This window comes from Nocardia yamanashiensis NBRC 100130, from assembly GCF_001613325.1.
GTDB classification, from domain to species: Bacteria; Actinomycetota; Actinomycetes; order Mycobacteriales; family Mycobacteriaceae; genus Nocardia; species Nocardia yamanashiensis.
Genome location: NZ_BDCD01000035.1, coordinates 1 through 57,362 on the forward strand (window position 1 = coordinate 1; position 57,362 = coordinate 57,362).

Annotated in this window: 51 protein-coding genes, 3 tRNA genes, 1 pseudogene and 1 riboswitch (1 of these 56 running past the window's edge); of the genes and pseudogenes, 31 read left to right on the top strand and 24 right to left on the bottom strand. The window is 67.8% G+C overall.

Annotated features, from left to right (window positions below; translation table 11 throughout):
- Together NY1_RS43880 and NY1_RS33920 are read left to right on the top strand one after the other, a co-directional pair.
- Positions 1–538: pseudogene (locus NY1_RS43880) on the top strand (hypothetical protein); the annotation flags it as partial.
- A gap of 118 nt (positions 539–656) precedes the next feature.
- Positions 657–1,889, top strand: a complete 1,233-nt coding sequence (locus NY1_RS33920) for a phthiocerol/phthiodiolone dimycocerosyl transferase family protein (protein ID WP_067721251.1) — start codon at positions 657–659, stop codon at positions 1,887–1,889.
- Positions 1,890–1,940: 51 nt separating this feature from the next.
- Here the strand turns inward: NY1_RS33920 and NY1_RS33925 are convergent, their stop codons facing one another.
- Entirely contained in the window at positions 1,941–3,083 is a 1,143-nt protein-coding gene (locus tag NY1_RS33925; RefSeq protein WP_067721299.1) for an epoxide hydrolase family protein, read from the bottom strand.
- A gap of 87 nt (positions 3,084–3,170) precedes the next feature.
- Here NY1_RS33925 and NY1_RS33930 point away from each other — a divergent pair, with 87 nt between their 5' ends.
- The 3 genes from NY1_RS33930 to NY1_RS33940 all read left to right on the top strand — a co-directional run bounded on the left by NY1_RS33930 (position 3,171) and on the right by NY1_RS33940 (position 5,624).
- Complete coding sequence (locus NY1_RS33930; RefSeq protein ID WP_067721252.1) at positions 3,171–3,815, top strand: TetR/AcrR family transcriptional regulator; 645 nt, start codon at positions 3,171–3,173, stop codon at positions 3,813–3,815.
- Positions 3,816–3,922: 107 nt separating this feature from the next.
- Positions 3,923–4,378 carry a hypothetical protein gene (locus tag NY1_RS33935; RefSeq protein ID WP_233434608.1) on the top strand — a complete coding sequence of 152 codons (456 nt, stop codon included), beginning with the start codon at positions 3,923–3,925 and terminating at the stop codon, positions 4,376–4,378.
- A 52-nt stretch (positions 4,379–4,430) separates the two neighbouring features.
- Positions 4,431–5,624, top strand: a complete 1,194-nt coding sequence (locus NY1_RS33940) for a M20 metallopeptidase family protein (RefSeq protein ID WP_067721254.1) — start codon at positions 4,431–4,433, stop codon at positions 5,622–5,624.
- A gap of 96 nt (positions 5,625–5,720) precedes the next feature.
- Here the strand turns inward: NY1_RS33940 and NY1_RS33945 are convergent.
- From NY1_RS33945 to NY1_RS33955, 3 genes are all read right to left on the bottom strand, one after another.
- A tRNA-Glu gene (locus tag NY1_RS33945) sits at positions 5,721–5,796 on the bottom strand.
- Positions 5,797–5,800: 4 nt separating this feature from the next.
- Positions 5,801–5,872 (bottom strand) — tRNA-Lys (locus NY1_RS33950).
- Positions 5,873–5,876: 4 nt separating this feature from the next.
- Positions 5,877–5,952: transfer RNA gene (locus tag NY1_RS33955), tRNA-Glu, on the bottom strand.
- A gap of 197 nt (positions 5,953–6,149) precedes the next feature.
- Here NY1_RS33955 and NY1_RS33960 point away from each other — a divergent pair.
- Positions 6,150–6,557 carry a VOC family protein gene (locus NY1_RS33960; protein ID WP_067721255.1) on the top strand — a complete coding sequence of 136 codons (408 nt, stop codon included), beginning with the start codon at positions 6,150–6,152 and terminating at the stop codon, positions 6,555–6,557.
- A gap of 65 nt (positions 6,558–6,622) precedes the next feature.
- A complete protein-coding gene (locus tag NY1_RS33965) occupies positions 6,623–10,579 on the top strand; it encodes an arabinosyltransferase domain-containing protein (protein ID WP_084535873.1) in 3,957 nt (1,318 codons plus the stop codon).
- Positions 10,580–10,661: 82 nt separating this feature from the next.
- On the opposite strand, the gene NY1_RS33970 is transcribed toward NY1_RS33965, so the two are convergent.
- The 3 genes from NY1_RS33970 to NY1_RS33980 form a co-directional block, all read right to left on the bottom strand.
- Positions 10,662–11,747, bottom strand: coding sequence for an alpha/beta hydrolase (locus NY1_RS33970; RefSeq protein WP_067721256.1), 1,086 nt, complete (start codon positions 11,745–11,747; stop codon positions 10,662–10,664).
- Positions 11,748–12,041: 294 nt separating this feature from the next.
- Positions 12,042–13,712, bottom strand: a complete 1,671-nt coding sequence (thiC, locus tag NY1_RS33975; RefSeq protein ID WP_067721301.1) for a phosphomethylpyrimidine synthase ThiC — start codon at positions 13,710–13,712, stop codon at positions 12,042–12,044.
- A riboswitch (TPP riboswitch) is annotated at positions 13,704–13,815 on the bottom strand. It overlaps the preceding gene by 9 nt.
- A 362-nt stretch (positions 13,816–14,177) precedes the next feature.
- Positions 14,178–15,572: a lipase family protein gene (locus NY1_RS33980; protein ID WP_169815441.1), complete on the bottom strand. Its 1,395-nt coding sequence runs from the start codon at positions 15,570–15,572 to the stop codon at positions 14,178–14,180.
- A gap of 97 nt (positions 15,573–15,669) precedes the next feature.
- Between NY1_RS33980 and NY1_RS33985 the strand changes: the two genes are divergently transcribed.
- Positions 15,670–16,344, top strand: coding sequence for a TetR/AcrR family transcriptional regulator (locus NY1_RS33985; protein WP_067721258.1), 675 nt, complete (start codon positions 15,670–15,672; stop codon positions 16,342–16,344).
- A 154-nt stretch (positions 16,345–16,498) separates the two neighbouring features.
- On the top strand, positions 16,499–16,726 hold the full coding sequence (locus NY1_RS33990; protein ID WP_157762626.1) for a hypothetical protein: 228 nt from the start codon (positions 16,499–16,501) through the stop codon (positions 16,724–16,726).
- A gap of 4 nt (positions 16,727–16,730) precedes the next feature.
- Here NY1_RS33990 and NY1_RS33995 read toward each other — a convergent pair whose 3' ends face one another.
- The 4 genes from NY1_RS33995 to NY1_RS34010 form a co-directional block, all read right to left on the bottom strand.
- Positions 16,731–19,022 carry an MMPL family transporter gene (locus NY1_RS33995; protein ID WP_067721260.1) on the bottom strand — a complete coding sequence of 764 codons (2,292 nt, stop codon included), beginning with the start codon at positions 19,020–19,022 and terminating at the stop codon, positions 16,731–16,733.
- Positions 19,023–19,164: 142 nt separating this feature from the next.
- Complete coding sequence (gene fahA, locus NY1_RS34000; RefSeq protein WP_067721261.1) at positions 19,165–20,331, bottom strand: fumarylacetoacetase; 1,167 nt, start codon at positions 20,329–20,331, stop codon at positions 19,165–19,167.
- 10 nt (positions 20,332–20,341) lie between these two features.
- Complete coding sequence (locus NY1_RS34005) at positions 20,342–21,547, bottom strand: homogentisate 1,2-dioxygenase (protein WP_067721262.1); 1,206 nt, start codon at positions 21,545–21,547, stop codon at positions 20,342–20,344.
- A gap of 138 nt (positions 21,548–21,685) precedes the next feature.
- Entirely contained in the window at positions 21,686–22,312 is a 627-nt protein-coding gene (locus NY1_RS34010) for a TetR/AcrR family transcriptional regulator (RefSeq protein WP_067721263.1), read from the bottom strand.
- Positions 22,313–22,498: 186 nt separating this feature from the next.
- Between NY1_RS34010 and NY1_RS34015 the strand changes: the two genes are divergently transcribed.
- The 4 genes from NY1_RS34015 to NY1_RS34030 all read left to right on the top strand — a co-directional run bounded on the left by NY1_RS34015 (position 22,499) and on the right by NY1_RS34030 (position 28,330).
- Positions 22,499–24,418 carry an acyl-CoA dehydrogenase family protein gene (locus NY1_RS34015; protein ID WP_067721264.1) on the top strand — a complete coding sequence of 640 codons (1,920 nt, stop codon included), beginning with the start codon at positions 22,499–22,501 and terminating at the stop codon, positions 24,416–24,418.
- Positions 24,419–24,574: 156 nt separating this feature from the next.
- A complete protein-coding gene (locus NY1_RS34020; RefSeq protein ID WP_067721265.1) occupies positions 24,575–25,528 on the top strand; it encodes an oxygenase MpaB family protein in 954 nt (317 codons plus the stop codon).
- A gap of 139 nt (positions 25,529–25,667) precedes the next feature.
- Entirely contained in the window at positions 25,668–27,494 is a 1,827-nt protein-coding gene (locus NY1_RS34025) for an acyl-CoA dehydrogenase (protein ID WP_067721266.1), read from the top strand.
- Between the two features lie 197 nt (positions 27,495–27,691).
- A complete protein-coding gene (locus tag NY1_RS34030; RefSeq protein WP_067721267.1) occupies positions 27,692–28,330 on the top strand; it encodes a hypothetical protein in 639 nt (212 codons plus the stop codon).
- Between the two features lie 10 nt (positions 28,331–28,340).
- On the opposite strand, the gene NY1_RS34035 is transcribed toward NY1_RS34030, so the two are convergent.
- From NY1_RS34035 to NY1_RS34050, 4 genes are all read right to left on the bottom strand, one after another.
- Complete coding sequence (locus NY1_RS34035) at positions 28,341–28,817, bottom strand: hypothetical protein (RefSeq protein WP_067721268.1); 477 nt, start codon at positions 28,815–28,817, stop codon at positions 28,341–28,343.
- Positions 28,818–28,929: 112 nt separating this feature from the next.
- On the bottom strand, positions 28,930–29,748 hold the full coding sequence (locus NY1_RS34040) for an exodeoxyribonuclease III (RefSeq protein WP_067721269.1): 819 nt from the start codon (positions 29,746–29,748) through the stop codon (positions 28,930–28,932).
- Positions 29,749–29,781: 33 nt separating this feature from the next.
- Positions 29,782–30,741: an N-acetylglutamate synthase, CG3035 family gene (locus tag NY1_RS34045; protein ID WP_067721270.1), complete on the bottom strand. Its 960-nt coding sequence runs from the start codon at positions 30,739–30,741 to the stop codon at positions 29,782–29,784.
- Positions 30,731–31,339 (bottom strand): peptide deformylase, encoded by a 609-nt coding sequence (locus NY1_RS34050; RefSeq protein ID WP_067721271.1) that lies wholly within the window; start codon positions 31,337–31,339, stop codon positions 30,731–30,733. Before NY1_RS34050 ends, NY1_RS34045 begins: the two co-directional genes overlap by 11 nt.
- Positions 31,340–31,567: 228 nt before the next feature.
- On the opposite strand from NY1_RS34050, the gene napA reads away from it, so the two are divergent.
- The 5 genes from napA to NY1_RS34075 all read left to right on the top strand — a co-directional run bounded on the left by napA (position 31,568) and on the right by NY1_RS34075 (position 36,067).
- Positions 31,568–31,954 carry a nucleoid-associated protein NapA gene (napA, locus tag NY1_RS34055; protein WP_067721272.1) on the top strand — a complete coding sequence of 129 codons (387 nt, stop codon included), beginning with the start codon at positions 31,568–31,570 and terminating at the stop codon, positions 31,952–31,954.
- Between the two features lie 17 nt (positions 31,955–31,971).
- The gene (locus NY1_RS34060) at positions 31,972–32,553 is read left to right on the top strand and encodes a LytR C-terminal domain-containing protein (RefSeq protein ID WP_067721273.1); all 582 of its coding nucleotides are present in this window, start codon (positions 31,972–31,974) and stop codon (positions 32,551–32,553) included.
- 125 nt (positions 32,554–32,678) lie between these two features.
- Positions 32,679–33,377, top strand: coding sequence for a superoxide dismutase[Cu-Zn] (gene sodC, locus NY1_RS34065; protein ID WP_067721274.1), 699 nt, complete (start codon positions 32,679–32,681; stop codon positions 33,375–33,377).
- A gap of 14 nt (positions 33,378–33,391) precedes the next feature.
- Positions 33,392–34,540, top strand: a complete 1,149-nt coding sequence (locus NY1_RS34070) for a glutamate--cysteine ligase (protein WP_067721275.1) — start codon at positions 33,392–33,394, stop codon at positions 34,538–34,540.
- A gap of 174 nt (positions 34,541–34,714) precedes the next feature.
- On the top strand, positions 34,715–36,067 hold the full coding sequence (locus NY1_RS34075; protein ID WP_084535876.1) for a phosphatase PAP2 family protein: 1,353 nt from the start codon (positions 34,715–34,717) through the stop codon (positions 36,065–36,067).
- 4 nt (positions 36,068–36,071) lie between these two features.
- Here NY1_RS34075 and NY1_RS34080 read toward each other — a convergent pair whose 3' ends face one another.
- The 4 genes from NY1_RS34080 to NY1_RS34095 all read right to left on the bottom strand — a co-directional run bounded on the left by NY1_RS34080 (position 36,072) and on the right by NY1_RS34095 (position 41,972).
- Positions 36,072–37,430, bottom strand: coding sequence for a hypothetical protein (locus tag NY1_RS34080; RefSeq protein WP_067721277.1), 1,359 nt, complete (start codon positions 37,428–37,430; stop codon positions 36,072–36,074).
- 178 nt (positions 37,431–37,608) lie between these two features.
- The gene (locus NY1_RS34085) at positions 37,609–40,026 is read right to left on the bottom strand and encodes an AAA family ATPase (RefSeq protein ID WP_067721302.1); all 2,418 of its coding nucleotides are present in this window, start codon (positions 40,024–40,026) and stop codon (positions 37,609–37,611) included.
- Between the two features lie 342 nt (positions 40,027–40,368).
- Complete coding sequence (gene pssA / locus NY1_RS34090) at positions 40,369–41,259, bottom strand: CDP-diacylglycerol--serine O-phosphatidyltransferase (RefSeq protein ID WP_439956058.1); 891 nt, start codon at positions 41,257–41,259, stop codon at positions 40,369–40,371.
- Positions 41,256–41,972, bottom strand: a complete 717-nt coding sequence (locus NY1_RS34095) for a phosphatidylserine decarboxylase (RefSeq protein ID WP_067721279.1) — start codon at positions 41,970–41,972, stop codon at positions 41,256–41,258. The genes pssA and NY1_RS34095 overlap by 4 nt, the downstream gene beginning before the upstream one ends.
- 392 nt (positions 41,973–42,364) lie before the next feature.
- Between NY1_RS34095 and NY1_RS34100 the strand changes: the two genes are divergently transcribed.
- Entirely contained in the window at positions 42,365–43,393 is a 1,029-nt protein-coding gene (locus NY1_RS34100; RefSeq protein WP_067721280.1) for a beta-ketoacyl-ACP synthase III, read from the top strand.
- Here NY1_RS34100 and NY1_RS34105 read toward each other — a convergent pair whose 3' ends face one another.
- Together NY1_RS34105 and NY1_RS34110 are read right to left on the bottom strand one after the other, a co-directional pair.
- Positions 43,394–44,080 carry an SIMPL domain-containing protein gene (locus tag NY1_RS34105; protein ID WP_067721281.1) on the bottom strand — a complete coding sequence of 229 codons (687 nt, stop codon included), beginning with the start codon at positions 44,078–44,080 and terminating at the stop codon, positions 43,394–43,396.
- A 16-nt stretch (positions 44,081–44,096) separates the two neighbouring features.
- A complete protein-coding gene (locus NY1_RS34110) occupies positions 44,097–44,546 on the bottom strand; it encodes an SRPBCC family protein (RefSeq protein ID WP_067721282.1) in 450 nt (149 codons plus the stop codon).
- 176 nt (positions 44,547–44,722) lie between these two features.
- On the opposite strand from NY1_RS34110, the gene NY1_RS34115 reads away from it, so the two are divergent.
- The 11 genes from NY1_RS34115 to groL all read left to right on the top strand — a co-directional run bounded on the left by NY1_RS34115 (position 44,723) and on the right by groL (position 55,081).
- The gene (locus tag NY1_RS34115; RefSeq protein ID WP_067721283.1) at positions 44,723–44,911 is read left to right on the top strand and encodes a hypothetical protein; all 189 of its coding nucleotides are present in this window, start codon (positions 44,723–44,725) and stop codon (positions 44,909–44,911) included.
- 55 nt (positions 44,912–44,966) lie between these two features.
- Positions 44,967–46,640: an NAD(P)/FAD-dependent oxidoreductase gene (locus tag NY1_RS34120; protein WP_067721284.1), complete on the top strand. Its 1,674-nt coding sequence runs from the start codon at positions 44,967–44,969 to the stop codon at positions 46,638–46,640.
- A 10-nt stretch (positions 46,641–46,650) separates the two neighbouring features.
- Entirely contained in the window at positions 46,651–48,114 is a 1,464-nt protein-coding gene (locus NY1_RS34125) for an ATP-binding protein (RefSeq protein WP_067721285.1), read from the top strand.
- On the top strand, positions 48,114–48,467 hold the full coding sequence (locus NY1_RS34130; RefSeq protein WP_067721286.1) for a UBP-type zinc finger domain-containing protein: 354 nt from the start codon (positions 48,114–48,116) through the stop codon (positions 48,465–48,467). The genes NY1_RS34125 and NY1_RS34130 overlap by 1 nt, the downstream gene beginning before the upstream one ends.
- A 161-nt stretch (positions 48,468–48,628) precedes the next feature.
- Positions 48,629–49,060: a hypothetical protein gene (locus tag NY1_RS34135; protein WP_067721287.1), complete on the top strand. Its 432-nt coding sequence runs from the start codon at positions 48,629–48,631 to the stop codon at positions 49,058–49,060.
- A 140-nt stretch (positions 49,061–49,200) separates the two neighbouring features.
- A complete protein-coding gene (locus tag NY1_RS34140) occupies positions 49,201–50,100 on the top strand; it encodes an RNA polymerase sigma-70 factor (protein ID WP_067721288.1) in 900 nt (299 codons plus the stop codon).
- A gap of 101 nt (positions 50,101–50,201) precedes the next feature.
- On the top strand, positions 50,202–51,323 hold the full coding sequence (locus NY1_RS34145) for an NAD(P)/FAD-dependent oxidoreductase (protein WP_067721289.1): 1,122 nt from the start codon (positions 50,202–50,204) through the stop codon (positions 51,321–51,323).
- A gap of 63 nt (positions 51,324–51,386) precedes the next feature.
- On the top strand, positions 51,387–51,743 hold the full coding sequence (locus tag NY1_RS34150; protein WP_067721290.1) for a hypothetical protein: 357 nt from the start codon (positions 51,387–51,389) through the stop codon (positions 51,741–51,743).
- 193 nt (positions 51,744–51,936) lie between these two features.
- Positions 51,937–52,686: a Clp protease N-terminal domain-containing protein gene (locus tag NY1_RS34155; protein WP_067721291.1), complete on the top strand. Its 750-nt coding sequence runs from the start codon at positions 51,937–51,939 to the stop codon at positions 52,684–52,686.
- Positions 52,687–52,739: 53 nt separating this feature from the next.
- Positions 52,740–53,048 carry a DUF222 domain-containing protein gene (locus NY1_RS34160; RefSeq protein ID WP_067721292.1) on the top strand — a complete coding sequence of 103 codons (309 nt, stop codon included), beginning with the start codon at positions 52,740–52,742 and terminating at the stop codon, positions 53,046–53,048.
- Between the two features lie 410 nt (positions 53,049–53,458).
- A complete protein-coding gene (groL, locus tag NY1_RS34165; RefSeq protein ID WP_067721293.1) occupies positions 53,459–55,081 on the top strand; it encodes a chaperonin GroEL in 1,623 nt (540 codons plus the stop codon).
- 119 nt (positions 55,082–55,200) lie between these two features.
- Here groL and NY1_RS34170 read toward each other — a convergent pair whose 3' ends face one another.
- The 3 genes from NY1_RS34170 to NY1_RS43285 form a co-directional block, all read right to left on the bottom strand.
- Entirely contained in the window at positions 55,201–55,692 is a 492-nt protein-coding gene (locus NY1_RS34170; RefSeq protein ID WP_067721294.1) for a hypothetical protein, read from the bottom strand.
- A 99-nt stretch (positions 55,693–55,791) separates the two neighbouring features.
- Complete coding sequence (locus tag NY1_RS34175; protein ID WP_067721295.1) at positions 55,792–56,658, bottom strand: SDR family NAD(P)-dependent oxidoreductase; 867 nt, start codon at positions 56,656–56,658, stop codon at positions 55,792–55,794.
- Between the two features lie 185 nt (positions 56,659–56,843).
- Positions 56,844–56,984: a hypothetical protein gene (locus tag NY1_RS43285; RefSeq protein ID WP_157762627.1), complete on the bottom strand. Its 141-nt coding sequence runs from the start codon at positions 56,982–56,984 to the stop codon at positions 56,844–56,846.
- Here NY1_RS43285 and NY1_RS34180 point away from each other — a divergent pair, their 5' ends adjacent.
- Positions 56,985–57,362, top strand: the 5' end (the start) of a protein-coding gene (locus tag NY1_RS34180; RefSeq protein WP_157762628.1) for a hypothetical protein. It continues 426 nt past the right edge of the window; 378 of the gene's 804 nt are visible here — the first part of the coding sequence; its start codon is at positions 56,985–56,987; its stop codon lies beyond the right edge, outside the window. It abuts the gene before it with no gap.

Consider the following 57,362-nt stretch of genomic DNA (forward strand, 5'->3'; position numbering starts at 1 on the left):
GGGCGACCCGGCTTGGGAAGGCTGGGCGTGCGCCACCCTCGCGGACCGCTACGGTGATGCCGCAATCTGGGATCAATCCGCGGAATTCGGTGCGCGTGCATCGGAATTGGCGAGACGGATCGGCGGTGCCGCGTTCGAATCGCTGGCACGCAGTCAACTCGGCCGGGTAGCGCTGATGCGCGACGACGACCCGGAGCGAGCGTTGTCGATCTGCGAGGAAGCAGTGCACGCGGCCCGCGGATACGGGCGACGGCTCCTGCTCGGCTGGGCCCTGTACCGGCTCGCGGAGGTAGGTTTCCACGGTGGGTTCTTCGAGCGCGCCGAATCCGCTGCCGCCGAGGCGAGTTCGGTGCTCACCCGCGCCGCCGACCCGATCCGGCGCGGGCACTCGCTGCACTTCCATGCGAAGGCTCTGACGGCTCGCGGACGTACAGCGGAGGCGCGGCTGGTGCGAGCGCAACTCGACGAGCTGATCGCCCGGGTCGGCCCGCTGCCGCCGCTGCCGGATCTGTTCGCCGTTCCGTCGGCGACGCGATAACACCCGCTCCGCGGGGCGTTCATCGAGCGCTCAATGACCGCTCGAGCGGTCCGCGCAGGCTCGGTGTCCGACCGCCCGCGCCGTTCCCGGCGCTCGGCCCGACACCCGAGGAGACAATGTGAATTACCGGCTGGGCATCGTCGATCAGAGCTTCGTGCCGAAGCAGGTGACCGTGTCGTACGTGGCGATCTGCGCCGGTGCGGTCGATGACGACGTGCTGCGGCGGGCGTTCGCGCTCACGTCCCGGCGTTTTCCGGTACTGCGCGGGCGTCTCGAAGCGCGGGACGGTTCTTGCTACCTGCGGCTGCCGGACAGTGGCTGCGGCGACCCGGTGGTCGAGATCGTGCACGGCACGTTGCCGGACTGGTTGGACGATGTCCAGGCGATCGATCCCATGCGAGCCTTGGCGAAATTGGAGATCGTGCGCGACGGCGAGACCACTGCGGTCGCACTGCGCATCGCACATGCCGTCAACGATGCGCACCTGGGTTTCGAACTGCTGGAAGAGTTCTGGCGCAATGCCGCCGCGCTCGGAGCGTGCGTCCCGGTCGCCGATCCCGCCCCGGTGGTTCCGCGCAGCCTCGAGGACCTGCTCGCCGAGCGCGGCATCGACGTCCCGGAATCAGACGTGCCAGAGCTGCGCGGTCTGTACAGCTTCGCGCCGGCGGGGAGTATCGGAAGGCCGGGGCTGCGTCTGGCCGCCGAGTCGCGAATCATGCTGTCGGCCGCCGAAACCGGTGAACTGCTGCGCCGGGCGCGGGCACACGGGACGACGGTGCACGCACTGCTGAGCGCTGCGATCGTCCGGTCCGAGCGCGCGCTGATCGATGAAACCCCGGACCGGACAGAGCTTCCCATGATCATCGGGCACGCGGTCGACCTGCGTCCGCATCTGACGCCGCCCGCGCATCCCACCGAGGCGACGAACGGTCTGGGCTTCGCGCCCACCATCACCATGTGCGGGGCCGACACCGATCTCCGCGTGCTCGCCGAGAACGTGAAGGCGCAGATCGTGCACGGTATCGACAGCGGGGGAGCGCTGGCCACCATGTTCGCGGCGGCGCGGCTGGACGAGACCGACGTGCTCCCGGCCACCGTCAACATCATCACCAATTGGGGTGTGGTGCCGGCGCTCGCGGTCCCGGGCGGAATGCGGATGGTCGACTTCCGCGGGTTCGCCACCGGCGGCTCCAGGCGGGAGATCAGCTACTTCGTCTACACGTTCCAGGGGCGGTTGAGCATCGACTTCACATTCTCCGAAACCTGCCATTCCCGTTCCCGGATAGCGGAATTGAGTCGAATCCTCGCGGCCGAGATTGCCGTGCTGACCGCGACCGCCGCGGTCGCCTGACACCGGAACGCGGGAGGCCCTCCCCGCAGGGAGGGCCTGTTCCGTTGGAGCTCAGTGGTATTCGGCGAAGAAGCGCTGGATGTCGGCGACCAGGACGTCGGTCGCTTCGTGGGCCGCGTAGTGCCCGGCCGCGTCGTTCGGGCCGCCCTTGGTCGAGACCACGTCGTAGGCGTTCCAGCTGACGATGTTCTTGTGGTCGCGGTCGGCGAAGCGGCGGATGGACTGGAAGTCGCCCTTGAACATGGCCAGGGCGGTGGGGACGGTGGTGGGTTCGGTCGGGTGATCGGTGGTGTGGGCGTCCTCGTAGTAGAAGCGGATCGAGGAGCCCGCGGTGCCGGTCAGCCAGTAGATCGCCACATTGCCGATCACGAAATCGGCGTCCAGGGATTCGCCGAAGAGCTGGGAGTTCCAGCCGAGCAAACCGAGGGGGGAATCCGCCAGGGCGAAGGCCAGGGTCTGCGGCTGCTGGCTGTGCAGCATGTTGAACGACATCTTGTTCTCGTGGAACCACTGCAGGATGCCGAGCGCTTCCATGTCCTCGGCGGACAGGCCCTCGAACTCCGACGGGTCGCCGGACGGGAACGAGAAGATCTGGGTGACGTGCACGCCGACCACCTTGTCGGGGGCGATGCGGCCGAGTTCGGGGGAGACCATCGAACCGCCGTCATTGCCGATCGCGCCGTAACGCTGGTAACCCAGGCGGTCCATGAGCTGCGCCCAGGCGCGGGCGGTGCGGTAGCGGCTCCAGCCGGTGCTGCGGGTCGGGCCGGAGAAACCGAACCCGGGCAGGGACGGGATGACCAGGTGGAAGGCCGGCTGGTCGGCCGATTCCGGGTTGGTCAGGGGCTCGATGACATCCAGGTATTCCAGGATGGAACCCGGCCAGCCGTGGGTCAGGATGACCGGCAGGGCGTCCTCGCGCTCGGAGCGGATGTGCAGGAAGTGGATGTCCTCGCCCTCGATCTCGGTGGTGAACTGCGGGTAGCTGTTCAGCTTGGCTTCCAGTGCCCGCCAATCGAATTCGTTCATCCAGTACTCGGCCAGCGTCCGCACCCGGTCGTTCGGCACGCCATAGGAGTCGCCGACGCCCGCCAGCTCGTTCGGGTACAGGGCCCGCCGCAGCCGGTCGTTCAGGTCGTCGAGCTGGGCCTGCGGGACGTCGATGCGGAAGGGGCGGATGGCGGTGGCGTTCATCATTCTCTCCTTGTTGGAACGGAATGTTTCGTTCTGTCTTAACCATAACGGAACGGATGATTCCGTTCAAGTGGTATTCTCGAACTCATGCCGAAGACTTCCGAAACCCCAGCTCAGCGCGCACTGCCCGGTCGCAAGGCGCAGGCCGCCCGCAATGACGAGATCATCCTGACCGCCGCGCGGGATGTGTTCCTCAACGATCCGAAGGCGCCCATCTCCGCGGTGGCCGAACGCGCGGGGGTGGGGATCAGCGCCCTGTACCGCCGCTACCCCAGTAAGGAGGACCTGCTGCGCACCCTCTGCTACGACGGGCTGCGCCGCTACAACGTCGAAGCCGAGGCGGCCCTGCAGGATCCGGATGGCTGGCAGGCGCTGGTCGGATTCCTGGAGCGGGTGGTGGACGCCGACGTGCACTCGCTGACCACGCATCTGGCCGGCACCTTCGCGCCCGACGAATCGTTCCTGCCCGAGATCGTGAAGTCCGGTGAGCTGACCACCGAGATCGTCCGCCGCGCACACGATTCCGGTCGGCTGCGCCCCGAGGTCACCGATCTCGACCTGGGTCTGCTGCTGGAGGCGTGCGCCGCCATCACCCTGCCCGGCGCGGAACGGTCCGCTCAGCTGCGCCGTCGCGTGCTCGCGCTGCTGCTCGACGGCCTCGCCACCCCCGGCAGCCTGCCGGGTCCGCCGCCCGCGCCCGGCGAATTCGCTTATCGCTGGCAGCGCGACTGAGCGCCCAGCACCATCGAAATATGCTGTGAACAGCCGGAATACCTTGTCAGCACCCGTGTCAGCGCGCTGTCAGCCGGCTGTCAGCGCGGCCCCCGAAAGTAGTTGTCATGACGAGGAGCACCAACGACTCCCCGCTCACCACAACAACTCCCAAGGAGCCCGCAATGTCCGTCAACCTGACCGCCCAGGACAACTCGACCATCCGCACCGCCGCCTACGGCGCCATCTCCCTGCTGGCCGCCGCCAGCCCCAAGCCGTCCAAGGCCGCGAGCGCGGGGACCATCGCCCTCACCTCCGCCACCGGCCTGGTCGGCCACGTCCTGGCGGCCAAGTCCAAGGACATCAAGCTGGAAGGCAAGACCACCGCCGAACTGGCCGACCACGTGCTGCCCGCCCTGACCGCCGCCGTCGCCCTGCTGGCCGCCCAGGACAAGGCCGAGGCCGACAATTTCCGCGCCACCGTCAACACCGCCATCGAGGCCGCCCACGCGGGTCAGCCCCAGTCCAGCCCCACCATGAACGAAATGACCCGCAAGATCATCGCCGCTCTCGATGCGGCGTGACCCGTCATGACGGATGCTTGGGTGAGTAGCCGACCGGCGAAGGGACACGACGATGCCGTCGATTCTCGAGGACGCCCGTGCGATCCAGGACGACCTGGTCGCGTTGCGGAGATCTCTGCATCGCGAACCGGAAATCGGATTGGATCTGCCACTCACCCAAGCGAAAGTCCTTGCCGCGCTGGACGGACTGCCGCTGGAGATCACCCGCGGCGGCAAATGCAGTTCGGTCACCGGGGTGCTGCGCGGCGCGCACCCCGGCCCGACCATATTGCTTCGCGGCGATATGGACGCCCTGCCCGTCCAGGAAGCCAGCGGAGTCGAATACGCCTCCACCATTCCCGGCCGGATGCACGCCTGCGGCCACGACCTCCACACTGCCGGATTGGTCGGGGCCGCACGACTACTGAGCGCCCGTCGTGACGACCTGCACGGCCGAGTGGTCTTCATGTTCCAGCCCGGCGAAGAAGGCTTCGGCGGAGCCGCGATCATGCTCGACGAAGGCGTACTGGACGCAGCCGGTCCGCCGGTGGATTACGCCTTCGCGCTTCATGTTTCAGCCGGTCGAATCCCGTACGGCGTAGTCGCCGCCAAGCCCGGCCCCGCATACTCCGCGGCAGCCCAATTCTCCGTGACGATCGAAGGCAGCGGCGGCCACGGAGCCTTCCCCCACACCGCTCTGGACCCGGTCCCCGTCCTGTGCGAAATAGTCCTGGCCATCCAGAATTTCGTAACCCGCCGCTTCGACGCCTTCGACCCGGTAGTCATCACCGTCGGCCACCTCTCAGCCGGCACCGCCCCCAACGTCATCCCCGCCACCGCCCGCTTCGACGCCACCGTCCGCTGCTTCTCCGAACCGAACCAAACCCGCCTGCAATCGGCCCTCCCAAACCTGGCCCACGGCATAGCCTCCGCCCACGGCCTGCAAGCCCACTGCGAATACACCCTCGGCTACCCAGTCCTGCTGAACGACCCAGCCCAAACCAAGTCCGCACTAACCCTGGCCCGCACCCTCTTCGGCCCCGACCTGTCAACCGAACACCCCACCCCCGCCGGCGCCTCCGAAGACTTCGCCTACATCCTCCAACGAGTCCCCGGCGCCATGCTCACCCTAGGAGCCACCCCACCCCACCTCGACCCCACCACCGCCCCCGACAACCATTCCCCCGAAGCAGTTTTCGACGACAGCGTCCTATGGCGCCAAGCGGCACTACTAGCCGAACTGGCCATGAATTCACCACTGGCCTGAGCGGAGAAGCGAGGACTCGAACCTCAAAGCTTGCGCCTCGATTCGCTTAGCGGGCGATCCCGAGCCCTGCTCGGTTGCTTCTCCATACGTTTCGGGTGGTGACCTCGACGGGAATCGAACCCGCGTGGCCCTGATCGAGAGTCAGGGTGCCTGTCCAACGCAGCACGAGGCCTTCGTACCCGCTGAGAGATTCGAACTCTCGACATCCTCTTTAAGAGAGAGGAGCTCTGCCGCTGAGCTAAACGGGCCGGGTGACGCAGATCGGAATTGAACCGACGAGATTCTGGGTGAAAGCCAGAACGCCCATATCCATCAGAGCAACTGCGCCAAGGGGCGGGATTACGCGCTGGGGGTCGAGAACCGTTCGGAGGGAAGGGGTTCGACGGCAGCGCGGAAGGGTTCGGACTGGGGCTTCGAACTCGCGGTCATTGCTGTCTCCTTCCTTGTCGGTGTTGTCTGCAACCATAGCGGGGAGGGTTGTTCGGCGGTATCGATTATTCGGGGGGTCGACGGAAGGACGGCGTTGTGAACTGGACTCTCGAGGTCGTGATCGTGCCGGTGTCCGATGTGGATCGGGCGAAGGCGTTCTACAGCGAGCAGGTGGGGTTCGGGGTGGACTTCGACATCAGTCCGGGGGAGGGGATGCGGCTGGTGCAGCTGACGCCGCCGGGGTCGGGGTGTTCGATCGTCATCGGGGAGGGGATGGTGCCGAAGATGGAGCCGGGGTATCTGAAGGGGATTCAGCTGGTGGTGCCGGATATCCGGAAGGCGCACGCGGAGCTGGCGGCGCGCGGGGTGGCGGTGAGCGAGGTACAGGTGCTGGGGGAAAGCCCCTCGCCGACACCGCATCCGCTCGATAATGTGGGTTTCGTCTTCTTCGACGATCCGGACGGCAACAGCTGGGCTGTCCAGCAGATCTCCGCACGGGCGTAGCTGCTCGCCGGCGGGGATGGCTAGCATCGTCGTTCGTGCGTGTGTTTGGTGGGGGATTTTTGCGAATGCGTTTGCTTGCCGTCGTCTCCGGATCATTGGGCCTGTTGCTCGCCGTGCTGGTGCCGTTGCTGCCGGTGCGGCAGGACCGGGCGAGTCTGGACTGGCCGCAGGCGCAATCGCTGCAGGTGACCGCGCCACTGGTGGATTACGTGCCGCTCGATCTGGATGTGAGCGTGCCGTGCACGGCCATTCGGGAATTGCCGAGCGGGACGGTGCTTTCCACCATTCCGGCCGAGGCGCCGGGCGGGCAGGCCAAAGGACTGCTTGTTCGCGTCGAGGATGTGCCGGGGAGCGGACGCACGTTGTCGGTGCTGGTCCGCAATATCCCGCTGCTGACGGCGCCGATCTCGCAATTCGCCGGGGCCGGAACCAACTCTGAGGGTGGGGGTTCCGGGGGCGGGGTCGCGCCGAGTTCGGGCGCGGGGACGCTGCCCGGGGCGGCCACCGCACCGGATGCCGGATTGCAGACCGTGCCCGGGGCGGGAGCCGGGACGGGATTGCGGCCGGCGGGACAGCCGGAAACCAGTGGACCGCCGCCCGGTATGGCGCCGCCGCCCGGCAGCACCCCGCCGCCGGGGAGCACCCCGCCGCCCGGCAGCACCCCGCCGCCGGGGAGCACCCCTCCGCCCGGTAGCACGCCGCCATCCGGCATGCAGCCGCCCGGGAGCGCTTCGCCCACTGGAACCGTTCCGCCCGGCAATGCCCCGAACTCGGGAGCCGCCCCGTCGCCGGGTGCGTCCGCCGCACCCAGCGGGTCCGTCGCCCCGAGCGCCGGTGCGCAACCGGGCGCCGGTGCGACCAAGCGGGACAACACATCCGGTGCTTGCGCGCTCACCGTGCGCTCCAACTACACCGAAACAGTCGCCGAATTGACCGGCGTGAAGAAGCCGGACGGTTCGGCCTACCGCGGATCGATCGATCGCGACGTCCGGCCGCAGATCGTCGGCGTCTACACCGATCTCGACCAGACCAGACTCGGCGATGCCCGCCTGCACGCCTCGGTGGATTCGCGCTTCTCCTCCAGCCCGAGCGCGCTGAAGCTCGCCGCGATCGTGGGCGCGGTGCTGTTCACGCTGCTGTCGCTGGTCTGCCTCTACTTCATCGACGCCGCCGACGGTCGCCGCACGCGACGCTTCCTGCCCGCCCGCTGGTGGCGGGTCACCCCAGCTGATGCCGTGGTCGCCGGAACCCTGGCGCTGTGGCATGTGATCGGCGCCAATACTTCCGACGACGGCTACATCCTCACCATGGCGCGCGCCTCGCGGGAAGCGGGCTACACCGCCAACTACTACCGCTGGTTCGGGGTGGCGGAAGCGCCGGTCGGCTGGCCGTACGAGATCCTCGCGCAGATGACCCGGGTCAGCGATGCGAGCCTGTGGATGCGCCTGCCGTCCCTGCTCACCGGAATTCTCTGCTGGTGGGTGATCAGCCGGGAAGTGCTGCCGCGCTTGGGTGCGAGGGTGCGCAGCAGTCTCTCTGCGCGCTGGACGGCCGCGCTGGTCTTCCTCGCGTTCTGGCTGCCCTTCAACAATGGTCTCCGCCCCGAACCGCTCATCGCGCTCGGCGCGCTGCTCACCTGGTGCTCCATGGAACGGGCCATCGCCACCCGGCGCTTGCTGCCCGCCGCCGTGGCGATCCTGATCGCGGCCTTCTCGCTCGGCGCGGGCCCGTCCGGATTGATCTGCCTGGCGGCGCTTTTCGCGGGCGCACGCCAGGTCATCCAGATCCTGATCACCCGCGTTCGCGCCGAGGTCGGCGCGTCCGGCGAGACCTGGAAGACGCTGCTCGGCTACGCTTCCCGCCTCGCGCCCATGCTCGCCGCGGGCACGCTGGTGCTCGTGGTGACGTTCGCGGACCACAGCTTGGCCGCGATCCGGGAATCCGCGCGTGTGCGAACGGCGGTCGGGCCCAACAAGTCCTGGTTCGAGGAGTACACGCGCTGGCAGACGCTGCTGTCGCTGAACCCCGATGGTTCGCTGACGCGGCGCTTTGGCGTGCTCGCCATGGTGCTGTGCCTGGGTGTGTGCGTACTCGTCGCACTGCGTAAAGGCGGGCGGATCCCGGACACCGCGCGCGGACCGGTGGCGCGCGTGCTCGCGATCGTCTTCATGTCGATGCTGCTGATGATGTTCACCCCGACCAAGTGGACCCACCACTTCGGTGTGTACGCCGGACTGGCGGCCGCGCTCGCGGCGGTGACGACGGTCGTGCTGGGCCGCAACGGTATTCGCACCCGCTACTACCGGTCCTTGTTCGCGGCAGCCGTCCTGTTCGTACTGGCGATCTGCACCACCGGTTCCAACGGCTGGTGGTATGTGTCCGCCTACGGAGTCTGGTCCCCGAAGGACGCACCGGAGATCGCCGGTATCGGCGTATCCTCGCTCCTCCTGGTCGGCGTAGTGCTGTGCCTCATCGCGGCGGCCTGGCAGTACTTCCGCGAGCCATACCGGACCCCCGGCAACGAAGTCGGCGCAAGACCCCTCGGCCGCATAGTGATCCGCCCCCTGACCGTGGCAGCGGCCGTCCTGGTGGTCTTCGAGGTGGTCTCGTTCGCCTCCGCCGCCTACGCCCAATACCCGGCCTACTCGGTCGCACTCGCGAACCTGCGCACCCTCCAGGGCAAGCCGTGCTCGCTAGCCGATGACGTTCTCGTGGAACGCAATACCTCCGATTCCCTCCTGACCCCCTACACCGGATCGGCAGCCGACGGCCTAGCCGCCGAAAACACCGGCTTCACCCCCAACGGCGTAGGCGACCTGAAACCGGACGGCCCCAGCGGCCAGAACGCCCCCGACTCCGGCAGCGGCGGCCCACCTGATTCCGGCTCCGGCGGTGAAGGCGGCGGCCAAGGCCCCGCAGGCGGTGGTCAGGGCGGCCAAGGAAACGGCCCGGGCAATGCCAGCCAAGGCAATGGTGGCCAAGGCAATGGTGGCCAAGGCCAGGGCAACGGTGCTCAAGGCAATGGCGGTGGCCAAGGTAACGGCCAGGGCGGTAACGCCGGCCAAGGTAACGGCAGCCCAGGAAAGGGCGCTCAGGGCGGCGGCCAGGGCGGTAGCGGTGGCCCAGGTAATGGTGGTGGCTCCGGTCCTAGCGGGGCTGGGCCGGGCGGGGGCGCGCCTGCTGCGCCCGGGATCAACGGCAGCACGGTGATGTTGCCGTTCGATCTGGAATCGTCGCGCACGCCGGTGCTGGGCAGCTATGCGACCGGTGGTCAGCAGACGGCGGCGCACCTCGCTACGCAGTGGTACAAGCTGGATCTGGCTGCGGTGCAGCAGGATCCGGCGTATCGCGTGCTGGTGCTCACCGTGGCGGGCCGGATCGGCGCGGGGGAGAACGGGCAAGCGCCCGGTGCTCGCCTGCGGTTGGAGTTCGCGCAGCGCGCCGACGACGGCAGCTTCCGGCAGCTCGGCGAGTTGACTCCGCCTACCGTCGGCGGTGCGCCTGCCTGGCGCAACCTGCCGGTGGCGTTGGACCGGATTCCTGCGCAGACCAATGCGATTCGATTGGTCGCCGACACCGATGCCGGTGACCCGACCGGTAAGCAGTGGATCGCCGTCACGCCGCCGCGGCTGCCCAGGCTGGGCACGCTGAACGACGTCGTCGGCGACAAGGACCCGGTCATCACGGATTTCCATGTGGGACTGGCGTTCCCGTGCCAGCACCCGTTCGACACTCGCGACGGCGTGGTGGTGCAGCTGCCGAAGTGGCGCATCCTCCCCGACAAGCTGAATGCCGCCGTATCCCAGACCTGGCAGGGCGACACCGGCGGCGGCCCGCTGGGCTGGGCGAACCTGCTGGTCCGTACGCGCACGATCCCGACATACCTGGACAACGACTGGACCCGCGACTGGGGTGAGCTGCAAGTCCTCACCCCGTATGTCCGCACCTCGCCCGCCGTCATCGGCGTACAGGTCGAAAACCGCTGGGGCTGGGAGAAAGACGCGCCGATCAAGACCAAGTAACGCCATACGAAAAGATCCGCCCCCTCCCGAATGGGAGGGGGCGGATCCTTGTATTCGCTTGTCGCAGTACGCGTCTACCGCATCAGTTCTGCGGAGCCGGCGCCCCGCCACCCGCACCCTGCATCCCGGGCTGGCCGTCCGCCGGCGGCGGAGGCTGCGCGCCCGCAGGGAGCGGCTTGCCGATGTACTTGGCGATATCGGGCATCATCCGGTTCGCCATCTGCTCCCAGGTACCCCAGTTGTGGATGCCGTACTCGGGGAAGTCATAGGTGACCTTGTCGTATCCGAGCCCGTTGAGCTTGGTCTGGAACGCCTTGGTATTGGCCAGGGCGATCGCTTCCAGCGGCATGCCGAGCGTGATGGCGTCCGTCGAAGTCAGATCCTGGCTGGCCGGCATCGCACTGCCGTTGGCGATGTACAGCTGCGTCCCGTTGGCGATCAGCTGCGGCAGGAACTGGTAGGGATCCATGCGGTTCCACTTGTCGCTGCCCGCCGCGGTCATGCAGTCGATGTTGTATCCACCGGCCGCGAACATGGCCAGCCGCAACGCTTCTCGCATCCCGGGCGCGGACATGTACAGGTACCCGGACAGCGATCCGGCGTACACGAACTGATCCGGGTGGTAGGCCGCCATCATGAGCGCCGCGCCGCCGCCCATGGACAGTCCGAACACGCCGTTGCGAGAGTCACTGAAGCCCAGCTTGTTTCGCAGCGCGTTCTTCAGATCCTGGGTCAGATAGGTCTCCCAGGCATAGGTGCTGGTCTTGCCCATGGTTTCGGAGAAGCCGTCGATGGCCGAACCGGAGGGCAGCCCGGTCTGCTCGATGTTGTATCCCGCGAAACTGCTCGGCGCGTCCCAGTCCACATAGAAGCTGGACATGCCGCCGACCGGCATCACCACATTGATATTGAACTTGGTGAGCGCCGCCGGAATGGAGGTGTGCTCTTCCCACCCGTTGAGCGAGCTTTCGGCGCGTTCCCCGTCGAGCAGGTAGACGACCCGGTCGGTATTGCCATCGGCCGCGCGGAAGATGCGGTTCTTGACCGACCCCATGCTGGAATCGACATAGAAGTCGAATCCGGACGAGTCGTAGGACGCCGCCGCGGGTCCGGCCACTACCGCCGACGCCCCGAACGGCAGCAGGGCGGCGACGGCGGTTCCCACCATCGTGCGCTTGAGCCATCCACCCCGGGATCTGTGACGGCGCTCCGGCGCCCTTCGCACAGCCATGCCTCGCATATTTGGTTTTGGCCTTTCCCTTGTGCGCGACCGCACCGGGCCGCTTCCCCTCGATATCGCCGCAGTCGATCACGCGCGGCAGTGCCGTCGCAGCATATCGCGCCTCGGAAGCGGGGTCTCACCGAATCGTCGATAGCTGTTGTGCATCAATAGAGTTGGCGAAAGGCCGAAGCAGCGGGTCACCGCGATGGCGGCCCGCTGCTTCGAATCGCGCTGCGAAGGTCAGGAAACGACCGGCAGGTACACCTGGTTGCCGGTGGAGGCGAACTCCGCCGACTTCTCGGCCATGCCGGCTTCGATGGCCGCCACATCGGTGAGGCCCTGCTTCTCCGCGTACTCGCGCACATCGGCGGAAATGCGCATGGAGCAGAACTTCGGACCGCACATGGAGCAGAAGTGCGCGGTCTTGGCGGGCTCCGCGGGCAGCGTCTCGTCGTGGTACTCGCGTGCCGTATCCGGGTCGAGGGACAGCGCGAACTGGTCCTTCCAGCGGAATTCGAAGCGCGCCTTGGACAGTTCGTTATCCCGCTCCTGCGCGCGCGGGTGCTGCTTGGCCAGGTCGGCGGCGTGCGCGGCGATCTTGTAGGTGATCACGCCGACCTTCACGTCGTCCCGGTTGGGCAGGCCCAGGTGCTCCTTGGGCGTCACATAGCAGAGCATCGCCGTGCCCGCCTGCGCGATGATGGCCGCGCCGATGGCCGAGGTGATGTGGTCGTAGGCGGGCGCGATATCGGTGGCCAGCGGGCCGAGCGTGTAGAAGGGGGCCTCCTCGCAGAGCTCCTCCTCCAGCTTCACATTCTCGACGATCTTGTGCATGGGCACGTGGCCCGGGCCCTCGATCATCACCTGCACGCCATAGGATTTCGCGATCGTGGTGAGCTCGCCGAGGGTGCGGAGTTCCGCGAACTGCGCCTCGTCATTGGCGTCCGCGATGGAACCCGGGCGCAGGCCGTCACCGAGCGAGAAGGTGATGTCGTACTTCGCCAGGATCTCGCACAGTTCCCGGAAGTTGGTGTACAGGAACGATTCCTGATGATGCGCCAGACACCACGCCGCCATGATCGACCCGCCGCGCGAGACGATGCCGGTGACGCGCTTGGCGGTGAGCGGGATGTAGCGCAGCAGCACGCCCGCGTGCACGGTCATGTAGTCCACGCCCTGCTCGGCCTGCTCGATCACGGTGTCGCGGTAGATCTCCCAGGTGAGCTTGGTGGGATCGCCGTTCACCTTCTCCAGCGCCTGGTAGATCGGCACGGTGCCGACCGGGACCGGGGAATTGCGCAGGATCCACTCGCGGGTCTCGTGAATGTTCTTGCCGGTGGACAGGTCCATGATGGTGTCGGCGCCCCAGCGGGTGGCCCACACCATCTTCTCCACCTCCTCGGCGATGGAGGAGGAGACGGCGGAGTTGCCGATATTGGCGTTGATCTTCACCGCGAACTTCTTGCCGATGATCATCGGCTCGCATTCGGGGTGATTGTGGTTGGCGGGGATGACCGCGCGGCCCGCGGCGACCTCGTCGCGCACCAGCTCGGCGGGCATGTCCTCGCGGGCGGCGATGTAGCGCATCTCGGGCGTGACGATGCCCAGCCGCGCCCAGGCGAGCTGGGTGCGCGGGCCCTCGACCGCGGGCTTGGTCCAGGAATCGCGCAGCTTCGGCAGCCCGGCTTCCAGGTCGATGACGGCATCGTCGTCGGTGTACGGACCGGAGGTGTCGTACACGTCGAAGTGATCGCCGTTGGTGAGATTGATGCGCCGCACCGGGATTCGCAGGGTCGTGCCGTCGGCTTCGACCTGCTGGTAGTGCTTGACGCTGCCCTCGATGGGACCCGTAGTCACTGTGTCCACGGGGGCTTTGGACCCGTTTCCGGACACGACAGAACCAGATGACATATGAATCCTCCCTACGCCGGCATTACCCGGTCAGGTTCATACGGTCGACGGCCCGCTAGCCGTCCTCTCAGCCCGCTGGTGCGAGCCCCCGTTGGAGCGAAATGATTGCGCCCCGACCATACCCAACCCCTTCGGCGAGCCGGAACCGAATGCCCAGGCATATACGATTCCCGCCCTGCGGGCGTGCGGGAGAGGGGAGTGGGGGCTAAGCCCCCAAACCCCCTTAGCGGGGGCAAGCCCCCGCACCCCCGCGTGCTGGGCAGGCACCCACACCCCCGCATGCTGGGCAGGCCCCCACACCTCCGCGTGCTGGGCAGGCCCCCACACCCCTGCGTGCTGGGTAGCCCCCCGTAGCCCGCGTGCTGGGCGGGCCCCGCACCCCGCGTACTGGGTAAGCCACTGTGCCCCGAAATGTATGCAGCCTCCGCGTTCGTACGCGGAGGCTGCTCGGTACTTCCTTGTGCCTTACCGCTCCTGGGGGCCGATCGGCCAGCCGAGGGCGCCGAAGGCGGCGTTGAGTTCGATTTCGGTCATGGTCGCTAGGGCGTCGAGGCTGGCGATCATGGTGATTACGTTGTCGGTGCGGCAGCCGGTGGGGGTGGGGGCGCCGGGGGTGAGGCGGGCTTTGATCCAGTTGAAGGCGTCTGCCATGCCGAGGGTGGTGAGGGTGAGGTGTTCGCTGAGGTGGTCGCGTTTGTAGTAGACGGAGGTGCCGCCTTCGCACCATTGCTGGACCATGCGGTCGTTGGTGTACCAGGGGACGGCTTCGTCGAAGACGCCTTGGTAGACCATGGTGGGGGCGGTGGGCGGGTTGCTGCCCAGGACGGTGGAGTCGAAGACTTCCTTGATCTCGGGGAGGGCCAGGTAGTCGGCGATGGGGATGGTGAGCATGCGCTGGTAGTCGGTGAACATGAGGTTCAGGACATTGCGGACCAGGCATTGGTTGGCGGTGCGGTCCATGACCGCCCGGCCTTCCGCCGTCAGGTAGCGGTCGGTGGTTTCGGCGAACTTCGGGTACGCGTTGCGGAGTGAGGCGATGCCGACGCCGATCAGGCTGGCGAACATCGAACCGTTCACGTGCAGCAGCGATTCCACGTCCGAGACGGGCGCGCCCATGGCGATGCCCTGCACATTCAGTTCGGGCGCGTACGTCGGCTGCATTTCCGCCGCCCATCCGCTGCCCATGCCGCCGCCGGAGTAACCCCACAGGGCGACAGGGGTATTCGCGCCGTCCAGGCCCAGCGGCTGGAATGCCTCCGCGGCCCGGATGCTGTCCAGAATCATGTAGCCGGGCTCCTTCGCCACGGCCAGATGTCCGTAAAGCCCTTCGTAGTCAGGCACATTGATCGCATAGCCCTGGCTGATGGACGCCGCCAGCTCCAGGTACTCGACCGTGGAGTGAATGCCTTCCAGCGCCGGCAATCCGCCGCCCTGCTGCAGCACGTACGAGGGCGCGCAGTTCGGCGAGGTGCTGTCGTAGAAGAACTGATGCGATACCAGCGGCCGGCTGCGAGAAGTGTTGGCGCCCTGCGGAACCGCCACCGTGGTCGCCGCGACCGTCGGCTGCCCGAACAGATCGGTGGTGCGATACAACAACTGCCACGACCGCACATGCACCGGCAGCACCGTGAGCACGGCCAATTGCACTTCCCGCGACCGCAGAATCGTGCCCGGCGCGGTCGATTCGAACCCGCCCGGCGCTTGATAGAACCCATCCACGTTCAGCGGTAGCGGTTCCGCCCCCGCCGGTGTCGCGCCGGTCCCCACCAGCACCGCACCGGCGGCGGTCAGTGCCGTGGCGAGCGCGGCCGCGGTCAACCGCCGCCACCCCCGCCGTCGGCGATCCCCATTGATAGCCACGTCTGTTCCCTTCCTCATCGACGTGACAGCGATTACAACACGGCGTCCACTTGTCAACAAGATGTCTTTCTGAAACGTGCTTGGCTATCGTTTAGGCATGTCCCGCAGCATTCCCGCCGCGGCGCCCGACCGGACCCCCGTGCGGCGCCGCATCCGCGGCCTCGACGCCGACGAGCGCAGCGCCCAGCGCCGCCGTCAACTCCTCGCCGCCGCCACCGAACTGTTTGCCCGGCAAAGCTATTCGGGCACGTCCATCGAACAGATCTGCCAGCAGGCGTACGTCGGCACCAAAGGCTTCTACGATCACTTCGACAGCAAGGAAGCGTGCTACACGGCCCTGCTGGAACAGATCACCGCGCAGATCCAGCAACGCGTCGGAGAGGTCGCGGCCGAGACCGCGGACCAGGACTGGTCCGACCGCGCCCGCGCCATCCTGTCGGCCTTCGTGCACGCCATCGTCGACGATCCGCGCCTGGCCAAGGTCACCTTCGGCGAGGCGGGCGGCATCTCACCCGCCGTCGAAGCCCAGCGCCGCAGCAATCGCCGCTGGTCCGCCGCCTTCCTGAATCAGCAATGGCCCCGGGTGGATACGCTCGACGAGCGCCAGAGCCTGGCGCTGGCGCTCGCGGTGATCGGCGGCATGTTCGAACTCGTCGCCGACTGGCTGCACCACCACGACGACGGCGAGGCCCCCGACACAGTGGAAACCCTGATCGAGGACCTGGCTCGTTTCGTCGGCGTCGTCAATGCGGGGCGGGCTGCGGGGCAATAATTCTCGGCATGGCGGTCGGTTGCGCCAGGCCCGACTTTTCGGGGCGCGGCGGTTATCTGAATCGCATCAATTTCACTATCTCGGATGGTTAGGGTCTGCCGCGCAGATCGCAAACCTGGAGGTAATTGTGAAGCGATTTCTGACTGGAGCAGTGGTGACCGGCGCGGTGCTGGCGGGCGCGCTGGCAGGTTCGACGGGAACGGCTTCCGCCGAACCCATTACCGGAAGCTCGGTGCTCAACATGCTCACCGGCGGCGGCCGGGGATGCCCTGCCAAGCCCGATATTCCGTGCGGCTCCTCGGGATCGATCGATGTGGCCGCGAGTGCCATCCTGGGCCTGCTGCTCCCCGGCATCTTCCAATCGGCCGGCTCGTCGAACTAGCCGCTCACCCGGCCGACACCGGTTCGGGTACGCGCTGAGGTTCCGGCATCTCCGCCGTAGCCTCTTCCAGTCCGATCCGTTTGTGCAGGGCGGCAAGGGGTTTGGGGGCCCACCAGTTGCCGGTGGACATCAGGCGCATCAGGGCCGGGGCGAGGAGGCCGCGGATGATGGTGGCGTCGGAGACGACCGCTAGGGCCAGGCCGATGCCGAAGAGCTTCATGGGGGCTACATGGGAAGTCGCTACGGCGAGCAGTACCACTGCCATCAAACCCGCTGCGGCGGTGAAGATCCGGCCGGTGCGGGCCACGCCCAGGGCGACGGAGGTGGTGTTGGCTTCGCGGCTGCGGTCCGAGGCCAGCCATTCCTCGCGGATGCGGGAGAGCAGGAAGACCTCGTAGTCCATGGACATGCCGAAGGCCAGGCAGAACATGAGGATCGGCATGAACAGGTCGATGCTGTTGGTGGGGGTGAAGCCGAGCAGGCCGGACAGGTGGCCCTGTTCGAAGATCCAGATCATCGCGCCGAAAGTGGCGGTGAGCGAGAGCATGTTCAGGATGAGCGCCTTCACCGGGAGCATCACGCTGCCGGTGAACAGGAACAGCAGGATCAGGGTGATGACCGCGATCAGCGCGCCCGCCACCGGAAGTCGTGAGATCACCGAGTCCATGGTGTCCTCGTTGAGCGCCGCCGCGCCGCCGAACAGGGTGTCGCCGGGGGCGGGCACCGCGCGCAGGGCGGCCAGCTGTTGTTTGCCTTCCTCGGCGTAGGGGGCGACGTGCACGCCGACCGAGAGGTAGGCCCCGTCCGCGCCCGCCATCTGCGGGATGCCGGCGGCGAGCTTGGCCGCCTTCACCGAACCGTCGGCACCGGTGACCGGGCCGTACACGCCGTCGGCGGACAGCACGCCGGTCACGCCGGGCACCTCGGCCAGTTTCGTCGCGTACGTGCCGAGTTCGCCGGGCGCACCGTGAAATCCGGGGAGCGCGATCACCGCGCTGGACGCCATATCGGCATTGAAATCCGCGCGCAGGGCATCGCCGACCTGGCGGGCCGAGGCGAACTCGCCGATCACGCGATCGTCAGGAGTGCCGAAATGCGCGGACAGGAACGGGGTTCCGAGCAGCAGCAGGATGGCCGTCGCGCCGATGGCGACCGGCGCGGGCCGCCGCATGACCGCGGTGACGAGGCGATACCAGCCGCTGTCCTCCGGACGCGTCACCGGCCGCTCGGGACGGCCGAGCAGGCGGCGCAAGGGTTTCCGTAGATCCCAGGCATTCACGCGATCACCGAGCAGCATGAGCGCGGCGGGCAGCAGCAGCACCGAAGCGCCCACGGCCGCGGCGACCACCGCCACGCCGGCGTAGGCGAAGGATTTGAAGAACGGCTGCGGGAACACGGCCAGCGCGGCGAGGGCCAGCGCCACGGTCAGACCGGAGAACACCACCGTCCGCCCGGCCGTCTGCACCGAACGCAGGATGGCGGCGCGCGGATCGCGGCCGGCCGCGAGCTCCTCGCGATACCGGCTCACGATGAACAGGCTGTAGTCGATCGCCAGTGCCAGGCCCAGCGCGCTGGTCATATTGAGCGCGAAGATCGACACGTCCATGACCATGGTGAGCAGCCGCAGAATGCCGAGCGTGGCCGCGATGGCGAACAGGCCGACACCCAGCGGCAGCGCCGCCGCGACCACGCTGCCGAACACCAGCACCAGCAGCAGACCCGACACCGGAATCGCGATGGCCTCGGCCAGGATCAGGTCCTTCTCGACCTGGTGATTGATATTGGCGAAGGTGCCGGCCATGCCGCCGACCCGCACCTCGACGCCGCCGCGATCACCGTTGAGGTCGTCGCTCAAGGTGTTCGCGAGGTTCTGCACCTCGGTATCGCTGCCGGTGATGGTGGCCATGATGAGGCCGCGCTTGCCGTCCTTGCTCTTCAGCGCGGCGGCCAGGTCGGGGCGCTGGGCGGCGGTGGTCCAATACGACTGCACGCCGGTGATGCCGGCGGATGCGCTCAGTTCGTCGGTGATGCGCTGGGCTTCGTCGCGCACGGGCTGACTGCCCACGCCGCCGTCGCCGGAGACCATGACGATGAGATTCGGATTGCCGCCGGGGAAGTGGTCCTCGATGAAATCGTTGGCCTGCACCGATTCCAGTTCATCGGTGAGGTAGCCGCCGCCGACCATGTGCGACTTCGCCGTCGCTCCGAAGCCGCCGCAAATGATCATGAGCAACAGTGCGGCCACCAGGACGGCGCGGGGGCGCGTCATGGCGAACCGGGCAAGTCTGGTCAGCATCGACGCAACCTCCGAAGTCTTCTGCTTCGGAACGGTAGCGTTCCTGATCCTCCCGGCACGACGCTCCGTGACGATGGTCATGCCCATTGCCTACGGCTATGAAAGAGCAAACAGGGCCGGGACCGTGGTTGGGCCGGGGCTGTCAGGCTATGCGGCCCCGGACTTCGCCGAGGGTGAGGCGGCCGCCGCCGATTGCGGGGGCGGACGCGGTGATGACTACTTCGTCGCCGTCTTCGAGGAAGGTGCGCTTCACGCCGTTGAGGTCGAAGGGTTCGGTGCCGCCCCAGCTCAGTTCCATGAAGGAGCCGCGCTGGTCGCGGTCGGGGCCGGAGATGGTTCCGGAGGCGAAGAGGTCGCCGGTGCGGGTGGAGGCTCCGTTGATCGTCATGTGGGCCAGCATTTGCGCGGGGGACCAGTACATGCGGGCGTAGGGCGGGGACGAGACCAGCCGGCCGTTCCACTCCACGCCGAGTTCGATATCCAATCCCCAATTTCCGTCGCGCAGATACGGCAGCGGTTCCGGATCTTGTTCCGGCAGCGGAATCCGGGCCTCCGCCAAGGCATCCAAGGGCGTGACCCAGGCCGACAGCGAGGTAGCGAAGGACTTGCCGAGGAAGGGGCCGAGCGGCTGGGCTTCCCAGCCCTGGATGTCGCGGGCCGACCAGTCGTTGACCAGCGCCACGCCGAAGACGTGCGCGTCGAAGTCGCCGGTGGTCACCGGCGTGCCCATCGCCGAGCCCGCGCCCACCACGAAGCCCAGCTCGGCTTCGATGTCCAGCCGCCGGGTCGGTCCGAAATCCGGTGCGCCGGAATCGGTTTTGAGCTGGCCGGACGGGCGGGTGATCTCGGTGCCGGACACCACGACGGTTCCGGACCTGCCGTGATATCCGATCGGCAGATGCCGCCAATTCGGCAGCAGCGGTTCACCATCCGGGCGGAAGATGCGTCCCAGCGCGGTGGCGTGATCGAGGCTCGCGTAGAAGTCCACGTAGTCCGCGACCTCGATCGGCAGATCCAGCGACACCGCGCTCACCGAATGCACCGCCGCGGCGGGCAATTCCGCGTCCGCGAACGCCCGCACCCGTTCCCGCACCTCACGCCAGCACTGCGGCCCCTGCGTCATGAAGGCGTTCAGGCTGGGCTGCGCGAACATCGGATCGTCCAGCGCCACAGCCAGATCGATGACGGCATCGCCCAGCCGCGCGCCCACCCGGGGCTGCCCGCCGAGCGGGCGGAACACGCCGTAGGGGAGATGCGTCGGGCCGAATCCGGAATCCGCGGGGACTTCGATCCGTACTCGACTGTTCATGCACCCGTCCTCATATCCACTCGGTGGGACCGCGTCCCGACCAGGTCCAGGCATATCCGGTGTCCTCGCAGGCCAGCGCGCCCTCACCCAATTGCAGCGGGTGGAAGGTGTCGACCATGACGGCGAGTTCGTCGAAGAATTCGAGACCGATGCTGCGCTCGTAGGCGCCGGGCTGCGGGCCGTGGGCGTAGCCGCCGGGATGAATCGACACCGAGCCCTGGCCGATGCCGGATCCCTTGCGCGCCTCGTAGTTTCCGCCGCAGTAGAACATGATCTCGTCGGAGTCCACATTGGAGTGGTAGTAGGGCACCGGGATGGACAGCGGGTGATAGTCCACCTTGCGCGGCACGAAATTGCACACCACGAAGTTGTTGCCCTCGAACGCCTGATGCGCGGGCGGCGGCTGATGCACGCGGCCGGTGATGGGTTCGAAGTCGGCGATATCGAATGTGAACGGGTACAGGCAGCCGTCCCAGCCCACCGCGTCGAACGGGTGGGTGGCGTAAACCAGTCTGGTGCCGACTATTTCACCGGCGGGCCGGTGTTTGACCAGCACTTCCACATCGGTGCCGGTGGCCAGCAGGGGTTCGGCCGGGCCGTGCAGATCCCGCTCACAGTACGGGGAGTGCTCCAGCAGCTGGCCGTATTTGGAGAGATAGCGCTTGGGTGGCGTGATATGCCCGGAACCCTCGATCACATAGGCGCGCAACGGCTCCGGACCGGCGGGCAGCCAGCGGTGCGTGGTGGCGCGCGGCAGCAGCACCTGATGGCCCTGATGCACGTCGAGCGCCCCGAAGACCGTCTCCACCCGCCCGGACCCGGACTCGATGTACACGAGTTCGTCGCCGATGGCATTGCGGTACAACGGTGATTCGCGCAGCGCGGCCACGTAGGAGATGCGCACGTCGGAGTTTCCGAGCAGCAGCCGGCGGCCGGTCACCACGTCGGCGATGGTCGGCAGTTCGTCCTGGAACAGTTCGTGCAGCTTCAGATGCCGGTGCCGCAGTGGGTGATTCGGCGTCAGCTGCTGCGAGGGCAGCGCCCACACCGACGAATCCACAATGGCCGGAGGCAGACCCCGGTGATAGAGCAGGGAGGAGTCGCCGGAAAAGCCCTCTTCTCCCATCAGCTCTTCGTAATAGAGCTGTCCGTGCTCATCACGATGCTGCGTGTGCCGTTTGGGCGGCACGGATCCCACCTGTCGATAGAACGTCATCGCCGGTCTCCCGTTGACTGATGATCCCTATCCCATCGTAACCATCCGATTGCCGGAGGAACTCCTTTCCAGCCCTTTACATTCGTCCCCGCCGCGGGAACCGCGGCGGGGACGAGAGCCGCGAGAGGTGCGAGTAGCTCAGGCGTGGCGGAGTGCGCGGTAGACGGCCGCGCCGACGAATTCGCCCAGTGTGTCCGGGGTCCAGTCGCCAGGATCGTTCAACAGGGTGCGGACCGCGCCCTCACCAGCGGATACCCATAGCTCGACCAGGGCAGGGAGCTTGCGTTCGGCGTCCTCGGTGCCCCACGCCTTCAGGGTCGGGCGCAGGCGGCGGGTGCAGCGCTCGACCGCGAGTTTGCGGCCTTTGCCGAACGAATCCTGTACGGCCGGATCGGGATTGCCGTACAGCAGTCGCCAGGTGTCGGGGCGGGCCGTGGTGGCGTGCAGCAACGCGCGGAAACCCTCGACGAAAACCTCTTCGTCGGCTTCCACCCGGCGGCGGGGGAGGGCATCCAGGACCCCGGTGACCAGGTAGTCCTCTTCGCGGCGAATCAGGGCCTCGAGCAACTCCACGCGATCGGCGAAGCAGGCGTACACGACCGGGCGGGTGACCTTCATGCGATCCGCGACCGCGGCGATGGTGACGGCGGCGATCCCATCTTCGACCGCGATCTGCAATGCCGTGTCGAGCACCTGCGGGCGACGCCGCTCCGGCCCCAGATGCCGCGCGCGCTGGCGGGGTCGTACTGCCGAATCGGTGCCCATGCGCACCGACGATAGCAGCGCTTCGAAAGTACGGCCGCGCAGGTCGGAGGTTGTAACAAGATCCTTTCCTGCGGGTGTGTAGGAAAATGCTACGCTGCCGTATGAAAGTGAGCCCACCTCTCGGGGCTCTCGGGGGCGCGGCCCTCGAACCCCCGTGCTCGAGACCTGCCAAGGAAGACAGACGCGATGAGCGAGACCCTGTTCAATCCCAAAACGTGTGAGTTCTCGGAGTTCGATGCGGAGACGCGGCGGCTGCTGCGGGCGACCGTCGACTACTTCGAAGCGTTCGGCAAGGTGCGGTTGCTCGCCGACAGCCGGGACCGGGTCTGGTACTCCGACTTCCTGGATTTCGTGAAGCGGGAGCGGGTTTTCGCGACGTTTCTGACCCCGGCCGCCGAGGCCAACGGTGATCCGAACAAGCGCTGGGACACCGCGCGCATCGCCATGATGAGCAAGATCCTCGGCTTCTACGGCATGCAGTACTGGTACGTCTGGCAGGTCACCATCCTGGGCTTGGGGCCGATCTGGCAGTCCGCTAACAAGGAGGCCAAGGCGCGCGCCGCCGGGCATCTGGAATCCGGCGAGATCTTCGCCTTCGGCCTGTCCGAGAAGGATCACGGCGCGGACATCTACTCCACCGATATGGTGCTGGAGCCCAAGGCGCGCGGCGGCTTCACCGCCACCGGCGGCAAGCACTACATCGGCAATGGCAATGACGCCGCCATGGTCTCGGTCTTCGGCCGCCGCGCCGACAAGCCGATCATCGACTCCTCGGACTTCCTGCGGAAGATGACCGACGAGGAATACGCCGGCTACCTGTTCTTCGCCGCCGACTCCCGGCACAAGAACTACAAGCTGCGCAAGAACGTCGTCGACTCCCAGATGTACGTCGCCGCTTTCGATCTCGACAAATACCCGGTCGCCGAATCCGACATCCTGCACACCGGGCGTGCCGCCTTCGATGCCGCCATGAACACGGTCAATGTCGGCAAGTTCAATCTCGGTTTCGGTGCGGTCGGCGCGTGCGAGCACGCGATGTTCGAGGCCGTCACGCACGCGGAGAACCGAATTCTGTTCGGGCACAATGTGACCGAGTTCCCGCAGGTGCGGCAGCTGCTCGCGGACAGCTTCGCGCGGCTGATCGGTATGAAGCTCTACAGTGAGCGGGCCATCGACTACATGCGGTCGGCGCACGATGACGACCGGCGCTACCTGCTGTTCAATGCCATCGAGAAGATGTCGGTGACCCGGCACGGGCAGAAGCTGTACGAGGATCTGGCCGACGTCATCGCGGCGCGCGGGTTCGAGAACGACATGTACTTCCCGATGGCCATGGTCGGCATGTTCGGCCTGCCGCGCCTCGAGGGCACCGTGCACGTGAACATGGCGCTGTCGCTGAAGTTCATGCCCAACTACATGTTCCATCCCGCCGACGCGGGCTTGGCGGCGCTGAGCTACCTGCCCGGCGCGGGCGTCGCACCCAGGTCCGCGGTCAATGCCGTGTCCAAGGCACTGAGCTGGACCAGCCGCCGCGCCGCCGGGCCGGTCGGCAAGGCCGTGCCCAAGCTGAAGGCCGAATTCGCCCGTGCCGCACACGCTCCCGTGCGCACCCGCCGCGATGCCGCCGACGACGAATTCCTGTTCCGGCAGGGGCCGAGCAGCGGGCTGGGCAAGATCCGGTTCGCCGATTGGCGGCCGGTGTTCGAGCGGTTCGCGCACATCCCGAACGTCGCGGTGTTCCTGGAACAGGCCCTCGCGCTGCAAACCCTGCTCGCCGCGGCCACTCCGACCGCCGAGCAGCAGCAGGACGTGGACTTCCTGTTCGGCCTCGGCGAGCTGTTCACCACGCTGCCGTACGCGCAGTTGATCCTGGAGCAGGCCGAGATCCAGGGGGCCGACGAATCGGTCCTGGATCAGCTCTTCGACCTGTTCGTGCGCGAGTTCTCCAAGCACGCGCTGACCCTGCACGCCAAGCCCACCGCGACGAAGGCGCAGCAGACCCGTGCCCTCGATCTGGTGCGTCGCCCGGTGGCCGACCGCGCCCGCTTCGACAAGGTGACCGCGCAGGTCAGGGCCCTCGCGGGCCAGTACGTCATGAACCCCTGAGCACCCCTTATCCCGTCCGCATTGCGGCGCGTCGCCCGGCGCGCCGCAATGCTACATTCGTGAATGAATAGGCGGCCGACTCTCGGGACTCTCAGGGGCTTCGCCCCCCGAATCCCGGCGGCACGCCTCTCATCGACACTGCAAAGGAGCAGCAAGATGACCTCCGTGGCCTCGCGTCCGCAATTCGACGCACCCGCTCGCACCATCCGGGAAATCGACTACGGCTTCTTCGGGCCGGATTCACCCACCTGGAAGGTCTGGACCGCGCCCACCGCCTTGATCGGTTTCCAGCGCGCGGTCACCCTCGAGCATTTCGACCCGGACCTGACCGCCGCGGTCGCCGACGTGGGCGGCATCTACAGCGATCCCAAGGGCCGGCTCGACCACACCTTCGCCTACTTCCTGATCGCCGCCGTCGCGGACAGCCGCATGGCCGTCGAGGCGTCCGAGCACCTCATGCAGGTGCACGCCAAGGCCACCGGCATCGAGCCGATCAGCGGAAAGCGTTACAGCGCAAACAATCCCGACTCGCAGCTGTGGATCCACGTCACCGGCTGGCATTCGGTGCTCAAGTGCTACGAGATGTACGGGCCCGGCAAGCTGAGCCCGGCCGAGGAGAAGCAGTACTGGGCCGACTGCGTGACCGCCGCGGAACTGCAGACCTGCAAGCCGGCCGATGTGCCGACCTCGCGGGAGGAAGTGCGGCAGTACTTCGCGGACGTGCGGCCGCGGCTGTGCACCTCCGAGCGGGCCCATCGCGGTATGCACTATCTGCTGTTCACGCCGCGCGACAAGGGATTCCGGCTGTGGGCCGGTAGCCGGCTGGTGGCTCCGGCGGCCATCGCGACGCTGCCCAAGTGGATGCGCGAGACCGGTGGGTTCGAGCAGCCGCGGGCGCTGTCGGCCGCCTATCGTCCGGCCATGCGGCTGGCCACCAAGGCGCTGCACAACGATCAGCTGCTGCTTCAGGTCGCCAAGAACGCCATCGGACCCATGACGGGACGGTTGCTGGCCGAGCACATGAAGGCTGGCGTGCCGGTGAATCCGGTGACGATCTCCCCCGCGGAGGCCAAGAAACTGTACGGTCGCGCAGCCCGTTCGGCGGGGTGACCGTTTCGCGACCTCCGGGATTACGCCTGGTCGTAGGGAACTTTCGGTGCTAAGCGGGTTCCCTACGGTTGCGTAACTGGCCCACGTTACGGCAGCCTTCGCTTGATCATCAAGACTTTCGTCGAGGAGGCCCATTCCCGTGTCCCACTACAAAGCGAACCTGCGTGACATCGAGTTCAACTTGTTCGAAGTTTTGGGAATCGGCGAGCTGCTGGATACGGACGCCTACGGCGACCTGGACAGCGAGACCGCCCGCGACATGCTCACCGAGGCAAAGCGTCTGGCGGAGGGCCCGATCGCGGAGTCCTTCGTCGAGGCCGACCGCCACCCGGTCGAGTTCATTCCGGACCAGCACACCATCACGGTCCCCGAAGGCCTGAAGAAGACGGTCGCGGCCGTCAACGAGGCCGGCTACTCGGGGCTCGGCATGTCCGAGGACATGGGCGGCGTGCCCGCGCCGAACGCGCTCATCTGGGGCATCCAGGAAATGATCGTGGCGGCCAACAACTCGGCGAGCTTCTTCAATATGGGCCCGCTCATGCACAAGGTCATCTTCGACGAGGGCACCGAGCAGCAGAAGAAGTGGGCGGCCTACGCCTGGGAGAACCGCTGGGGCGGCACCATGGTGCTGACCGAGCCGGACGCCGGTTCCGATGTCGGCATGGGGCGCACCAAGGCGATCCAGCAGGCCGACGGCACCTGGCACATCGAGGGCGTGAAGCGCTTCATCTCCGGCGGCGACGTCGGCGACACCGCTGACAACATCTTCCACCTGGTGCTGGCCCGCCCCGAGGGCGCGGGACCGGGTACCAAGGGGCTGTCGCTGTTCATCGTGCCGCGCTTCCACTTCGATCCCGAGACCATGGCGATCGGCGACAAGAACGGCGCGCTGGTCACCGGCGTCGAGCACAAGATGGGCATCAGGTCCTCGCCCACCTGTGAGATCACCTTCGGCGGCGACATCCCCGCTGTCGGATACCTGGTCGGCGACAAGCACAATGGCATCGCGCAGATGTTCAAGGTCATCGAGAACGCGCGGATGATGGTGGGCACCAAGGCCACCGGCGCGCTGTCCACCGGGTACCTGAACGCCCTGGAGTACGCCAAGCAGCGTGTGCAGGGCGCGGACCTGACCCAGATGACCGACAAGGCCGCGCCGCGCGTGACCATCACCCACCACCCGGATGTGCGGCGCTCGCTGGCCACCCAGAAGGGTTACGCCGAGGGTCTGCGCGCGCTGTACATGTACTGCGCCTCCTACCAGAACGCCGATGTGGCCGCGGCCAACTACGGTGTCGACGCCGAGCTGGCGGAGAAGGTCAACGACCTGCTGCTGCCGATCGTCAAGGGCTGCGGTTCGGATCGCGCGTACGAGAGCCTGACCGAATCGCTGCAGACCCTGGGCGGCTCGGGTTATCTGCAGGACTACCCGATCGAGCAGTACATCCGCGACTGCAAGATCGACTCGCTGTACGAGGGCACCACCGCCATCCAGGCGCAGGACTTCTTCTTCCGCAAGATCATTCGCGACAAGGGCGTGGCGCTGGCGCACGTCGCGGGTCTGGTGCAGAAGTTCGTGGACTCCGGGCCGGACCGGTTCAAGGTCGAGCGCGGGCTGCTCGGCGCGGCGCTGGCCGACGTGCAGGCCATGGCGGCGGCGCTGACCGGATACCTGATGGCATCGCAGCAGAACGCCGACGAGCTCTACAAGGTCGGCCTGGGTTCGGTCCGATTCCTGTACGCCACCGGCGATCTCATCATCGCGTGGCGGTTGCTCGAGCACGCCGTCATCGCGCAGGCGGCGCTGGACGCCGGCGCCGACGCCAAGGACGTCAACTTCTACACCGGCAAGGTGGCGGTGGCTTCCTGGTTCGCCAAGAACAAGCTGCCGCTCATCGCGGGCGTCCGCACTGTGGTCGAGAGCCTCGACAACGACATCATGAAGCTGGACGAAGCGGCGTTCTGACGAACCTCGCTTCGATCTCCCGGCCCCGCACCTTCGGTGCGGGGCCGGTGTTTTGGGGTGGGCGCGCACGAGGTGCGGGCCCACCCGAATCCGTTATGGCGTGTCGCATTCGCGTGTCTTCCGACGCGCCGACATGACACGCAAGTTTCATTTCTGGCCTGCCGAGTTGTGTCCGCCGTAGCGGGTACAACTACGGCATGGTCTTCCCGATTTCCTTCGGCTGGATCCAGGTGCTGCTCGCGGTGCTCGGCATCGTCGCGTTGGCGCTCTTGGTGACAGCGGTGTTCAAAGCGCGCAAGGTCGGCTGGCGGGTGCTCGCCGGACGCGGCGCGGGTGCGGTCGGGCTGGTGCTCGTCGCCGTCGTGATCCTGTGGATCACGACCCTGCTGCAAACCTTCCTGGGCCTCACCGGGGAGATCAAAGCCGCCCACATCGTGGCGACTCCCGTTGCGGGACAAGAACATCTGATGGACGTCGACCTGACCCTCTACGGCGACAAAGAGCATGACGAACAGCACCTGAAGTACCAGGTCGAAGGCGACATGTGGGTGCTACAGGCCAATATCGTGGAACTCGAGCCGTGGGTGAACGCCATGGGCTTCCACTCCGGCTACAAGGTCACCCGCATCTACGGCCAGCGCCTGGACGGCGTCGCCACCAAGCAGAACCACATCTTCCTCAACGGCGGCGACGGGGACTTCTTCCAGGACATGAAGAACGAGACCTGGTACACCAAGCCGTTCGTCCGCTCCGCCTACGGCAATGCCGTCATCGCCACCCCGGGCACCTACGACGTCTACATATCCCGCGACGCCATCAAAACCCGCCCGGTCTAGCCGGTTTCACTCACGAACCCGAACTCAGGCTGCCGAGGTCGAAGCTGCCGACGGCGCCGCAGCCGCGCTGATCGGGCTGGGTGACGTTCGGGCCGCCGGGCAGGGCGGGCAGCACCTGCACGGTGAGCGTCAGGGTGTCGCCCTGGTACTTCATCCGCAGGGTATGGGTGCCCGCGCTGGTCGGCACCCAGGTCACGTGGGATGTCGGCTGCTGGTCCGGATCGCCGGTGGCCTGGACCGACGCGCTCCCGACGCACTTGTCGTTGTCGTAGTAGCTCACCCAAGTGGTGGTGATATCGGCGCTGGTGTGGCCGCTCAGCTGGTAAGCGGTGCCGACCCTGAGCTCGGGCGTGCTGCCCTTGTCGCCGACCCACAATTCCCACACCGCCGCCGAGGCGGGCGGGGCGGCGAGGGTTGCGAGCGCGGCGGTGGCTGCCAATCCCTGTGCGCCCCAGGCGATCCGCCCGAATGCCGAGTTGATTCGCATCCGTACTTCCTTCCATTTCGAATGGAAGTGAAGTTAATGTGTTTCAGAAATACCGCGCGCCCCCAGTTCCTCGGGCACCAGGACCGGGGGAGCGCCCCCGCTGCGCCGATGGCTAGCTGTCGGCGAGGTCGGCCCAGACGGGAGCGTGATCGCTGGCGCCCTTGCCCTTTCGCTCCTCGCGGTCCACGTTCGAGTCGGTGACGCGGGCCGCCAGGGCGGGGGAGCCCAGGATGAAGTCGATGCGCATGCCTTCCTTGCGTGGGAAGCGCAGCTGGGTGTAGTCCCAGTAGGTGTAGACGCCGGGGCCGGGGTGGAAGGGGCGCATGACGTCGGAGAAACCGGCCTCGGTCATGGCTTCGAAGGCGTCGCGTTCCTGGTCGGAGACATGGGTTTTGCCGGCGAAGAATTCGGGGGACCAGACGTCCACGTCGGTGGGGGCGATGTTCCAGTCGCCGACCAGGGCGATCTGGGCGTGCGGGTCGCGGTCCAGCCATTCCGCGCCGTTCTTGCGCAGGGCGGCAAGCCATTCCAGCTTGTAGGTGTAATGCGGGTCGTCGAGGGCGCGGCCGTTGGGGACGTAGAGGCTCCAGACGCGGACGCCGCCGCAGGTCGCGCCCAGGGCGCGGGCCTCCACGACCGGGGTGCTGATCAGGGACTCACCGGCGTTCTTGTCGAAGCCGGGCTGGTGCGGGAAGGCCAGTTCGACGTCTTCCATGCCGACGCGCGAGGCGATGGCCACGCCGTTCCACTGGCTGTGGCCGACATGGGCGACCTCGTAGCCGGCCGCTTCGAAGGCCTCGAAGGGGAACTGCTCGTCCTTGCACTTGGTCTCCTGCATGGCGAGCACGTCGACATCCGACCGGTCCAGCCAGGAGATCACCCGATCCACGCGGGTGCGAATCGAATTCACGTTCCAGGTCGCGAGCCGCACAGGAAAACCTTTCAGCGATAAGGGGTTCGAAATCTAGTTCTCGGGGGCGGCGTAGCGGTAGGTGTGATGTTCCAGGAAACCCATCTCCCGGTACAGATCCAGCGCCGCGTCGTTGTCCGCCAGCACCTGCACGTAGGCGTGGGTCGCGCCGCGCGCCTGCCCCCAGCGGATCAATTCCGCGCACACCAGCGAACCCAGCCCGTGGCGGCGATGCTCGGCGGCCACCGTCACACACGTCAAGCCTACCCAGCGCCGCCCGTCCGGGGCCGTGGTCACCGCACCCCGGCCGATGGCCAGCGGCGACGGCACGCCCAGCGCGGCGAAACCGAGTTCGCCGTCCCGGACCGCGGTCAGCACCTCCACCAGGGGCGCGCCGCCCGCCGCGGAATCACCGCCGCGATGCCGGTGCATGGACAGCCAGGCGCCGTCCGGGGCGGGCGACACCCGCACCATCGAAGGGCCTTGCGGCAGTACCAGATTGCCGATGTCCACCGCCAGCACCCGGGTCTCGTGCCAGGTCTGCCAGCCTGGCGGCACCGGCACCAGCCGATCCGGCAGCAGCAGCCGCACCGGCAGCCCGTGCGCGGTGTACCACTCGCCGATCCGGTGCAGCGTATCGAGGGTCATATCCGCCGGGCCGTCCGAACCGCCCAGCGGCACCGCCGAATTGGCGCGCCCGGTGTAGCCGGCGCCGGCGCGCAGCAGCCAGCCGTCGATCCAGGCGCGTTGCAGCCCGGGCCAGCCGTCGGCCGCCGCCGCCTCCAGCGAGCGGATCTCGCTGGTGCGAATCGGCCTGGGGCCCAGCGTCTTCCACGCCACCACCCGGTCCCGGGCGACGGAGACCACCTGTCCGTCACCGGTGCGCACGGTGAGCGGGTCCAAGGCGATGAGTTCGCCGATCACATCCGTCAGCGGCTGCGGATAGCCCTCGGGCAGGCGGTAGCGCACCACCACCCGTTTCCCCAGCTGCGGCTCGCGAGGCTCAGTCGTCATGCCCGAACGGATCCGGGACGGTGCCCGGCACCCAGCTCAAACCCGGCTTGCCCCAGCCATTGCGCTTGATGGCCTTCTTGGCGCCGCGGGCATTGCGCCCGACCAGTACGTCCACGTAGAGGAACCCGTCCAGGTGCCCGGTCTCGTGCTGCAGCATGCGCGCGAAGAAGCCGTTGCCCTCGATCTCGACCGGCTCACCCTTTTCGTCGGTGCCGGTGACCCGCGCCCAATCGGCACGGCCGGTGGGGAATTGCTCGCCGGGGACCGATAGACAGCCCTCTTCGTCGTCGTCCGGATCGGGCATGCCCTCCGGGATCGCGGAGGTCTCCAGCTTCGGATTCACCACGCAGCCGCGGCGGCGCACCATGCTGCCGTCCGGCTGTTCGTCGGGACAGTCGTAGACGAAGATGCGCGGCGCGAGCTCGTCCACGTCCTTGATGATCACCTGATTGCCCGCCAGGCCCACGCCGTTGGCGGCGTCCATGGTGTCGAACATGTCCGCGATCAGCGTCGCCAGTTCCTCGGGAGTCTGCGTGACCGGAGTGGTCGGACGGTGCAGAACCGGGTCGCCGACAATGCGAATCGGGAGGATAGCCATGGTCAAGAGCCTAACGGGTGATGGTCGGGGACGGCCCGCAGGATGCTGTCGGTGCCGTCGGGCAGACTAGCGGCGCACACCGGACGGACGGCCGCGGGCCTCGACACGCCGGGCGGATTCGCAGAAACACGCCGAGCGGTACGCATCGGCAAGTCCGCGCCGCGTGGTTGAATGAGCGGCGGACGCAAGCACCACAATCGTCTGGTTCCAACTCGGCGAGGGAGCACTATGGACAGCGCAGCGGCACGGAACATTTCCGCAAGCGGGGACGGCGGCGCTTCCGCGAGCCAGGAACTCTCCGCGTCGATCACCGACGATATCGCCGCCGCCGGCCACGATCAGGCCGCCGAGCTCGATGGCGCACACGGCCTTTCCCGTCGTGAACTCGACATTCTCGACTTCGAGCGCAAATGGTGGAAGTACGCCGGCGCCAAAGAAGAAGCCATCCGCGAGCTTTTCGACCTCTCGGCCACCCGCTACTACCAGGTGCTCAATGCCGTCGTCGACAAGCCCGAAGCCCTCGCCGCCGACCCGATGCTGGTGAAGCGGCTGCGCCGGTTGCGCGCCAGCCGCCAGAAGACCCGCGCCGCACGGCGTCTCGGATTCCAGGTGTGAGTACTAGGCTCGACGCCGTGAGCAACCCGACTTCGCCGTCCGGCGGTCCGCCGCTGCGGGCACTCGCGATGGTTCTCATCGCCCTCGCCATCGTGTTCGCGGGAATCGGCGCGATGTCCCTGTCGAGTTCGGACTCCTCCGGCAGCACCGAAGCCGAGGCGAGCAGCACCACGACCACCGTCGCCAGCCCGACGGCCAGTGTCATTGTCGCGCCGCCGGTTACGACGGCGCCCGTCGCGCCCGCCAGTTCGGCCGCCGCGACCACCACCCCGCCCAGCACCACCCTCGCGCCGACCACCCCGGCCGCGGGCGCGGTCGACAAGTCGCTGCCCGTACGGGTTTACAACAACAGCTACGTCGCGGGGCTGGCCGGCAAGACCAGGGATCAACTGGTCGCCGGTGGGTACAACGTGACCGAGACCGGTAATTACGGCTCCGGGAACATCCCGAAAACCACTGTGTACTACAGCAACAACTCAGCCAAGGAGAAGGCGCTGGCCATCGCCATCGCCAATGAACTCGGTGCCGGCGCGGAACCGCGCTTCGACGGAATCGCCGACTCACCCGCCGGTGTCATCGTCATCGTCACCAGCAACTGACCAGCCGAACCAACGGCCAGCCCCTGCACGAGTCATGCTGACGCCTCTGGCATCATCTTGACCGACTAGCAATCTGTCCAGGCAGCTTTACCCGTTAAACTCGGTACTCGTAAAGGAGTTCCTCGATGGCTTCGTCCATGACTCGTCGCCCGTCCTGGTGGACAGTGACCCCGGTGCTCGCGGTCGCGGTGCTCGGCCTGACGGCCTGCTCCAACAGCCAGGAATCGAGTGACGTCAAAGGGACGAACCCGGCAGTGTTCACCAGCTCCCCGGCCCCCGCGGGCACCAGCGGCGGCCACGGCTCCGAACACGGCGGCAGCTCGGCCCCCGCGGAAAACTCCTCCAGCGTCACGCTGAAGGATCCCGCCGGAGCCAGCGTCGGCACCGCCACCATCGCCCAGGTGGGCAATCACCTCGAGCTCACCGTCGAAGCCCACGGCCTCAAGCCCGGCTTCCACGGTCTGCACTTCCACCAGGTCGGTAAGTGCGAAGCGAACTCCACCGCGCCCTCCGGTGGCCCGGCCGGCGACTTCCTGTCCGCCGGTGGCCACTTCCAGGTGGGCGACCAGAACGCCAAGCCCGCCAGCGGCGATCTCACCTCGCTCGAGGTGCGCTCCGACGGCTCGGCCAAGCTGGTCACCACCACCGACGCCGTCAAGCTGGACGACATCAAGGGCAAGGCCCTGATCATCCACGCGAGCGCGGACAACTTCGGCAATATTCCCAGCCGCTACACGCAGCCCGGCGGAGCCACCGGCCCGGACGCCGACACCCAGGCGACCGGTGACGCTGGCAGCCGGGTCGCCTGCGGCGTCGTCTCCTAACCACAAGGTGAGCCATGGCCGGGGCAGGCATCAAGAAGGTCCCCTTCAACTCATCGCCTCGGCCCACGCTCGGCGTGGAATGGGAAGTGGCGCTGGTCGACAAGCAGACCCGCGACCTTTCCAATACGGCCGCAGCGGTTTTCGACGCCTGTAGTGAGCTGCGGTCCGCCCAGGGCGCACCGCTGCTCACCAAGGAACTGCTGAAGAACACCGTCGAGATCGTCTCCGGCGTGCACGACACCGTCGGCGAGGTCGTCGACGAACTGCACAGCACCATGGACACGGTGCGGCGCGCGGCGGATCCGCTCGGCGTCGATCTGTTCTGCGCGGGCACCCATCCGTTCGCGCAGTGGTCGAGCCAACAGCTCACGCGCAGTCCGCATTACGACGAACTCATCGAGCGCACCCAGTGGTGGGGGCGGCAGATGCTGATCTGGGGCGTGCACGTGCACGTCGGGGTCTCGCATCCGGAGAAGGTCTTCCCGATCCTCAACAGCCTGCTCACCACCTACCCGCATCTGCTGGCGCTGTCCGCCTCCTCGCCGATGTGGGCGGGCGTGGACACCGGCTATGCCAGCAACCGCGCCTTGATGTTCCAGCAGCTGCCCACCGCCGGATTGCCCTTCCAGTTCGAAAACTGGACGCAATTCGAGGGATTCGTGCACGACCAGACGAAAACCGGTGTGTTCGAACAACTCGGCGGCATGCACTGGGATATTCGCCCGGCGCCCAAGTGGGGCACCATCGAGGTGCGCATCTGCGACGGAACACCCACGCGCACAGAACTATCCGCGCTGGTCGCGCTCATTCACAGCCTGATCGTCGATCTGGACCGGCGGGTGGAGGCGGGGGAGACGCTGCCGACTCCGTTGCCGCCCTGGCATGTTCAGGAGAACAAGTGGCGCGCGGCCCGGTACGGGCTGGACGCCATCATCATCACCGATGCCGACAGCAACGAGCGGCTGGTCACCGACGACCTCGACGATCTGCTGAACCGGCTGGAACCGGTCGCCAAGAGCCTGGGCTGCGAGAACGAACTCGCGCTGGTCGCCGAGATCCCCAAGCGCGGTGCCTCCTATCAGCGGCAACGGCGGGTCGCCGCCGCCACCCAGGGCGATCTGGTGGCCGTGGTGGACTCGCTCGTCAAGGAGCTCGACCAGTAGCCGCCCGATCGCACGGCGTCCGATTTCCGATGTGAGATTGCCTACCCGTCCGGCGTACGTCGTACCCGCTGGCCAGCGCGGACCCCGCCGCGACCGGGGGCTGTTCATCTCGGTCCGGAGGCCGTGTTCAACTACCCGGGCGGGTCGCGTTCATGTGACGTTTACTATGGCTGGATGTTGCTCGACGGTCCGCGTTCCCAATCAGTCGGCGAGGAACGCCGGAGTCTGGTGCCGTCGAAGCGCGTCCTGATCGCCGGCCTCCTGACCGGCGTGCCCGCATTGTTCATCGCGCTGCAGATCGTGGCCTCCCGCAATGGATTCCTCGGTCCGCTGGAAAGCCTGGCGGCCGATTTCGCCGGGACCCCCAAGTCGGTGACCGTGCCGTGGGCCGGGCTCGGACTGGCGCTCATCGGGCTCACCTGGAAGCGGCGGTTCTACGCCGTCGGGATCGCGCTCGGCATCGACATCGCCTATCAGATCGTGCGGACGCTCAGCGGTGGACCGCTCGCGCTCGGCAATGGGCCGGTCATGGTCCTCACCGGCATCGTGGTGCTGGCGCTGGTGCGATGGCAAGGGGTGGAGCGCAGCAACGCGCTGCACGCCGCGGCGCTCGGCATTCTGCTGGTGTTCGCCAACAAGGTCGCGGACGTGTGGCTGTACATCACCGTGCTGGCGGGGCCGCAGGTGCTCGACGAGCATGTGGTGCTGGTCGATCACGCGCTCGCCGACCCGTCCTGGATGATGGGGCAGCTGCTCGAATTCCTCGGGCCCGTGGTCACTTTCGTACTGCACTGGGTGTACATCGAACTGCCGCTGGGCGCGATGATCGTGGCGGTGTGGCAGTTGCGGCGGGTCGCCTCCGGGGGCGGGTGGCCGAGCCACTACCTGGTGCGGACCTTCCTGACCATCGGGCTGATCGGGCCGATCGTGTACGTCATCTTCCCGGTGGTGGGGCCGATCTTCGCCTACGGCAGCGAAGGGCATTCGTTCGCGCTGGGCGACTACTGGCCGAATCTGGTGCCGCCGCTGGATCTGACGCCCGGGGCCATTCCGTTCGACAAGGTCGCGCCGCGCAATTGCATGCCCTCGCTGCACACCGCGTGGGCGCTGTCGCTATTCCTGCATTCACGGCGGGACGTGGTGACGGGGCTGGCCGCGCCGCGCTGGCTGCGATGGGGCGGCACGTTCTGGCTGATCGCCACCATTTCCGCGACGCTCGGGTTCGGGTACCACTACGGGGCTGATCTGATCGCGGGCGCGGTGCTGTGCCTGGCCATCGAATCGGCGCTGCGGATGCCCGAGCGCGGGTGGGACGCGGCGCGCATCCAGCTGGTGGCGGGCGGCGCGGCATTGTTCGCGGCCATGCTGCTGTCCTACCGGTACCTGTCGGTGCAGTTCGCCGAATATCCCGGCCCGGCGGGCATTCTGCTGGTCGGCGCATTCGTGGCCTACGCGTACGCCTTCTACCGGACCTGGTTCGGGCCGGTGCCCGCCGAAGCTCCGGCCGAGGTCGGCGCTCGCGCCTGACCCCTCACGCGTCCTTGCTTGCGCCCGAGGCGGATTCGGAGTCCACCGGCGCATCCGGCGATGAGGAAGCGGCCGCGACCGGCGTGGCCGGGCGGTTCCGGCGCAGCGCCCACAACCCGACGATGCACCCGACGGTGATCAGCACCGCCGTCCAGGCCGGCGCTGACTCGTCCTGCGGAGCCACCGTGCACACCACCGCCTGGCTGGAGTCCTGCATGGCGTAATGCCCGCGCGCCACATAGTCGCGCAGGCCCAGCACCGCCGACGGAATGAAGATCACCATGGTGCCCAGCACCCGGTTCGGCACGTAATGCGGCCGCGCCGAAGTCATTCCGTACCCGGCCAGCCACACCAGCACCGCCGTGCTGCCGATCACCACGAAGGCGGCCTCGGAACTCGAGGTGACGGCGGTGAAGAGGGCCAGCGCCAGCAGCAGCATCAGGCAGAGCATGGGTGCGCCGTGCCGCGAGCCGTACCAGAGGCCGAGCACCGTCACCGCGACCGCCACCGGAATCGACCAGGCCGGCAGTTCGGCGGCCAGCGCCGAGGAACCGACCGCGCTCAGCGCCACCGCGATCAGCACGAGTTCGCCGTCCCGGCCCGGCAGCAGCATGGCCGCGATCACGCCGGTCGCCACCGACGAGCCCACCGCCAGGCCGATACCGGCCAGTGAGTCCCCGTGCCGCGCCAGCCATTCCGCGCTCGCCACGGTCACCAGGATCAGCACCACACCCGCCAGGATCGGGGTCAGCGGCAGTTCGATGGACGGGCGCTCGGCCGGTTTGCGCTTGCGGTTCATCAAGGTGCCGATGGCGACCAGGACCAGCGCCACCTCGATCATCCACAGCGGCGGCATGTCCAGCAGTACGTCGTCCACCGGGAAGTCCTGGTTCAGCAGCCCGCCCACGTGCGGCAGCGGGTTCACCGACCCCAGCAGGACGCTGATCAGCACGCCGAGCGTCCATCCGTACGCGGGCAGCTTGTGATGCAGCACCGCCGCGCCCAGTGCGCCCAGCACCACGCCGCCCGCCAGCGAATCGATGAAGTTCATGGTGGACAGCCCGGCCATCGGCTGCGCGGTGTGCCCGACCAGATGATTGATCGTCAATGCCGCCAGCCCGGCCAGCGTCGTCCCCCAGGCCGCCACGGTGCTGCCCAGGGTGGTGATCAGCACCGCGACGATCATGGCCGTCAGCACCCCGGCCCCGATGGCCCGCGGCAGCGAGTACGCCAGCAGATCCAATTGCAGCGCGGACGTTTCCGACGTCCACCCGAAATCGATCGGCATAGCCAGCGACAGCCCGGCAACAGTAGTCGCCAGCAACGCCGTGATGGTCTCGAGCGCGACCTGATACGACCTCACCTGGGTGAAACTACCGCCGCCAACCGTACTGACCGGTCCGACTCGCTGAACTGCAATGTTTGCTGGCTAACCCCGCTCCGCACCCCGCCGTCATCGTGGCCGGAATCCGCATGGCCCGCGCCGAACCTGGCCGGCGCCGACCGGATGGATACGGCCGCCATGGCCGGTGGGTGCGGGCTCAGCCGGCGGCGGAGCGCTGGGCGGCGAATTTGCGGAGCGATTCGACCTGTTCGGGGTCGAGGGAGGGGCGGACGGCGGAGCGGGCGGCGGTCATATCGGCGGCGGTGACCGTGGCGGCGTCCACATTGCGGCGCATGGCGGTCAGGGCGGCTTCGCGGAGGAGGGCGGCGCAGTCGGCGGCGGAGTAGCCGTCCAGTTCGGCGGCCAGCTTCTTGAGGTTGACGCCTCGGGCCAGGGGCACGGATTTGGCGGCGGTGCGGAGGATTTCGGCGCGGGCGGCGGCATCCGGCGGGGGGACGAAGACCAGGCGTTCGAGGCGGCCGGGGCGGGTGAGGGCGGGGTCGATGAGATCGGGGCGGTTGGTGGCGCCGACGACCACCACGTCGCGCAGCGGTTCCACGCCGTCTAGTTCGGTGAGGAGGGCGGCCACGACGCGGTCGGTGACGCCGGAGTCGGTGCTCTGGCCGCGGCGGGGAGCCAGGGCGTCGATTTCGTCGAGGAAGACGAGGGAGGGGGCGGAATCGCGGGCGCGCTGGAACAATTCGCGGACCGCGCGCTCGGAGGAGCCGACCCATTTGTCCATGAGTTCGGCGCCCTTGACGGCGTGCACGCTGAGTTGACCGGTACCGGCCAGCGCGCGCACCAGGAAGGTTTTGCCGCAGCCGGGTGGGCCGTAGAGCAGGACGCCGCGCGGCGGCTCGATGCCCAATCGCGCGAACGAGTCCGGATGCCGCAGCGGCCACAGCACCGCTTCGGTCAGCGCCTGTTTGGTCTCGGCCATATCGCCGACATCGTCGAGAGTCAGTGAGCCGATGGCCAATTCCTCCGACCCGGATCGCGACAGCGGGCGGATCACCTCCAGCGCGCCGACCAGATCCTCCTGCCGCAGCATCGGCTCGGCATGCTCGCGGCTGGCCCGCGACGCCGCCCGCAAGGCCGCCTCGCGCACCAGCGCCGCCAGATCCGACACCACGAAACCGGGTGTGCGCGCGGCGATCTCGTCCAGCTTCAGGCCCTCCGCTGGGGCCCGCCGCACCAACTGCTCCAGCAGCGCGGCCCGCACCCCGGCATTCGGCAGCGGCAGCGAGACCTCGCGATCGCACAGGTCCGGCGCGCGCAGCCGCGAATCCACGGCCGCCGGGTTCGAGGTCGTGGCCAGCACGGCCACGGCCGGAGCCGCCACCGCCGCGCGCAATTGATCCAGGATCAGCGTCGCCACCGGCTCGGCCGCAGCGGGCAGCAAGGCGTCGATATCGTTGATCAGCAGGATTCCGCCCGCTCCGGAACAGATATCCGAGACGGCCATGTTCACCTCACGCAGCCGGGTGCCGCCCTCGGTCGCGCCCACCGTCGGCCCGTCCAGCTCGACCACCCGCCGCGATCCCGCGACCGCCCGCGCCAGCGTGGCCTTCCCGACCCCGGCCGGGCCGGTGATCAGCACACCCAGGTGCGATGGAGCCCCGAGCGCTTTCAGCAGCTCCGGCTCGTTCAGCGCCAGGTTCAGCCATTCGGTCAGCTTGGCGGCCTGGGCCTGCACGCCCGCCAGGTCCGCCACCGCGACGGCCGACATCGGAGTGGGGGACAGCACCCCGGTGTTCCGGGCTCCGCCGTCACCGGCAACTCCGGGAATGCGGCCGGAGCCGGGAAACTCCGTGCCGGTGTTCGTGCCACCCGGCACGTTGCCATCGGATCCTGTTCCGCCGGAACCCGAATCGAGGCTCGAAGCACGGTCTCCGCCCGTTGCCGCCCCGCCCCGGCCCGGCTCGCCGATCGAAGCGCCCGGACGGTCCGCCCGCGTCACCCCGGCGCTCGGCGCGCCGCTGGTGCCGAAGATCGACTGCGGCCGATCGGTCCCCGCGACGCCCGGCCCCCACGACACCGCGCTGTTCGGCTGCACGCTCACCGGCCCGGGCGTCGGATCGGTCGAGGTCACCGTCAGCAGTTCCGATGTCCAGGCAATGCCGAAAGTCCGCGAAAGCGCCTGCGTCGCAGCCGAAGTGCTGGTCCCCGGACCCAGATCGCGGGGCAGCAGCGACACCGTGTCCCCGACCGTCACCACCTTGCCGAGCAGCGCCTGCCGCAATGTGGCCTCCGGGATCGTGCCGGTGGCCATCGCCGACCCCGTCACCGAAATCCGCCGGGCCCCATAGACAGTCGCCGGCGACACCACCACCGACCCGTCTTCCTTCACCCCCGCATTCGACAGGGTCACGTCATCCAGCAACGCCACCCCCGCCGGCGTCCCGGCCGGTGCTTTCGCCACCACCGCGGCCGTTCGCCGCCCCCCGATCAATGTGATCCCGTCCCACTCCCGCAACCCCAGTGCCGTCAGCGCCTCCGGATGCAGCCGCACCAGCCCTCGACGGGCATCAGCGGCCGAGGTGTTCAGGCGAGCGGTCAGCGCGAGTTCCGGCACCAGCCCATTCTGCCGCGCCCACCCCACCCACCGTCCGACCTCGCCCCAACCCGCCCCGAATCCGCCCCCTCCAGCCCCCATTCCGGACAGGCCCGCCGCCGACCGACCGCCGCGGTCGACCTGCCTGTCCGGCCCGAGCGGGCCCTCCCCACAGCACGGTTTCGGCAACGCCGCCACGTCCGTAATCAGCCTCCGCGTCGTGCCGTCACGCGACCGTGGCGGCGGCGCGTCCGCCCTCGTCATCCCGGCATGCTTTCGGCCGGGATCTCACCTACCCCGAATGCATTCTCGCCCGCGTCGCACATAGCGACGCGGGCGAGTTTTGTTCTGTTCAGCGGCGATTCAGACCTTGCTGCCGGGGCGGCGCAGGCGCAGGCGGGCGGTGGAGACGCGGGCCACGCGACCGGAGATGGGGCGCTGGCGGCGCTGGGCGCGACGCTGAGCGCGGCGCTCGGCGGGCTTGTGGTGCCAGGTTTCCGGGCGGGCCGCCACCCAGCGGGCCGAGTGGACCGCGAAGGGGATGTGGCCGAGGTAGAGCGCCACCAGCGCCATCATGAGGATGAGGGGGTAGGTGACGAGGAGCGCGGCGGCCAGGGCGACCAGGACCAGCAGGACGGGAGCGGTGCGCGGGGCCACCGAGACCGACTTGATGGCCAGCGTGGGCAGGGTGCTCACGCACAGCAGGCCGGTGAAGACGGTCCAGACGGACACCGCCGCGACGCTGGTCCACCAACCCTCGTGGAACTGCTCGGACAGGGCGAGCGGGAGCAGGACGATCAGCGCACCGGCCGGAGCCGGTACGCCGGTGAAGTACTCACGCTGCCAATCGGGGCGCGAGTCGTCGTCCATGAGCGTGTTGAACCGGGCCAGCCGCAGCACCATGCACACCGCGAACATGAGCGCGATGATCCAGCCGAAGCTGTCCTGGTGCAGGAAGGTCACGTACAACACCAGCGCCGGCGACACCCCGAAGGCGATGGCGTCGGACAGCGAATCCAGTTCCGCGCCCATCTTGCTGGTGGCATCCAGCATGCGGGCGATGCGACCGTCCAGCATGTCGAAGATGGCGGCCGCGCCGATCAAGGCCAGCGAGAACCCGAGCTGGTTCTCCATGGCGAACTTGACCGCGGACAGCCCCGAGCACAGCCCGAGGATGGTGATCATGCTCGGCAGCAATCGGACGGTGCGATTGCGCCGCCGCTGCACCGGTACCGGCGCGAGTTGTTCCATCATGAATCCAGTTCGGCCAGCACCGTTTCCGCGCCGATGGTCCGCTGCCCCGGGGTGACCAGCAACTTGGTCCCGGCCGGGAAGTAGGTGTCCACGCGCGAGCCGAAGCGGATCAGGCCGTAGGTGTCGCCGATGGTCAGCTTGTCGCCCACCTTCGCCTCGCACACGATGCGGCGCGCCAGCAGCCCGGCGATCTGCACGACCGCGAACCGCTGGCCGCTGTCGGACTGGATCACCATCGAATTGCGCTCGTTGGCGTCCGACGCCTCGGGCAGGTCGGCGGAGAGGAATTCGCCCTTCTTGTAGACGATCTCCTCCACGCTGCCGCTGATCGGCACCCGCTGCACGTGCACGTCCAGCACCGACAGGAAGATGCTCACCCGCGGCAACGGCAGCGTGCCCAGCCCGAGCTCGGCGGGCGGCACGGCCTGATCGACCAGGGCGACCTCACCGTCGGCGGGCGCGACGACCACGCCGGGCCGGTTCGGCGGCACCCGGTGCGGATGCCGGAAGAAGGTGGCGGTGGCCGCGGCGCCGAGCAGGCCCGCGCGGCGAATCCACTTGCGCCGGTAGCCGAGCGCGGCGACGGCCAGCGGCGCCGCGACGAACGGCAGGCCGGCCGGATGCAGCGGAGGTACGGCCTTGCGCACCAGGTCGGCGACATGGCCGAGCGCGGTGGTTTCGGGAGTGCCGGGCGGGGTGGGTCGGCGGGCCACTAGCTCCTCTTTCATGCGTGGATCGAATCGGTCTGGGACCGCGTCACACACTACTGCGTTTGATTTACCCTCCGCTGCGCTCCGGGCGGGTTCGCGGCCCTGCATGTCTCGTTCTTCCCTCCCTCCGCTCCTCCGCTGCGCTCCCCCGCTCCGCTCAGTCCAGAACGAGACGGGCCGCGAACATGGGGTTACTCGGTTATCGCCGCGTGGTGATCGATGTCGCGGAGGCCCCGGATTGTGAGAATCCGCACACGCATGGCAGGCTGTTTCGATTAATATGAGGGAGCCTCATGTCTGTGTCGCCAACGGGCTCGACCGGTGCGAAGCAGTGGGTGGGGACCCGATGAAGGTCACGTTCGACGCGCTGTACAGAGGTCTATAGGAGAAGCACCATGGCTGCTCGAATTGCCTCGATCAACGGGGTAGAGCACACCGCAGTACTCGGGCTCGGCGTCTACCGGCCCGCCCGTGTGGTCACCAATGATGAGGTCGCGGGACCCATCGATTCCAGCGACGAATGGATTCGCACCCGTTCGGGTATTCGCACCCGCAGGTTCGCCTCCCCGGAGGAGACCATCATCTCGATGAGCACGGCCGCGGCGCGAGATGCCTTGGAAGCGGCCGAGATCGAGCCGGATCAGGTCGACTGCGTCATCGTCGCCACGTCCACCTGGCTCCTGCTCACCCCCGCCTCCGCCCCGCAGATCGCCACCGAACTCGGGCTGAACAATGTGGCGGCCTTCGACATCTCCGCGGGCTGCGCCGGCTTCTGCCACGCGCTCGCGGTGGCCTCGGATCTGGTCAAGGGCGGTACCGCCCGGAACGTGCTGGTCATCGGCGTCGAGCGGCTGACCGACACGATCAATCCGCGGGACCGCGGCACCGCCTTCCTGTTCGCGGACGGGGCGGGCGCGGTGGTGGTCGGCCCGTCCGACGAGCCGGGCATCGGCCCGACGGTGTGGGGTTCGGACGGCACCCAGCATCACGCCATCCGCCAGGACAAGGACTGGATGGAGTTCTTCCGCGAGATCGACGAGCAGGGCCTGGACGCCGTCCGCCCCTACCTCGCCATGGAGGGCACCGCCGTATTCCGGTGGGCCGCACACTCGTTGGAGAAGGTGTGCCGGGAAGCCATCGAGGTGGCGGGCCTGACCACCGGCGATCTCGACGCCATGGTCCCGCACCAGGCCAACGGCCGCATCATCGAGATCATGGCCCGCGTCCTGAAGCTCCCCGACGATTGCGCCCTGGCCAATGACATCGAGGAGACCGGAAACACCTCCGCCGCTTCGATTCCGCTGGCCATGGAGGCCATGATGCGCAAGGGCGATGCCAAACCCGGCGGCACCGCCCTGCTCATCGCCTTCGGTGCGGGCCTGTCCTACGCGGCCCAGGTCATCACGCTGCCGAACTGGAAGTAGTTAGCCGAGGTCCCACGCGACGGTCACCGTGAAGGTGATCGTCGTCTGGCCCGGTTCGAGGCTGAAGCCGCTCGCCGGGGCCGCGTCCTTGTACATGGGTCCCGGTGAGCTGCTGCCGTTCTCGCTGATGGTCTTGACCGTCTTCAGCTTCAGCCCGGACAGGTCGGCGTACTGCTGCGCCTTCGACTTGGCGTCCTCGAACGCCTTGGCGCGCGCATCGGACAGCAATTTCGCGTCGTCCTCGAGATCGAAGGCGACCGAACTGATGCGGGTGTCGTTGCCGCCCGCCTTGACCGCCGCGTCCAGAATCGCCGACGCCTTCGAAAGGTCGCGCACCGCAACGTGTACCGCATTGCTCGCCCGGTACCCGGTGATGGTCCGCCCCTCCGGCCCGTAACTGGGCTGCACCGACAGCTCGGTGGTCTTGATGTCTTCCTTCTTGGCCCCCGCCGTCACCATGGCATCGCTCATGGCCTTGGCCTTGGCGTTCACCTGGTCGACCGCGGTGGAGACGTCGGCGGCGTTCACTTCCGCCCCGAGGTCGGCCTCGAGCACATCCGGTGTGCCCTGGACCTTCCCGGTCCCGGAGACGGTGACGGTGCGGTCGCCCGAATCGGAACTCCCGCACCCCGTCAGTAGTAGCGCGACACCGGCGGCCGCGGCGCAGATCCCTGAAAGTCGTCGCATACCGCCGAAACTACGCTCAGGCCTCGACGGTTCGCTTGATCTTCCCGAGGGTTTCGTTCATGCCCGCCACGAGGTCGTTCTCGAAGGCCGCCTCGCCGCCGAGAATGCCGTCGATCATCTTGCGCACGATCCAGGTGACCCCGTTCGGGGTGTCGCGGCGCTGGATCAGCTTGGTGCCGGTGGCGGTGGGCTCGAGCGTGTAGCTCCAGATGGTCTGGTTCTCGTTCATCCGGAACGCGATCGCCTTGTTCGGCTCGAATCGCACCACCCGCGAGGTGGTCGGGTACACGTAGCCCTTGGCTTTGTTCAGATTGACCGTCCAGGTGCCGGTCTTGACCGCGCCCAGCGGCTGCATGCGCAGCGTCTGCGGACTGAATTCGCGAATCCGCTTGAGATCCGAGACAACGCTCCACACCTTTTCGGGTGCGGCCGCGATGTCGATGCTGGCTTCCAGATTGTTCGGCAACGCTGCCTCCGTGAGACGTGACTATCGGTACCAGGAATCCTAGGCTGAAAATCGGGTAGATCACATTCCGGTGAGGACGCGCTCGTCAATGTAATGACCGGCGCACAATATGGGATAGAGGTAGCAACAGAACCACAGCCACCAGCTTCCGAACGGGAAACGTGAGGTGATCGGCCGTGAACCTGCGCTCGCTCCTACATCGCAAGACCAAGGCGGTCCCGCTGCTGCCGGCCGATGAGACCGGCTCCACCGCAGCACCTCCCGGGCGAACCGCCAAAGCCAGAACCAATGGAGCGCTCGAAGAAAAACTCGAACGCCTGCTCACCCCCAATGAGCTGGATCTGGTTCAGCATCATCGAATCTGATGCCGTGGCGAGCGCACTTTCCAGCCGATTTGCCAAGCCCAGCCATACTCGTTAGGTGACTTCAGCAGCTGCCGCCAAACCGGCCATCCTCAGCGTCGACGACGATCCCGGCGTATCCCGCGCCGTGGTCCGCGACCTGCGCCGCCGGTACGGGGCGGACTACCGGATTCTCCGTGCGGAGTCGGCCGCCGACGCCCTGGAAGCCCTGCGCGAGATGAAACTGCGCGGACAGCCCGTGGCCATCCTGATCGCCGACTATCGGATGCCGAACATGAACGGCGTCGAATTCCTGGAGCAGGCCATGGACCTGCACCCGTATGCCCGGCGCGTGCTGCTCACCGCCTACGCCGACACCGATGCCGCCATCGAGGCCATCAATGTGGTGGATCTGGACCACTACCTGCTCAAGCCGTGGGATCCGCCGGAGGAGAAGCTCTACCCGGTGATCGACGCGCTGCTGGACGCCTGGCGTTCGGACGCGCACAAGCCGGTGACCGAGACCAAGGTGGTCGGCCACCGTTGGTCGGCCCGGTGCTCGGAGGTCCGGGAGTTCCTGGCGCGCAATCAGTTGCCGTATCGCTTCTTCCAGGTCGACGAACCCGAGGGTTCGCGCCTGCTGACCGCGGCCGGGGCCACCGAGGACCAGTGCCCGGTGATCATCAATCAGGCCGGTGACGTGCTGCTCATGCCGACCGATCCGGAGCTGGCGGCCAGTGTCGGCCTGAACGTGGACGCGGCCAGCGACTTCTACGATCTGATCGTGGTCGGCGGCGGCCCGGCCGGTCTCGGCGCGGCGTTGTACGGCGCGTCGGAAGGTCTGCGGACCGTCCTGGTAGAGCGCACCGCGACCGGCGGCCAGGCCGGGCAGAGCTCCCGCATCGAGAACTACCTGGGCTTCCCCGATGGCGTGTCCGGCGCGCAGCTGGCTGATCGGGCGCGGCGGCAGGCCATCAAGTTCGGGGCCGAATTGATCACGGCGCGTGAGGTTGTCGCGCTGGAGGCCTGCGGCGCGGCGCGGGTGGTGAAGTTCGCCGACGGCGGCAGCATCGCCGCGCATTCGGTGCTGATCGCGACCGGCGTCAACTACCGGCACCATCCCGCGCCGGGCGTGGACGAATTCACCGGGCGCGGCGTCTACTACGGCTCGGCCATGACCGAGGCCAGCGACTGCACCGACAAGGACGTCTACATCGTGGGCGGCGCCAATTCGGCGGGCCAGGCCGCGGTGTTCCTGTCCCGGAATGCCCGGACCGTGCACATCCTGGTGCGTGCCGAGGGGCTCGAGGCGTCCATGTCGCACTACCTGATCCAGCAGATCGAGAACATTCCCAATATCAAGCTGCACACCCGCACCGAGGTGGTCTCCGCCGACGGCGACGATCACCTGGAACGCCTGGTCCTGCGCAACAACGCGACCGGTGCGGAAGAAAAGGTGGACGCCGAGCGTTTGTTCCTGTTCATCGGCGCCGCGCCGGAAACCGACTGGCTCGACGGCACGGTCAAGCGTGACGACGCGGGCTTCGTGCTCACCGGCCCGGACCTGATGGTGGACGGCGAACGCCCGGCCGGCTGGGAACTGCCCCGGCCGCCGCACCATCTGGAATCCAGCGTGCCGGGCGTCTTCATCGCCGGTGACGTGCGTTCGGAGTCGGCCAAACGGGTCGCCTCCGCGGTCGGCGAGGGCGCCATGGCCGTCATGCTCGTGCACCGCTACCTGGCCAAACAGTAGGAGCCGCACCGTGGGACACCAATTGATCTGCGACCCGAACGAACTGCGTGAGCTGTTCCTGTTCGAGAAGCTCGACGACGAACAGCTGGCCTGGCTGTGCCGTGACGGCCGCGTGGAAACCTACGAGCCCGGACTGGTCTTCCGCGAGGGCGATCCGGCGACCTGCTTCTACGTCCTCATGGAGGGCGAGGTGCTGCTCACCAAGATGTCGGGCGGCGAGGAGATCGAACTGGTCCGCACCGATCATCACGGCGCGTACTCGGGCGCGTGGACCGCGTACATGGGCGACAAGGTCGAACAGACCTACTCCAGCACGTTCTACGTCACCAAGCCGTCCAAGTTCTTCGTGCTCGACGCCGGGACCTTCTCGCGCATGATGCACGAATGGTTCCCGATGGCCCTGCACCTGCTGGAAGGCGTCTTCTTCGGCAATCGCAATGCCAATGAGCGCATCGGCCAGCGGGAACGCCTGCTGGCGCTGGGCTCGCTGTCGGCGGGCCTGACCCACGAGCTCAACAATCCGGCCGCCGCGGCCGTGCGCGCCACTTCCTCGCTGCGCGAACGCGTGGCCGGGATGCGGCACAAGCTGAAGATGATGTCGCAGGGCAAGTTCGACTCCAAGACCTTGGAAGCCATGGTGCAGTTCCAGGAGGAGGCGGCCGCGCAGGTCCTGAAGGCTCCGACGCTGACGCTGATGGAGGCCGCCGATCGCGAGGACGAACTCGGCGATTGGCTAGAGGTGCACGGCGTCGGCAATGCCTGGGATATCGCGCCGACCTTCGTACAGGCCGGGCTGGACATCGACTGGCTGGAAACCGTGCACGGCACCCTGACCGCGTGCAGCGGAAACACGTTCGAGGGTGCGATCAAGTGGCTCAACTACACGGTCGAGACCGAGCTGCTGATGAACGAGATCGCCGATTCGACCACCCGCATCTCCACGCTGGTGAACGCGGCCAAGCAGTACTCGCAGATGGATCGCGCGCCGTTCCAGGTGGTCGACATTCACGAGCTGCTGGATTCCACGCTGGTCATGCTGGGCCGCAAGATCGGCGACGACGTCCAGGTGGTCAAGGAGTACGACCGCACGCTGCCGCAGGTGCCCTGTTACGCGGCGGAATTGAATCAGGTGTGGACCAACCTGATCGACAACGCCATCGGCGCGATGGGCGGGAGCGGTACGCTGACCGTGCGCACCTATCGCGAGAACGATTGCGTCGCAGTGGAAATCGGCGATACCGGGCCGGGCGTTCCGGACGACATCCGGACCCGCATCTTCGAACCGTTCTTCACCACCAAACCGGTCGGTGAGGGCACGGGGCTGGGGCTCGATATCTCGTTCCGCATCGTGGTGAACAAGCATCACGGTGACATCCGCGTGGAATCCGTGCCCGGCGACACCCGGTTCATCGTCCGGCTGCCGCTGGAATCCCCGGAAGCCGCGGCGGCTCAACCCACTACGGAAGGCAACTGATGACCGAGCAGATCGCGGGTATCGATCCGGACGTCGCGCCCAGCGGGGCCGGCTGCGTGGAATGCGATGCCAGCGGCGGCTGGTGGGTGCATCTGCGCCGCTGTGCCCAGTGCGGGCATATCGGCTGTTGCGATATGTCCCCGAACCAGCACGGCACCAAGCACTTCGAGGCCACCGGGCACCCGTTCATCCAGAGCTACGAGCCCGGCGAGGAATGGTTCTACAACTTCCCCAGCCAGGAGATGTTCGAAGGCGGGCCGAAGCTGGCGCCGCCGCACCATCACCCGCTGGACCAGTCGGTGCCGGGGCCGCGCGACCGGGTGCCGGCCGATTGGCAGCAGCATCTGAACTGAGGCCGTCCGGGGTCGCTCGCAGCGGTTTTGCGGCCCGTGAACTTTCACTACCGGGAGTCGCCGTGTCCGGGTAGTGTGCTGCGAGCGCCGGGCAGGTCGGTGCGCAGGCACTCCCCGGACAGCGGTGCGGCAGCACCTCCGGGCAGCTCGGAAAGCTGGGTATGAAGCGGACTTTTGTCATCGCCCTCGCGGCGGGCGCGATGGTGCTGGGTCTGGCCGGTTGCGGGTCGGACACCAAATCGGCGTCGACCGAATCCAATGGCGTCCGGCAGGAATCCAGCACCGCGGTGAAGACGTCCGCGGCCACGTCGTCCGTGGTCACGCCGCCGGTCGAACCGCCGGCGCACGCCGCCACCACGACCGCGGCGGCCAAGAAGACCACCGCCCCCAATGGCGCCAAGACCACCTGCGGTGAATTCCGCGACCTGGACGAGGCCACCGAGAAGGCCGTCATCACCCAGATCCTCAACGCCAATCCGGGCTCCGCTCTCGACGGCAGCCCGAACGTGGCGCTCGGCACCGCCAAACTGGCCTGCCTATCCGCCGGCTACGCCAACACCCCCGTGGCCGTGGCCATCCGAGTTTCCAAGTAGCCGTGCCCTTTCCGGCGCCTGCCGGATTCGGATCGCCGCCCGTTCCTTTTCGGTCGGGTGTCCATTCTCACCGGGGCGGGTGCGGCGGGCAGGCGTATCGTCCCCTCACACGACTGCGCGAGGCGAGGACGGGTGGACGGATGGATGCCGCGGGGCTGACGGAATTCGAGCTGCATCGGCCGCGGTTGTTCGCGCTCGCCTACCGCATGCTGGGGTCGGCCAGCGAGGCCGAGGACGCGGTGCAGGAGACCTATCTGCGCTGGGAAGCCGGCCGCCGCGCCGAAATCCGTTCCGCCGAAGCCTGGTTGACCACCGTCCTGGTGAACATCTGCCGCACCTGGCTGGATTCGGCCCGCGCCCGCCGCGAAACCTATGTCGGCCCCTGGCTGCCGGAGCCGGTGCGCACCGCGCACGGCGAACTGGGCCCGCTCGAATCCGCGGAACAACGCGAAATGGTGTCCCTGGCCTTCCTCACCCTGATGGAACGCCTGACTCCCGCCGAGCGCGCGGTCTTCGTCCTGCGCGAGGCGTTCGGTTACGCGCACCGCGAGATCGCCGACATGCTCGATCTCACCGAGGCCAACTCGCAGCAGCTCTACCGGCGCGCCGCGATCCGCGTCCGCGAGGATCGCCCCCGCTTCGACCCGACCCCCGCGCACGCCCGCGAACTCCTCGACAAGTTCCTCGTCGCGGCGACCTCCGGCGATATCGCGGCGCTGGAACAGCTGTTCGCCGCGGATATCGTCTCGGTCGCCGACGGCGGCACCCAGATCAATGCCGCCCGCCGCGCCGTGGTCGGCGCCACCCGGGTGGCCCGCTACCTGGTGCACCTGTTCAACCACGATCTGGCGCAGGCTCCGGGGCTCGCCATCGATATCGAGAATGTCAACGGCGCACCCGCTTTCGTGGTGCGGGCGGCGGGGACCGTGATCAGCGTGGTCGGCGTCGACTTCGCCGCCGATCGCGTGGCCGCCCTCTACCTGGTCGTGAACCCGGACAAACTGGCGTACTTCGCGGGAGCCGAACGGGCCGCGCTCTGATCCGGCGACTCGGTGGCGTGACGCGGGTCACGTGCACGGGTTGTCAGGAATCGGGGCGCTATCCGGTCTAGAGGGTGTCGGCCAAGCGAAAGGACCACCCCATGACCACCGCAGCGCATCGAATCGTCATTCTCGGAGCGGGCTATGCCGGACTCGCGGCGGCCCGGCAGGCGCTGCGCGCCAAGGGGGCGCAGGTCACCGTGATCGACGCCCGGGCCGAATTCGTGGATCGGGTGCGCCTGCACCAGGCGCTCGCCGGGCAGCCGGTGCGGCGGACCGATCTCCGGAAGTCGCTGGAGCGCAAGGGGATCGAGTTCGTGCAGGCCCGGGTCGAACGGATCGACCCGGTCGCGCGCCGGGTCGAACTGGCGGCGGACGGCGCTGCGCGGGGCGCGGGCTGGGCCCTCCACTACGACACCCTGGTCTATGCCCTCGGCAGTCGCGGCGATCGGTCGGCGGTGCCCGGCGCGGGCGAATTCGCCTACAGCATCGCCACTCCCGAGGATCTCGCCCGGATTCCCGAACTGACCGGCACGGTCGCGGTGGTGGGCGGCGGCGCGACCGGAATCGAGCTGGCGGCCGAATTGGCGGAATCGCGGCCGGACCTCGAGGTGGAGCTGGTCAGCGCCGAAGAGCCGGGCAGCTGGCTGTCGGCGAAGGCGCGTGACCACATTGGCGCGACGTTCCAGCGGCTGGGTGTGCGGGTGCACGCCGGCGTCAAGGTGCGGGAGGTCACCGCGGCGGGGCTGGAGCTGGTCGGCGGCGAGCGCATCGAGGCCGGAATCGTGTTGTGGTGCACCGGATTCGCGGTGCCGGATGTCGCCATCCGGTCCGGGCTGGCGGTGGACGCGGACGGCCGGGTGCTGGTCGACGACAAACTGCGGTCGCGTTCGCACCCGGCGGTCTACGCGGTCGGCGATTGCGCGCTCATGCCCGGATCGGACGGCCGGGCGCTGCGCATGGCCTGCGCGACGGCGCTGCCCGCGGGCAAATACGTCGGCGCCTCGATCGTGTCGCGGCTGCGCGGGCGCGAACCGGAAGCACATTCGTTCGGCTATGTCCTGCAATGCATCAGCCTGGGCCGCCGGGACGCGGTCGTGCAGCGGGTGCGGCCCGACGACGCGCCCACCGATCGGGTGTTCACCGGCCGGCTCGGGGTCTTCATCAAGGAGTCCATCGTGCGCGCGGTCGGCGGGGCGGCGCGCCTGTCGCCGCTCACTTGATCGGCGGCCGGATTCGGGAAGGATCGAGTCGATCGGTCTTTCCCGAACCCGGAGGAACTCGGTATGGCGAAGGTGTTTGTCGACGGTCGGAACCTGGTGGTGGAACCGCAGGGCTGGCACAAGGTGTGGGCGTTGAAGGGCCGCTTGACGATTCCGCTCACCTCGGTGCGCAAGATCGCCGTCGATCCGGAGATCGCCGCACGGCCGCGGGGAATCCGGTTGCCGGGCACCTATATTCCGCGCGTGATCACCGCGGGCACCTACCTCCACGATGGTCAGCGCTGGTTCTGGGATGTCCGGGATCCGGCGCAGGCGGTGGTGATCGACCTGTCCGACGGCGGCAAGTACACGCACGTCGTGGTGGAGGTCGAGGATCCGGACGCGGTCGTCGCGGAGATCCGCGCGGCTACCGGTCGTTGACGATCGCCAGGGGCTCGCTCCCGGCTCCGCGGCCGGTGCTCCCTGCTCGGTCACGTGATCGGGGAACGGGCCCAGCATCGACGGTTCCCGCTCTCGGGGTTTCAGGGGCTTGCCCCTGAGAGCTACGAGAGTTGTGGAGACTTCCGTCAACTGTTGGTTGCCCATTACCGCTGAGTCAACCTAAGGTTGACGAATGACGAACCCATTCCGCCTCGACGACCTCATCGACGGCATCAAGAAGGCCCGCCCCGACGACGTGCTCGACCAGCTCTCCGACGCGGTCGTGGTCGCCGACCACATGGGTGAGGTCGCCGACCACCTCATCGGCCACTTCGTCGATCAAGCCCGCCGCTCCGGCGCGTCCTGGACCGACATCGGCCGCAGCATGGGCGTCAGCAAGCAGGCCGCCCAGAAGCGTTTCGTGCCCAAGGCGCCCGCCGGTGACGCCGCCGCGCTCGATCCGAACGCCGGTTTCGCCCGCTTCACCTCGCGGGCGCGCAAGGTGGTGGTCTCCGCGCAGGAGCTGGCCCGCGACGGCGGCAACCTCGAGATCGTGCCCGAGCACCTGATCCTCGGCATGGTCGCCGATCCGGAATCGCTGGCGGTCCAGGCCATTACGGCCAAGGGCGTGTCCGCCGACGCGGTCCGCCGGGTCGCGACGGCCGCGCTGCCGGTATCCGACGGCGAAGCCCTCCCCGCCCTCATTCCCTTCTCCGCCGAGTCCCGCAAGGTGCTCGAACTGACCTTCCGCGAGGCGCTGCGGCTCGGTCACAACTACGTCGGCACCGAGCATCTGCTGCTCGCGCTGCTCGATCTGGAGAACGGTTCGGGAGTCTTGTCCGGTCTGGGATTGCACAAGGACGAGATTTCCGCCGATCTTGTGGCGCTGCTGTCCTCGCTGACTTCGCAGGCCCCGACCTCGGCGTCTTCGGACTCGCAGTAGTTCTGCGGGCCCGCGTCCCCGGGTGCGCCGGTTCGGACCGATACGATATCGGCATGGCGGACGACGAAGGTTCCGACCTAGTTGCGGGCGAAAGACGCGCCGATCTGATGCGCGCCCTCTTCTATGTCTCCACCGAAGACGCCCCGGACGGCGGCTACATCGTCACCGGCGACCTCCCACCCGAGGTCGCCCCACCCTTCATCCGCGCGATCATGCGCATCGAAGCCGAACTCCTCCTCCAGGACGCCGAACTCGTCACCGTCGAAGACGGCGAACCCCGCACCCCCGAGGAACGCCGCACCGACGCCCTCATCGCCCTCCTCCTCCGCGTCGACGAACGCTCCGGCTTCCACCCTGCGTGAAACCATGGCGAGGTTCGGTAGAGACCTCTCGCGGATGTCGGCGCCCGGTATCGCCGCCTCGTGGCCGGCGTCGTCGCCTCGCCGCCGGATTCATCACTCAGGTTGGCGCACACCGGGTTCGGTGACCTTCGACCCGACGAAGGGGCTCCGCCCTTTCATTCGGGCGCGTAGCGCCAGCTCTCGCCCCCTTTCGGGGGTTCGGGGGCAGCGCCCCCGAGTCCCCTTTTCGAGGGTTTGGGGCGAAGCCCCATACCTTGCACTCGCCATGAGTGAGTGCTAAAAAGGTCTTTGGCACTCCAATCACGTGAGTGCTAGGTCGGGGCGGTGAGGCCAGAATCCTGGTCGTCCGTCGCGGGCACCAAGCCTGGCCAGAACACTGTCAATCCCCAGATCTGGAGGATCTCAACGCAATGGCCAAGACAATTGCGTACGACGAAGAGGCTCGCCGCGGTCTCGAGCGTGGTCTGAACTCCCTCGCTGACGCCGTCAAGGTGACCCTGGGCCCGAAGGGCCGCAACGTCGTGCTGGAGAAGAAGTGGGGCGCCCCCACCATCACCAACGACGGTGTGTCCATCGCCAAGGAAATCGAGCTCGAGGACCCGTACGAGAAGATCGGCGCGGAGCTCGTCAAGGAAGTCGCCAAGAAGACGGACGACGTCGCGGGCGACGGCACCACCACCGCCACCGTGCTCGCCCAGGCGCTCGTGCGTGAAGGTCTGCGCAACGTCGCCGCCGGTGCGAACCCGCTCGGTCTGAAGCGCGGCATCGAGAAGGCCGTCGAGGCCGTCACCACCTCCCTGCTCGCCACCGCCAAGGAGGTCGAGACCAAGGAGCAGATCGCCGCTACCGCCGGTATCTCCGCGGGCGACTCGTCCATCGGTGAGCTGATCGCCGAGGCCATGGACAAGGTCGGCAAGGAAGGCGTCATCACCGTCGAGGAGAGCAACACCTTCGGGCTCCAGCTGGAGCTGACCGAGGGCATGCGCTTCGACAAGGGCTACATCTCCGGTTACTTCGTGACCGACCCGGAGCGTCAGGAAGCGGTCCTCGAGGATCCGTACATCCTGCTCGTCGGCTCGAAGATCTCGACCGTCAAGGACCTGCTGCCGCTGCTGGAGAAGGTCATCCAGGCCGGCAAGCCGCTGCTGATCATCGCCGAGGACGTCGAGGGCGAAGCCCTTTCCACCCTGGTGGTCAACAAGATCCGCGGCACCTTCAAGTCCATCGCCGTCAAGGCCCCGGGCTTCGGTGACCGTCGCAAGGCCATGCTGGCCGACATCGCCATCCTGACCGGTGGCGAGGTCATCAGCGAAGAGGTCGGCCTCTCGCTGGAGACCGCCGGCATCGAGCTGCTGGGCCAGGCCCGCAAGGTCGTCATCACCAAGGACGAGACCACCATCGTCGAGGGCGCGGGCGACCCGGAGGCCATCAAGGGCCGTGTCGCGCAGATCCGCACCGAGATCGAGAACTCGGACTCGGACTACGACCGTGAGAAGCTGCAGGAGCGCCTGGCCAAGCTGGCCGGCGGCGTTGCGGTGATCAAGGCCGGCGCCGCGACCGAGGTCGAGCTCAAGGAGCGCAAGCACCGCATCGAAGATGCCGTGCGCAACGCCAAGGCCGCCGTCGAAGAGGGCATCGTCGCCGGTGGCGGCGTGGCCCTGCTGCAGTCGGCTCCCGCCCTGGACGCCCTGACCCTGTCGGGCGACGAGGCCACCGGTGCGAACATCGTTCGCGTCGCGCTGTCCGCGCCGCTGAAGCAGATCGCCTTCAACGCGGGCCTGGAGCCCGGCGTCGTCGCCGAGAAGGTCTCGAACCTCCCGGCGGGCCACGGCCTGAACGCCGACTCGGGCGAGTACGTCGACCTGCTGGCCGCCGGCGTTGCCGACCCGGTCAAGGTGACCCGCTCCGCGCTGCAGAACGCCGCCTCCATCGCGGCGCTGTTCCTGACCACCGAGGCCGTCGTGGCCGACAAGCCGGAGAAGGCCGCCCCCGCGGGCGACCCGACCGGCGGCATGGGCGGCATGGACTTCTGAGTCCTGCTCTCCGGCAATGGTTTTGAACAACCGAAGGCCGACCACCATCAGGTGGTCGGCCTTCGGGCTTTCCTGGGGGCCGGTCGCCGGGCGGCCCGGGAGTGCGGCGGTCGTCTCGTCTATCGGGCCGCCCGGATCCAGCGGCCGGTCGACGGCAGCGCCGCGAGGATGAGGGGCACGATCGCGGGGACGATGAACATCGCGCTGAACGCGAGACCGCCCAGATAGAGGTGCTGGCCGCGGACGGCGCGCTCCGCGATCATCGTGAACAGCTCGGCGAGCACCAGCGCGCTGCCGCCGATCACCATGACGCGGCCGACGGTCAGCCTGCACAGCAACAGGACTCCGCCGAGCAGCAGCAGGAACGCGGCGGGCAGTTGCAGGAGCAGCGAGTACGGCACGGTCGCGCGGACCGAGCCGGAGAAGCGGGACAGCAGCGTCAGCGCCGAATAGCCGCCCCAGGCCGCGTACAGCCCGAACGTCAGCGCGAACACCGCCGCGCAGATGGCCGTCGCGGGATCGGGCCGCGTCGACGGCGCGTACTGGAACTGCCCGGGCGGATACATGACCGGCGCGACCGAGTATCCCGGGTAACCGTTCGGGTGATTCATCGCGTGCCTCCGCTGCTCGGTCCATGATCGTTTCGCTGATGACCATTCCCGGCAGCGCTTAACCGATTCTTGCGATCCGGCTAAAAGCCTTGCGGCGCTCTACATTCCACCCTGGAATCGAGCCGCCCGGCTCGCGTCCGTGCGCCCGGGCAGCAGGGCGTCGATCACATTGGTGACGCGCCCGAGGAACGGTCCGAGCCGCCGCGGCCGATCGATCACCGCATCGGCGATGACCTGCGCCCCCTGCTCCGGGCTGAGCGCGGAAGCCTTCGCGTACAGCGGATTGGGCGCGATCATCGGCGTCCGCACCAGCGGCATATAGATCGAGGTGAAGCGCACGTTCTCGGTGAGGGCCTCGACCTGAAGACTGTCGCTCAGCGAATCCAGCGCGGCCTTCGAAGCCACGTAAGCGCCGTAACCCGAGCCGCCGAACAGATTCGCGGCCGACAGGATATTGATGATCTGCCCGTCGCGCCGTTCCCGCATACCCGGCAGCACCGCGAGCATGAGCCGCACGGCCGCGAAGTAATTGAGCCGCATGGTGCGCTCGTAGTCGTGCGGCCGATCGTAGGACTCGTCGAGCCGCCGCCGGATGGATCGCCCCGCATTGTTGACCAGGATGTCCACCCCGCCGTGATCGGCCAGCACCTGCGCGATCATGGCGTCCAGCGCGTCGAAATCATTGAGATCGCACGGATAGATCGCCGCCTTCCCGCCCTGCCCCTCGACTTCCGCCGCGGCCGCCCGCAATTCGTCCTCGCGCCGCGCGACCAGCAGTACCGTCGCTCCGGCCGCCCCGCACTGCACGGCCGCCGCGCGCCCGATCCCCGACGAAGCCCCGGTGATCAGCACCCGCTTGCCGCCCACCGCCTCGGCGAGCGTGCGGTCGCGCTTGATCCGCGATATCGAGACTTGGGTGTCGAGGGCGTGCTTGACGCGGTAGAGCAATCCGGAGAGATCTCGCATGGGCTGGATGCTAAGTGCCCCTGCGATATTCGGGGCGATGGTTCGGGAAAGGCGCCGAACCGCCCCGCCATCGTGACCGGTCGGTAGGCTCAGCCGCGAACCGGTCCGGGGAGGCCGGTTCTTCGGGGACGGGGAGAAGATCCATGAATTATCCGCCACAGGGGCAACCAGGTTTTCCGCAACAATCACCCGGTGGGCAGGGCTTTCCACAGCAGCCGGGCCGCCCGCAGCCGGGGTACGGCCAACCTGGTCCGAGCCGACAGCCGGGCCTGGGACAGCAGCCGGGGATGGGACAGCAGCCGGGCTATGCGCAACAACCCGGGCAAATGCAGCCTCCCGGATACGGTCCGCCGGGCCAAGGTCAGCCGCAGTCATTCGGGCAGCAGCCCTATGAAACCCCGCCGCAGCAGGGCGGGTTCCCGCCGCAACCGGGCGGCGTGCCGCCGCAGTGGGGCGGGCAGCCGCCACGTCCGCCGGTATGGAAATCACCGCTGGTGCTGCTCGGCGCTGGCCTGGCCGTGATGCTGGTCGTGGTTATCACCGTCGTGCTCGCGACCGGCGGCGGCAACGACGGCGGCACCACCGCGAAGCCCACGGCCACGAGCGCGCCCGCACCCTCGGCAGCGTCGTCCGCCGCCGCGGCCACGACCGCGCCGTCCAGCGGCAAGCCCACGCCGAAGTCGCCCACCGCCAGCGCGAAGGCC

Excerpts from the sequence above, each read along its gene's own strand:
- NY1_RS34140 (WP_067721288.1), top strand. The coding sequence starts at position 49,201 with ATGGATGCCGCGGGGCTGACGGAATTCGAGCTGCATCGGCCGCGGTTG.
- NY1_RS34075 (WP_084535876.1), top strand. The coding sequence starts at position 34,715 with ATGTTGCTCGACGGTCCGCGTTCCCAATCAGTCGGCGAGGAACGCCGG.
- NY1_RS34015 (WP_067721264.1), top strand. The coding sequence starts at position 22,499 with ATGAGCGAGACCCTGTTCAATCCCAAAACGTGTGAGTTCTCGGAGTTC.
- NY1_RS33940 (WP_067721254.1), top strand. The coding sequence starts at position 4,431 with ATGCCGTCGATTCTCGAGGACGCCCGTGCGATCCAGGACGACCTGGTC.
- NY1_RS33985 (WP_067721258.1), top strand. The coding sequence starts at position 15,670 with ATGTCCCGCAGCATTCCCGCCGCGGCGCCCGACCGGACCCCCGTGCGG.
- NY1_RS34005 (WP_067721262.1), bottom strand. The coding sequence starts at position 21,547 with ATGACGTTCTATCGACAGGTGGGATCCGTGCCGCCCAAACGGCACACG.
- sodC (WP_067721274.1), top strand. The coding sequence starts at position 32,679 with ATGGCTTCGTCCATGACTCGTCGCCCGTCCTGGTGGACAGTGACCCCG.
- NY1_RS33995 (WP_067721260.1), bottom strand. The coding sequence starts at position 19,022 with ATGCTGACCAGACTTGCCCGGTTCGCCATGACGCGCCCCCGCGCCGTC.
- NY1_RS33970 (WP_067721256.1), bottom strand. The coding sequence starts at position 11,747 with ATGGTGGGAACCGCCGTCGCCGCCCTGCTGCCGTTCGGGGCGTCGGCG.
- NY1_RS34145 (WP_067721289.1), top strand. The coding sequence starts at position 50,202 with ATGACCACCGCAGCGCATCGAATCGTCATTCTCGGAGCGGGCTATGCC.
- NY1_RS34175 (WP_067721295.1), bottom strand. The coding sequence starts at position 56,658 with ATGCGAGATCTCTCCGGATTGCTCTACCGCGTCAAGCACGCCCTCGAC.
- NY1_RS34160 (WP_067721292.1), top strand. The coding sequence starts at position 52,740 with ATGGCGGACGACGAAGGTTCCGACCTAGTTGCGGGCGAAAGACGCGCC.
- NY1_RS34155 (WP_067721291.1), top strand. The coding sequence starts at position 51,937 with ATGACGAACCCATTCCGCCTCGACGACCTCATCGACGGCATCAAGAAG.
- thiC (WP_067721301.1), bottom strand. The coding sequence starts at position 13,712 with ATGTCATCTGGTTCTGTCGTGTCCGGAAACGGGTCCAAAGCCCCCGTG.
- NY1_RS33935 (WP_233434608.1), top strand. The coding sequence starts at position 3,923 with ATGACGAGGAGCACCAACGACTCCCCGCTCACCACAACAACTCCCAAG.
- NY1_RS34050 (WP_067721271.1), bottom strand. The coding sequence starts at position 31,339 with ATGGCTATCCTCCCGATTCGCATTGTCGGCGACCCGGTTCTGCACCGT.
- NY1_RS34010 (WP_067721263.1), bottom strand. The coding sequence starts at position 22,312 with ATGGGCACCGATTCGGCAGTACGACCCCGCCAGCGCGCGCGGCATCTG.
- groL (WP_067721293.1), top strand. The coding sequence starts at position 53,459 with ATGGCCAAGACAATTGCGTACGACGAAGAGGCTCGCCGCGGTCTCGAG.
- NY1_RS34170 (WP_067721294.1), bottom strand. The coding sequence starts at position 55,692 with ATGAATCACCCGAACGGTTACCCGGGATACTCGGTCGCGCCGGTCATG.
- NY1_RS33965 (WP_084535873.1), top strand. The coding sequence starts at position 6,623 with ATGCGTTTGCTTGCCGTCGTCTCCGGATCATTGGGCCTGTTGCTCGCC.
- NY1_RS33930 (WP_067721252.1), top strand. The coding sequence starts at position 3,171 with ATGCCGAAGACTTCCGAAACCCCAGCTCAGCGCGCACTGCCCGGTCGC.
- NY1_RS34030 (WP_067721267.1), top strand. The coding sequence starts at position 27,692 with ATGGTCTTCCCGATTTCCTTCGGCTGGATCCAGGTGCTGCTCGCGGTG.
- NY1_RS34100 (WP_067721280.1), top strand. The coding sequence starts at position 42,365 with ATGGCTGCTCGAATTGCCTCGATCAACGGGGTAGAGCACACCGCAGTA.
- NY1_RS34135 (WP_067721287.1), top strand. The coding sequence starts at position 48,629 with ATGAAGCGGACTTTTGTCATCGCCCTCGCGGCGGGCGCGATGGTGCTG.
- NY1_RS34035 (WP_067721268.1), bottom strand. The coding sequence starts at position 28,817 with ATGCGAATCAACTCGGCATTCGGGCGGATCGCCTGGGGCGCACAGGGA.
- NY1_RS34130 (WP_067721286.1), top strand. The coding sequence starts at position 48,114 with ATGACCGAGCAGATCGCGGGTATCGATCCGGACGTCGCGCCCAGCGGG.
- NY1_RS34045 (WP_067721270.1), bottom strand. The coding sequence starts at position 30,741 with ATGACGACTGAGCCTCGCGAGCCGCAGCTGGGGAAACGGGTGGTGGTG.
- NY1_RS34070 (WP_067721275.1), top strand. The coding sequence starts at position 33,392 with ATGGCCGGGGCAGGCATCAAGAAGGTCCCCTTCAACTCATCGCCTCGG.
- fahA (WP_067721261.1), bottom strand. The coding sequence starts at position 20,331 with ATGAACAGTCGAGTACGGATCGAAGTCCCCGCGGATTCCGGATTCGGC.
- NY1_RS34020 (WP_067721265.1), top strand. The coding sequence starts at position 24,575 with ATGACCTCCGTGGCCTCGCGTCCGCAATTCGACGCACCCGCTCGCACC.
- NY1_RS34150 (WP_067721290.1), top strand. The coding sequence starts at position 51,387 with ATGGCGAAGGTGTTTGTCGACGGTCGGAACCTGGTGGTGGAACCGCAG.
- NY1_RS33925 (WP_067721299.1), bottom strand. The coding sequence starts at position 3,083 with ATGAACGCCACCGCCATCCGCCCCTTCCGCATCGACGTCCCGCAGGCC.
- pssA (WP_439956058.1), bottom strand. The coding sequence starts at position 41,259 with ATGATGGAACAACTCGCGCCGGTACCGGTGCAGCGGCGGCGCAATCGC.
- NY1_RS34105 (WP_067721281.1), bottom strand. The coding sequence starts at position 44,080 with ATGCGACGACTTTCAGGGATCTGCGCCGCGGCCGCCGGTGTCGCGCTA.
- napA (WP_067721272.1), top strand. The coding sequence starts at position 31,568 with ATGGACAGCGCAGCGGCACGGAACATTTCCGCAAGCGGGGACGGCGGC.